Genomic DNA, 53562 nt, shown 5'->3' on the forward strand with positions numbered 1-53562 from the left:
GGTGCGGATCCTCCGGAAGGAAGCGGACTTCGTATTCCTGTGTATCCGGACCGTCTTTCTCAACAGTAAATTTCACAATCGTCGACCTCGGCGCGGGCGCGGACTACATTGCGCTTGCAACACCTGCGTTCGAAGCCACACTGCCATGACTCCCAAGACTTCCGACCACATCCTCATCGTCGACGACGACCGCGAGATCCGCGAACTGCTCACCACCTACCTGGTCAAGAATGGCCTGCGGGTGGTCGCCGTGCCCACTGGCCGGCACATGCGCGCCGCGCTGGAGGAATCGGGCCCCTTCGACCTGATCATTCTCGATCTGATGTTGCCGGGCGAGGACGGGCTGACGCTGTGCCGCGACCTGCGCACGGGCAAGTACAAGGCAATCCCCATCCTGATGCTGACGGCGCGCAGCGAAGAGGCCGACCGGATCCTCGGCCTCGAGATGGGCGCCGACGATTACCTGGCCAAGCCCTTCTCCGCCCGGGAACTGCTCGCGCGCATTCGCGCCGTGATGCGCCGCACCCGGATGCTGCCTCCCAACATGCGCTCGACGGAGGCGGCCCAGAAGCTGGCCTTCGGTGAATGGCAGGTGGACACCACCGCGCGGCACCTGCTCGATGCGAGCGGCACGATGGTCGCGCTGAGCGGCGCCGAGTACCGGCTGCTGCGCATCTTTCTCGATCACCCGCAGAAGGTGCTGAGCCGCGACCAGCTGCTGAGCCTGACGCAAGGCCGGGAGGCGGACCTCTTCGAGCGCTCGATCGACCTGCTCGTGAGCCGGCTGCGCCAGCGGCTGCGCGACGACGCGCGCGAGCCGCGCTACATCAAGACCGTGCGCAGCGAAGGCTACGTGTTCGCATCGGCGGTGGAAGCGCTCGACTGAGGCGGCCAGGTGCGGGCTCGCCTTTCCGGCCCCGTGCGTTGACGGGCCGTGATGCAATGGCAACTCGTCGGATTGCGGATCTCGTGCGAGATGCCGCCCGCCAGGAAGAGCAGGGCAAGCCAGATCTTCATCTCAGGAGCCCGCGGGCCGCTGCTCTGCAAGAAGCGCCTGGATCTTCTTCTCGGTTTCGCCGTAGCGTCCCTCGCCGAAGTGCGAGTAGACGATCTTTCCTTCTTTGTCGATCAGGTAGACGGCAGGCCAGTACTGGTTGTTGAAGGCCCTCCAGGTCGCGTAGCTGTTGTCCTGCGCGACCGCGTGCTTGATCTGCAGTTTCTTGATGGCGTCCTGGACGTTCTTGGTCGACTTCTCGAACGCGAACTCCGGCGTGTGCACGCCCACCACGACCAGGCCCTGGTCCTTGTACTTCTCGTGCCACTCCTTGACGTAGGGCAGGTGGTTCAGGCAGTTGATGCAGGTGTAGGTCCAGAAGTCGATGAGGACCACCTTGCCGCGCAACTCTTCCATCTTCAGCGGCTGGGAGTTGAGCCAGGTGTCGATCTTCTGGAACTCCGGTGCCGACCGGGTCTCGCCGGCAGCGGTGTCGCCGCCGATCGGAGGCGCAGCGAAGGTGAGCGCGGCCACCGAGACGGCGGCGGCCACGGCGAGCGGAAGTGCGATGGATCGGATGTTCATGGCGATGACTTTCGATTTCGGATTCAGCGCAGCGTGGTGCCGCCTTCGACCCGCGTCTGACGCGTCGAGGAAGCCCTGTCGATGTCGTAGTAGGCGGGCACGCGGCTGCCCGCGAAGGCTTCGACGCGCAGGTTCTGGTTGGGGGCGTGTGCGCGTGCGCGCGCTTCGGCCAGCACCGCGGCGCGGTCGCGCGGCGCTGTCGGCGCGGCAGCCACGACGGAAGAAGCTGCATCCGAATACGGGTTCGCGGCGTGCGCCGCTGCCACCGCCTGTGCGCGGACCTCGCTGCGGCTCTGCGTCGACTGGAGCTGCAGGACGCCGTGGTATTCCTCGGCATAGGCCTGCGTGACGGCAAGCACGGCGAACGAGGCGGCGATGGCGATGCGGGAGAACTTCTTCATGGTGATTTCCTTCGGGTGAGTGATGAGGCTTGCTTGGAAGCGAACGGATTCTTGGTCACGTTCGTCCTCGCCGGCGCACATCGCGTATGCCTCTGTATCAGCGCGAGAAATCCACACATTACGTTTCGCAGTCGGGTGTTCAAGGCCGAGTCTGCGCTGTTTGCATCGACTCTTGTATGCCTGTGTATCTACAGGCGCCGAGGTACGCGCACATACAAGATCGCACTCGGCGTGACACATCACGCATACATGTCGCGAATCCAATGGAGCCATCGCCAATCACTGCATTCAAAGGAACGCACATGCCCGAAGCAATCAATCGTCAACGCCGCATTTTTCTGGGGAGTGCCGTCGCGAGCGTCGCAGCTGCAGAACTGGCATTCATGGGTGTCGCCAACGCAGCGACCAAGCTGCCGAAGCTCGAACCGATCAGGCAGATCCGGGCCGGCGAGCTGGATGTCGGCTATTACGAAACCGGGCCTGCCGACGGCATCCCGGTGCTGCTGCTGCACGGCTATCCCTATGACATCCACAGCTATGTCGATGTTGCGCCCCTGCTGGCCGCGCGCGGGTGCCGCGTGATCGTGCCGCACCTGCGCGGACACGGCAGCACCCGCTTCCTCGACAGCGCGAACCCGCGCTCCGCCCAGCAAGCCGCCGTGGCACTGGACCAGATCGCATTGCTGGATGCCTTGAAGATCGACCGTGCCGTGATGGTCGGCTACGACTGGGGCGCGCGCACGGCCTGCATCATCTCGGCGCTCTGGCCGGAGCGCTGCCTCGGGCTTCTTTCGGTCAACGGCTACATCATGACCAACCTTCCGGGCAACAAGCTGCCCCTGCCGGCGAAGGCGGAGCACGGCTGGTGGTACCAGTACTACTTCGCCACCGAGCGCGGCCGTGCGGGCCTCGAGGCGAACCGGCGCGACATCGCACGCATCCTGTGGACGACGAACTCGCCGAAGTGGAAGTACGACGACGCCACCTTCGAACGCACCGCCGCGTCCTTCGACAACCCGGACTACGTGCAGATCGTGATCCACAACTACCGCTGGCGCCTGAGCCTCGCGGATGGCTTTCCGCAGTACGCCGAGCTGGAGAAGCGGCTTGCCGCGCTGCCTTCGATCAGCGTTCCCACCATCACCATGGACGGCGACTCCGACGGCGTCGTGCCGGCCACCGACGGCAAGGCCTATGCCTCGAAGTTCACGGGCCCGCGATCGCACCGGATCGTGAACGCGGGCCACAACGTGCCGCAGGAGGCGCCGCAGGCCTTTGCCGATGCCGTCTGGGCGCTCGCGTCTGCGCGCGGCTGAGGCAGGCGCCGGCGATTTCCTAGCCAGAGCCTGCCATCAGTTTGATGCCACCCAGGGCGATCAGCACCATGCCGAGCGCTGCAGCCAGACGGTCCCCGCGAGGCAGCAATTTCTCGAGCGCGACGGCGATCGAAAGCGCGGCGACCCAGGCGAGGTTCATGACCCCGCCGCGTCTGGAGACCGTGAACGTCGGGTACTCCCGCATCGTCGACGCCCCGCTGAGCGACAGCACCATCCAGGTGAGGTGCTGGAAGCTGGACGACTATTTCCAGGAAGTGAAGAACATCCGCCTGGTCAAGATCGATGTCCAGGGGCACGAAGCGCAGGCCATCAAGGGCATGGAAGGAATCCTGCGCAAGTGCTCGCCCGTCGTTGTATTCGAAACAGCACTTCAGTGCGTTCAAGGACGGCAAGTCGGAGGCGATTGAGTTGCTCAAGGAGAACGGCTACACGGAGGTCTACTTCGTCGACAGGGTTCCTTCGACGCAACGGGGAGGGCGCGTCGGCAAGCTCTGGTTCTTCCTTTGTTCGCTGCTCATGGGCTTCAGGCTTGTCGTCAAGAAGCGGACGGAATTGGAGCCGGCCTTCTACGAGATGCTGATTGCCAAGAAGGCAGTGCCTGCCTAGCCCGAAGTTCCCCGAAGCGACGAACGAGATTCCCTTGTGACTCAAGCACTTGCTTGAGTTGGCGAGGAAGTTTTCTGTCTACGGTTTGATGTTTTGCACGAGCGCGAGGGCGCGCAGGTGCAGCGGCTGCGCGTTGGTGAGGAGCTCGAAGGTGGGCGCCTCGGGCCCGGCCTGTGGGGTTCGGCAGGTGTTGCGCACGATGGTGGCGAGCTCGGCCATGAGGGTGGAGAAGCTGTGCACGGGGGTGCCGTCGTCCAGTGTGTGACGGGCCGCCTTGTCCAGCGCCGCCTTGGAGCGCGTGGCCGGCGCCACGGGATCGCGCGTAGCCTTGGCTTGCTGCTCGGTGTCGGCAAACATCAACTCGCGCCAGGCCTCGCGCATGTGCCACTCGACGTAGTAGGCGAGCATGCACAGGAAGATGTGTGCGCGCACCCGATCGGCGGTGCGGTGGTGGATCGGGCGCACCTTCAGGTCGATCGTCTTGAGCGAGCGGAACGCGCGCTCAACGTTGGCCAGTGACTTGTAGTTGCGCACGCAGTCGGCCGAGTCCATCTGTGTGGGCGGCACCGACGTGCGGATGATGTAAATGCCGTCCAGCGCCGCCTCGGCAGCGATGGCGTCGCGCTTGCGCGCGAAGGTGAAGGTGGTGTCGCCGATCGCCAGCTCGAAGTGCTTGGCGACCTTGTACTGGTTGACGACCTTGCCCACGCGCAAGCCGATCTCATCCTTCCCAGCGAGCTTGCCCGCGTCCACGCGGGCCTTGATCTTCTGCAGGTTGGCCTCGGTGGCCGCGAGCAGTTCCTCGCGCTTGTGCGTGCGCAGCTTGGCCAGTTCCAGATTGCGGCACGCCACCAGGCGCTCGCCCGGGTAGTCCGGCGAGCTCAGTTCGAGCAGATTGCGCTCGTCGAACAGGTCGAGTTGCAGTTGCCCCTGCTCCACGAGCGCGCGGATCGACACGCTCTTCAATGCGCTGATCCACCCCACGCCCTCGCACTCGCGCATCTCCTGGATCGCCTTGTTGGAGATCATGCCGCGGTCGCCCACCATCACCAGCTGCTCGACGCCGAAGTCTTCGCGCAGTCGCTTGAGCTCGGGCAGCAAGGTCAGGCTGTCAGCGACATTGCCCTCATGCACCGACACGGCCACCGGGCAGCCGCGCGCATCGGTGAGCAAGCCGTAGTTGACCTGCAGCAACCCCTTCTTGCCGTCGCGGCTGTAGCCGAGCTTGGCCAGGGGACAACAGCTACCCTCGAAGTAGCTCGAGGACAGGTCGTACAGCACCAGGGCGCCAGCGCTCAGATGGCGCGAGGCCAGCTTCTTCTGGATGCGATCCTGGCGTTCGAGCAGCCAGTCCATCGCCGCATACAGATCGTCCTCGTCGGCTTCTGCCACGCCGAAGTCCTCGGCCAGCGTGGTGGTGTGCCACCAGCGCGTGGTGGCCAGCTTGGTGTGGGGCGCTGCGATGCGCGCGGCCACCATCGCCAGTACCAGCTCGCATTCGCGGCAGGGCTTGGAGGCAAGCAGCGAGGCCATCTCCAGGCTGGCCATCGCGGCGCCTGCCGCCTGCACATGGCCATGGGGACGCGAGTGCGTGATCTCGAACGCGCAAGCCACGGGCACGAAGGTCTCGCCCTGCAGCGAGCGCCGAATGATCTCGATGAGTTCATCGGGCAGGTGCGACAGATTGCCCAGGGTCTCGTTCTTGACCTTGCCGTCCTCGCGATAGCTGCGACGCAGCAGGTGGGTGCGATAGACCTGGTCCTTGTAGGTGCGCGTCGTAGTGACGACGTGAGCGGTACCGGTGCGGGCTGCCATGTAGAGAAATCTAGTCGACGAATGTGAAATTTGCAAGTCACTTTAGTGACTACATGTATCGCCCAAAAAAATCCTCCACGGAGGAGGATTCATCAGCGGCGACAAGTACTTGCCGCCGTTGGAGTGACTACAGAGGGCGGGGAACTTCGGCCTAGCCCCTCACCAGTGTGGCCGCCGCCGGCTGCTGACGGAGATACGGAAGAACTTCTCGGTGTTCAGGGCGTAGGGAGTCGCAATTCAGCGATCAGAAAGTCGATGAAGGCCCGGACCCGCAGCGGCGTGTGACGGCGATCGGGATAGATCAGCGAGAAGGGGCGAGAGCGGCCTCCGGCTTCGGGCAGCAGCTCCTGGAGGCCGCCACGGCGCAGGTCCTCCTGCACGATGTAGCGGTAGGTCTGCAAGAGCCCGGCGCCATGGCGCGCCAAGGTCACCATGCCCATGTAGTCGTCGGCGCAGCGGTAGCTGGGCGGCGTCTCGAGTTCGATGTCCTGTCCGTCGCGCCTGAAGAGCCAGGGCACCGGTTGTCCGGTGCTGGGCAGCACGAACTGGATGCACTCGTGCGCCGCCAGCGCCTCGAGCGAATCCGGCCTGCCCGCGCGAGCCAGGTAGGAGGGCGCGGCCACCAGCACCAACTCGGCGTCTTCGAGCTTGCGCGCGATGAGGCCGGAGTCCGGCGGCGCGCGTCCCCGAATCGCGAGGTCGAAGCCTTCGCCGGTGAAGTCGATATTGCGGTTGCTCAGGTGAAGCTCGATCCGCACCTTTGGAAAGCGCTCGCTAAAGCGCGGCAGCAACGGCAGCACGCGGTAGTGGCCATAAGGTGAGGCGATGCTGAGACGCAGCACGCCAGCCGGGGCCTGCTGCTCGCCGGTGAGCTGGCTCTCAGCATCGCGCATCAGGCTCAGCGCCTGGCGGCACTGTTCGTAGTAGGCGCGGCCCCCGTCGGTCAGATGAATCTGGCGGGTGGTGCGCACGAACAGGCGAACACCCAGGCGTGCCTCGAGCCGTGCAATCGAGCGGCTCACGGCGGCGGGGCCGAGGCCGGCGGCCAGGGCCGCGGCGGTGAAGCTTTCCAACTCGGCGGCGAGACAGAACAGTTCCAGGCTGCCGAGCATCAGATCGTCGAATTGGCGGCTCATGCTTGTTCCATCGAGTAACTAATGAAGTGACAGTCTATGTCTTTATTCACCCCAGGTGCATCAATACCATTGACCCATGTTTTCAAACCCAGGTGCCGCCTCAAGCAGTGGACGCCCTTACCAGGAGAAACGAAATGACCCAACGCTCGCCTCAAACCGTGATCGTCACAGGTGCCTCCAGCGGCATCGGCCTTGCCATCGCGCGAGCCTTCCTGCGCCGCGGCGACAACGTCGTCGGGAACGCGCGCACGCTCGAGCGCCTGCAGGCCGCTGATCTCGCGCAGGACTTTCCAGACCAGTTCCTCGCGGTTGCCGGGGACGTCGCCGATCCGGCGACTGCCAAGCGGATCTTTGCCGAAGCGGTCGCACGTTTCGGCCATGTCGACGTGCTGGTCAACAACGCGGGCATCTTCACCCCGAAAGCCTTCGCCGAGTACACGGCCGCGGATGTCGATGCGCTGGTCGGCACCAACCTCAAGGGCTTCTTCTACGTCTCGCAGGAAGCGGTGCGCCACATGACGCCGCGCAAGCAGGGCCATATCGTCAACATCACGGCCAGCCTCGCCTTGCAGCCGAATGCCAGCGTGCCCGCGCTGCTGCCGGTCCTGGTCAAGGGCGGTCTCAACGACGCGACCCGGGCGCTGGCGCTCGAACTCGCGCCGCACAACATCCAGGTAAATGCCGTCGCACCCGGGATCATCGACACGCCGCTCTACACGCCGGACATGCACGCCTTCCTGAACACGCTGCAGCCGGCAGGCCGGATCGGCGCGCCGGCGGACATCGTGGACGCGGTCCTGTACCTGAGCGATGCATCCTTCACCACGGGCGTCGTCCTGCCGGTGGATGGCGGCATGAGCACAGGCAAGTGGTGAGGGGAGGCCAGCCATGCCCTACGTCAACATTCAAGTGACTCGCGAAGGCGTGACCGCAGAGCACAAGGAGCAGCTCATCGCCGGTGTGACCGACCTGCTGGAGCAGGTGCTGAAGAAGCCGCCGGAACTGACCTTCGTCGTGATCGACGAAATCGACACCGACAACTGGGGTCATGGGGGTCGATCCGTGACCGCGCGGCGCCGCGAAGAGGCGAAAGCAAAATAGCGGCGTCGGAAAGAAGATGCCCAGGTTCAGCGATTGCGGGTCGGTTGTCGCCACGCGATAAGCCCTGCTGTTCTGGCCCGCACTTCAGGCGAAGCCAGACAGGTGGCGACAGCCTCATAGCCTGGAGCGCCGGGATATGGGGCGACCTGAGTCGGTGGACTGTGGTTCGCGGGGCAGAGGATGATTGCTTCGTCCGGACCGACAGCAGACAAGTCGAGGATTGCGCAGGAGCGAGTGAGCATGAAGATCGGCCGCGCGCCGGATCCACGGCGGCGCAGCCGGGCAATCAGAGCCTCTTGGGTGGCTTGGTCTAACCCTTGTTCGATCATGTCCACGACCAGGGCATCCGGCCCGTCTGCTTCTAGCCCAGCGAGCAATGCAACCAAGGCATCCGACGGCGTAGCGCCATCCTCTACAAGCCAGGCCAGGGCCCGATCGAGCCGAGACCTCAAATGGGGCGCGCCGTTCAGCCGTGATTTTGCTGCTGCACCGCCATCTGCAAGTCTCTCCAGGCCAAGCAAGGCGGCGTTGGGCAGCGCTTTGGCGAGGCATTGCGCCAGTCGGGTCTTGCCGCTGCCGAGCGGACCGATGATGTAGTTCAGAGGCCGGATTTCGCGAAGTTCGAATCGCTCCCCACCCCAAGGCCACGGCAGGTCGAATGCGACGCGGACCTCCGAGACGGGCGCCAGCAAGCCCGCCAGTTCGCCAATGGTCGGAGTCTGACCTTGCGCAACGTTGCTTCGCAAGCCACGGACCTTCTCGACAGTGTGTGCAAGTTGACGAAGTTGCGCTTCCAGCGCTGTTTGGTGAGCGGCCAATGTTTGCTCCAGGCCTTGGGAATTGCCTTCCAGCACCCGTCCCACTTGGGCAAGACTGAAGCCGAGCGCGCGAAGAGCGACGATTTCGGCAGCGCGAGTCATCTCCTCTTGACCATAGGCGCGCCATCCCGCCGTGGTTCGGCCAGGGTCCACCAGGCCGCGCTGCTCATAGAGCCGTAGAGCCTTGGCCGAAACGCCGAGCCGCCTCGCGGCTTCGGACGGACTCAGATACTGGGCGGGAGATCGCATGAAACGTTCCTTTCGATCGATCTTCCCTTTTTAAAGGGTGCCCCTGGGGTCGGGTCAACAGTTGGCCTGACGGGCCAGGTCTGACGCGTGCAGGGCTTGCGCCTAAGGGCTGCGCTGCTCGGGCAATTGCTGGCCACTGCGATTCGTGAGCATGCGCCGCAACGCAATAGCACCACAAGCGGCGGCCGCCAGAGACGCGGTCCACATCGAAAGAACAGCTTCAATGGACAGCTCGCCGTTCGTGCTTTGCGCCAAGCCAGTCAGCACGATGGTTCCACTGTTGTACGCGCCATGAAGCGCGATGCACGGGATGAGAGACCGGGTCCGCTCATAGAGCCAGCCCAGAATTGTTCCAGCGACGAGACCGACCAGGAACTGGTACATGTTCAGATGAACGGCCCCGAAGAGCACGGCCGATCCGAAGATTGCCGTTGAGCGCGAGTACCGTTCGAGAAAGCCTCTCAGCACGATTCCCCGAAAAAGCATCTCTTCAAGCACCGGCGCAAGCACGCAAACCGCCAGCACCGTGGCGATGTCGTTGGTGCCAACGCGTTGAAAGAACTGCTCTTCCCAAGCAGAAAGCGGCGCAATGCGAACCAGGAGTTCCTGCACGTATCCCATGAACAGCAGCAGCGCGGGCACGAGCAGCAGCACTGGCGGGACTATCAGCGCCAGCGTCGCCTTCGCCGACGACGGAGAGTCGTGAAACAAGCTGCGATAGGTGATGTTCCGGAAGTGCATCACGAGGGCGAAGACACACCCGTTGCCAAGGAGCACCGTCAAGGCCTGGTGCTGCTCCAGCGATAGCCCAAGCATTCCATTGGCGTCGCGAAGCGCAGATGAGACAGCGACCTCGCAAAGCACCAGCGCCACGTACAAGAGAAATGCTTGGTGGGCCGTCGGAAATGGCTCCAACCTATTTCGCATCAGGCGGTACTCGTGAGATGCCGAGCGGCAGCAGGCACATTGCCATTTCTCGACGCAAGTAAAGCCAGCTCGATGCCGGAACCCCAAAACTTCATCTCGATGCGCTTCCTGTTGTTGCTTGACCCGGGGCTTACCCAGGAGGCAGAGATGATACGAAATGTTTCGCTCACCCTGAGGCGCGCATATTGGCCGTCCGCTGACTCTGTCTCAACAGCTTCGATGAGCTAACGTTCCAAAAGAATGCGAAGCATGCGCTCCGGGTTGGCGAGGAAGTCGCGGGTGACCTGGAAATGCTCGGTGTCCTCATAGGCAACCTTCGCAACTCCTTCCTTGCTGCATTGATAGATGCATGCATCGGGATAGGCCATGAGGATCGGCGAGTGAGTCGCGATGATGAACTGGGACGCGTCCAGGACGAGGTCATGCATGCGCGACAACACGGCAAGCTGCCGTTGGGGCGAGAGAGCGGCCTCCGGTTCGTCGAGGATGTAGATGCCTTGCCCGCCGAAGCGTTCCATCATGAGCGCCATGAAGGATTCGCCATGTGACTGTTCATGCAACGAGCGGCCGCCGTAGGAGTCGATGGCAGGTGGTCCGAACGAGGGCTCGGCATCGAGATTCTCGATCTCGGTGGCGACGTTGAAGAAGCTTTCTGCCCGCAGGAAGAACCCGTCGCGAGGCCGTTTGATGCCCTTGGCAACGCGAAGGTATTCGTGCAGCTCCGAATGCGATTGCCGGGTTCCGAAGCGGAAGTTCTTGCTGCCGCCCTCGGCATTGAAGCCCAGCGAGACTGCAATGGCTTCGAGGAGCGTCGACTTGCCGGACCCGTTCTCCCCCACGAAGAACGTGACCTTCGGATGAAGGTCGATGTGTTCGAAGGAGCGAATCGCCGGCAGGCAGAACGGGTACCGCTCGAACGACTCGACCTTGTTGCGCAGCAGGGCGACGCGACTGACGTACTGGGTTGAGATCATGAAATCCAAGCGCGCGAGCGTAGGGGAAACTGCCTTGCGTCGAGCGAGACCGCCCTACAGATCCAGCGCCAGAAACTTGGTGCCTGGAATCGGGTTGAAGACGTAGGGCCCGATCGATCTGAACCCTAGCGACTGGTAGAGGCCTTGAGCGGCGCCCATTGTGGGCAGCGTATCGAGACAGATGCGGGCGTACCCTGCTTCACGCGCCTCCTGACAGACGCGTTCCGCGAGTCGTCGCCCGAGCTGCTCGCCGCGTGCCTGGGGCCGGACGTAAAGGCGCTTCATCTCGCCCGTGCTGGCGTCGATGGGGCGAAGCGCGATGCACCCGAGCGCGTCCGTACCTCTCCACGCAAGCAATATGCGGCCGGCAGGCGGCTCGTACTTGCCGGGCAATGCGGCCACTTCAGCTTCGAAGCCCTGGAATTCCAGGTCGATGCCCAAGCTTTCGGCGTACTCGCGAAAGAGGACGCGCACCGTGTCCAGGTCGCGCGGCAGCTCGGCAGCTTTGATCTCAATCATCGTCATCGAATCGTGCCATGACTGCCGATGTTCGCTCTATCGGTAGAACGCCTCGACCTTGCCCTTCAGCTTGATCAGCAGCGGTTTGCCCTTGCGATCCAGCGTCTTGCCTGCGGGCACCTTGATCCAGCCTTCGCTGATGCAGTACTCCTCCACATCGGCGCGCTCCTTGTCGTTGAATCGGATGCCGATGTCGTGCTCGAAGACGGCAGCGACGTGATGGGGGCTGCGCGGATCGATGGATAGATGATCGGGAAGAGGTGGGGTTGGCGTGGCTTCGGTCATGGATGTGGGTTCCTCGTTCGACACCGGCCCGCAGCCGACTTCACGGCGAGACGAAGACCGATGACGGTGCGTGATGATATGGCCGCGTTTGGCCGCACCGCCGGCGCCATGCCCTCACCAGTCTTCCTTGACCGCCAGCACCGCATCGCGCGCGGCCGCCGCGCGCCCAGCCAGCCAGGCGGTGACGGTGCCGGCCACCACCACGGCGGCGCACAGCGCGGCCAGGCGCGCCCACGGCACCAGCAGGTCCATGGTCCAGTGGAAGCTCTGCGGATTGACCACGTGCACCAGCACCACCGACACCGCGAGCCCGAGCGCCAGGCCGGCGAGGGCGCCGATGGCGGTCCAGGCCGCACCTTCGCCGGCCACCACCGCGAGCACCTGGGTGCGCGTGAAGCCCAGATGCGCGAGCAGCCCGAACTCCTTGCGCCGCGCCAGCACCTGCGCGCTGAAGCTGGCCGCGATGCCGAACAGGCCGATGCCGATTGCCACCGCCTGCAGCCAGTAGGTGACGGCGAAGCTGCGGTCGAAGATGCGCAGCGAGGTCGCGCGCAGCTGGCCGACGGAGGCGATCTCGATCGGCTCGGCGGCGGCGGCCTCGCGCACCGCTTGCTGCACCTGCGCTTCCGACGCACCCGGCGCAAGCCACAGCGAGATGTCGCTCACGCTGCGGTCGCCGGTCAGGCGCTCGAAGTCGCGCGCATCCATGGTGATAGCGCCGAACTGCCGCACGTAGTCGCGCCACACGCCGGCGACGAAGAAGCGCTTGCCGCCGCCGAAGGCCTTGGTGAGCGCTTCGAACTCCGTGCCCGGCTTCGCGCCGTAGAGCTCGACCATCGCCTCGCTCACGTAGATGCCCACCCGGCCCGCGGGTACCGGAAGTGCTGCACCCAGGAGCGGCAGCGAACGCGACGCCTCATCGTCCAGGCTGCGCGAGATCAGCGTGACAGCCGGCCGCGCCGGATCGAGCAGCAGAGCCCGCGTGCGCAGCGTGCCGGTGCGCGCCACGCCGGGCAGTTGCGCGAGCGCCTGCACGAAGGCCGGCGTGAAGGCGGCCTGCTCGCTTTGGCTCGAGCTGCCGCCGGTGGCGCTGCGCACATAGAGATCGGCCGGCAGCACCACGTCGAGCCAGCGCGTCACCGACTCGCGAAAGCTCGCGACCATCACGGTGAGCGCGACCGCGAGGCTCAGGCTCGCGACCACGCCGCTGACGGCCACCGCCGCCGTGCCGCGCATGCGCCGCGCGCGCTCGATCGCGAGCATCGGCAACACGCGGTGCGCGGCGAGCGGTGCGAGCCGGCCGTAGAGCAAGGCAATCAGCCAGGGCAGGGCGGCGATGCCGCCGACCAGCAGGAAGCCCACCGAGAGATACGCCGCGATCGGGATGCCGAAAACCGCCGGCGCCGTTGCCAGCGCCGCACCGGCCGCGATCAGCAGCAGGGCCAGCTTGTATGCGCCGCCCTGCGCGGGCGCGGCGCCCAGGCCCTTGAGCGTCTGCGCTTCGGGCAGCGCCTGGGCCGCACGCGCGGGCCACCAGCCGCCGACCCCCGCGGCGAGTACGCCGAGGCCGCCATAAAGCAGCGCCGCGCCCGAGCTCCAGCGCAGGGTCGGCGCAACGCCGTCGAAGTAGCCGCCGCCAAGATCGCCGCCCAGCACCCGCAGCGCGACGGCGGCGAGCGCGGTGCCGAGCGCGATGCCGGCGACGCTGCCGAAGAGGCCCAGCACCAGCGATTCGGCGAGCACCAGCCGCAGCCGCTCGCGCGGCGTGAGGCCCAGCACGCCGAGCAATGCGAACTGTTGCGCGCGCTTGGCGACGCTCAAGGCCAGCACCGAGAACACCAGGAAGGCGCCGGTGAACAAGGCCACCAGCGCGAGCACCGTGAGGTTCACGCGGTAGGCGCGCGAGAGATTGCTCACGCGCTCGGCCGCATCGCCCGGTTCGGCGATTTGGATGCTTGCGGGCCAGCTCGGCGACTCCTGCAGCGAACGGATGAAGGCCGCGCGGTCGATGCCGGGCGCGAGCCGCAGGTCGATGCGCGTGAGCTGGCCTCCGCGGCCGAAGAGATCCTGCGCCGCGCCGATGTCCATCACCGCCAGCGCGCTGCCGCCGGCCGCCACCTGGCCGGCCACGCGCAGTGCGTGTTGCTGCGTGCCGATGCGCAGCTGCACCGTGGCGGCGGCTTCGCCCAGCGCGGTGCGCGCGGCGGCATTGAGGAACAGCGTGTCCGGCGCGAACAGCGCAAAGCGGTCGGCGTCCTTCGCCGGCTGCGGCATCAGCGCGGGCGCGATCGTGGGCAGCACCAGTGCATCGACGCCGATCACGCGCAGCGCGATGCGGCGCTCGCTGCCCGCGACGAGCGCCACCGCCTGCGATTCCAGCACCGGGCTGGCGAGCGTCACCTGCGGATGCTGCGCCACGCGCGCGAACACGGCCTCGTCGAAGCCGCCTTGCGCGGCGCGCAGTTCCAGGTCCGGCTGGCCGTTGACCGAGCGCACGGCGCTCGCGAACTCGTCGAGCGCCGATGCGTTGATGAGCTGCACCGAGAAGGCCAGCGCCACGCCGAGCATCACTGCCAGCGCCGCGGCGGCATTGCGCCATGGATGGTGGCGCAGTTCCTGCCAGGAGAAGGTACGAAGAAGCGCTCGCATGGAGCTGGCGATTCTGCGCGCTCGCTCAAAGCCGTTCGGCTTGCACGGCCAGGTAGGCGCGCACCGCCGGGCTGGTGCTGAGGCCGGCCGCGCGCGCATAGGCCTCGCGGGCTGCGGCGGGCTCGCCGGTGCCGCCGAGCAGGTGGGCGCGCGCGGCCCAGTAGGGCTGATAGCTCGCGACTTCTGCGATGGCCATGGCATCGAGCGCCTGCAGGCCCGCGGCCGATCCTTCGGCGATCGCCACCGCGCAGGCGCGGCTCACGCGGGCCCCGATGCTCGGGCGCCATGCGAGCAGCCCGTCATAGAGCGCGACCAGCGCATCGGGCGGAACCTGCGCACCCAGCCGGCGCGCGCAGTGGGCCGACTGGATCGCGGCCTCCATCTGGTAGGCGCCGAGCGACTTCATGCCCGCTGCATGCTGCAGCGCCTGTTCGGCCTGCGCGCGCATCGCATGGTTCCAGCGCGCGGTGTCCTGCACGTCGAGCGGCACGTAGTCGCCGGCTGCGCCGCGCCGCGCGGCGGCACGGCTCTCGCAGAACAGCATCAGGGCCAGCAGACCCAGCGGCTCGGGCTCATCGGGCATCAGGCCGCACAGGATGCGGCACAGGTCGATGGCTTCGCCGGTGAGGCCGCGTTGCGCAGCGTCGGCGCCATCGACGTCGTCCCAGCCGGTGCCGTAAGCCGCGTAGATGCCATCGAGCACATCCTGCAGCCGCTGCGGAAGATCGCGGGTTTGCGGAAATTCGAAAGGAATTCCGGCCGCGCGAATGCGCGCCTTGGCGCGCACCAGGCGCTGGCCGAGCGCGGACGGCGCGACCAGGAAGGCGCCCGCCATGCGCGCCGCGTCGAGCCCGAGCACGGTCTGCAGCATCAGCGGCGCGCGCGCCGCAGCATCGATCGCCGGGTGCGCGCACACAAAAAGGAGGCGCAGCCGCTCGTCCGGCACGGCCTCGCCGCCGGCCGTGTCGGCCGTGAACTCGTCGGCCAGCAGAAGCAGGGTCTGCGTGGCCTCGTCCTGCACGCGGCTGTGGCGCCATGCATCGAGCGTGCGGTTGCGCGCCACGCTGAGCAGCCAGGCCTCGGGCTGATCGGGAATGCCTTCCTGCGGCCAGCGCTCGAGCGCGCGCGCGAAGGCATCGGCCAGCGCATCTTCCGACGCAGCGATGTCGCGCGTGCGCGCCGAGAGGATCGCGACCAGCCGGCCGTAGGACTGGCGCGCGGCCTTCTCGGCGGCCTCGTGCGCTGCGTGGATTGCAGCAGACCCCGTCACATCTCGGGTGCGGTGAATACCGGGCGCACCTCGACGCCGCCCGTGGTGGCACAGGGCGCGCGCGCGGCCCACTCGAGCGCGGCGTCAAGGTCCGGCACCTCGATCACGAAGTAGCCGCCGAGCTGTTCCTTGGTGTCGGCAAAGGGGCCGTCCTGCACTTGCCGCTTGTCGCCGCGCACGCGCAGCGTGGTGCCGGTCATCGGCGGATGCAGGCCGTGGCCGTTCTGCACGATGCCCGACTGGCGCACCGCGCCCACATAGTCCATCCAGCTGGCGCGGTGGGCCTGCGCGGCGGCGTCGTCGCGCTGGTCGAACTCGGATTGGGGTTGATAGAACAACAGCATGTATTGCATGGGGAACTCCGAAAAGGAACATCGAGCAGGATCGCTCAACCCAATGACGGCTGGCAAGCGGGCATTTCGACAGCCGGTGCCGGCAATTGCCGCAGTGCCCGAACCGGCGAGCGAAGGATCAGCCAGGCCTGCAGCACGAAGCCCGCCAGGGCCAGCAGCAGGCAGGCCGGCTCGCCCCACGTCGCGCCGACGATGCCGCCCAGGGCTGCGCCGACCGGACGGGCGCCGGCATTGGCCGTGAGGAACACGGCCGAGACGCGGCCCAGCATCGCGTTGGGTGTCACCGTCTGCCGCAAGGTGGTGGATGTGATGACCCAGACGATCGGCCCCACGCCGAACAGGAACAGCGAGATCGCCGCGAGCGCGCCGCTGGGCACCACCAGCGTGGCCGTCATCAGCAGCGCCGCGAGCACCGAAGACACAGGCCCGAACTGGATCGCCCGGCCCAGCGGCATCGCGCCGACCATGCGCGAAGCCAGCAGCGCGCCGGTCACCATGCCGGCGCCGCAGATGCCCAGGCTCAGGCCGACCGCGCCGGCGCCCAGTCCCAGCGTGCGCACCGCATAGGGCACGTAGGCAGCCTGGAGCACGAACCAAGAGGTGTTCCATGCCGCGGCCGTCAGCAGGATGGGCCGCAGCAGCTCGTGCCGCCACACGAGGCGCGCTCCATCCTGCAGTTCGAGCAGCGGATGGCGTGCACTCGGGCGTGTGCGCTGCGGCTCGGCAATGCGCAGCAGCAGCACGACGGCCGATACCGACAACATCGCGGCCAGCACGAAAGCCGCAGGCCCGCCGAGCCACGCCACCAGCGCGCCGGCCAGCGCCGGCCCGGCGGCGAAGGCGGCGCTGCGCGCGAGTTCGAGCCGCCCGTTGGCGCGGGCCAGCGCTTCGCGCGGGACGAGCGCCGGCACCAACGCCGGCGCCGCGATGTTGAAGCTCACGGTGCCGACGGCGCCAATGAAGCCGAGGAGCGCCAGCCATTCGATCGACGGGCGGGCCGTCGCCACGACCGCGAGCAGGCCCAGCAAGGCCAGCGCCCGCAGCGCTTCCGCCCACAGCATCAGGCGCTGCCGCGAGGTCCTGTCGGCGATCAGGCCCAGGGGGATCGACAGCAGCAGGAAGGGCAGGGTCTGCACCGTGGCCAGCATGCCGATCTCGCCCGGGCCGGCGCCGAGCGCGAGCACCGCCACCAGCGGCACGGCGGCCAGGCTCAGCTGCTCGGCCGACTGGGCTGCCAGGTTGGACCAGGCCAGCTTGACGAAGGGGCGGGGGAGTTTCGGATCCATGCGCTTTTTGCAAGAATGAAGTCGCGATCATCGACCGGAGGCCGCTTCGACGCTGGCCGTATGCGGACCTGTGAATGCGAGCCTCCGAAGCCCTCGCGCCCTGCGCTCGTCACAGAGTTTTCATGCGAAGCGCGGAGCATCGGCCGGTTACCCACACCACAGCAAAACAATGGCCAAAGACTTCGACCGCATGGAGGACTCCAACCGGAGTGCCAATCCCACTATTCACGAGGTCTCCGACCCGGCACGCCGCATCTTCGTGCGCGGCGGCCTGGCGGCAGCAGCCAGCGGCTTGTTCGCACCGTTCGCGCTCGGCACGCTGGCCGGCTGCGCCGCGACCGGCGGCGCCGGCAACCCGGCTGCCCTCGGCCGCGGCATCGGCTTCAAGAGCGTGCCGATGGCTGCCATCGATCGCGTCGCGGTGCCCGAGGGCTACACCGCGCAGGTGCTGTACCGCTGGGGCGACCCGGTGGGGATCGCCGGCCAGATGCCGGCCTTCAAGCCCGACGGCTCGAACAGCGCAGCCGAGCAGGCGCTGCAGGCCGGCATGCACCACGACGGCATGGCCTTCTTCCCCGTCGAGGGCTCCTCGCAGCGCGGCCTGCTGGTGATGAACCACGAGTACGTGGACGACGGCCTGCTGCACGCCGACGGCATGAAGACCTGGACGGCAGAGAAGGTGCGCAAATCCATGCACGCGCACGGCGTCTCGGTGATCGAGATCCAGCGCGAGGGCAGCGCGTGGAAGCAGGTGATGCCTTCAAAGTTCGCGCGCCGCATCACCGCCCTGACGCCGATGACCATCACCGGCCCGGCCGCCGGCCACCCGATGCTCAGAACCGCCGCCGACCCGAGCGGCACGCGCGTGCTGGGCACCTACAACAACTGCGCCAACGGCCAGACGCCCTGGGGCACCAATCTGACCTGCGAAGAGAACTTCGCCGACTACTTCGAGGGCGTCGACAATCCCGACGCGCACCAGCGCCGCTGGGGCATCCGCAAAGGCAACGGTTCCAAGTACCGCTGGCACGAGCACGAAGAGCGCTTCAACGTCGCGCGGCATCCGAACGAATCCAACCGCTACGGCTGGGTGGTCGAGATCGATCCGCAGGACCCGAGCTCCACGCCCGTCAAGCGCAGCGCGCTCGGCCGCGCCGCGCACGAAGGCGCGGCCACAGCGCTGACGGCCGACGGCCGCGCGGTGGTCTACATGGGCGAGGACTCGCGCTTCGAATACATCTACAAGTTCGTCAGCCGCGACCGCGTCAAGCCCGGCGGCTTCGCGGCCAACCGCGAGCTGCTGGACCACGGCACGTTGTACGTCGCGCGCTTCGACGTCGACGGTACCGGCGAATGGCTGCCGCTGGTGCAGGGCCAGGGGCCGCTCTCGTCGGACAAGGGCTTCGCCAACCAGGGCGACGTGCTGATCAAGTCGCGCCAGGCCAGCGACGCGCTGGGCGCCACCAAGATGGACCGGCCCGAATGGACCACGGTGGACCCGATCACCAAGGAGGTCTACTGCACGCTGACCAACAACAGCAACCGCGGCGCCGCCGGCCAGCCCTTCATGGACGCGGCCAACCCGCGTTCCAACAACACCATGGGCCAGATCATCCGCTGGAAGGAAGGCGGCGATCTCGATGCCACCAAGTTCGCCTGGAACCACCTGGTGCTGGCCGGCGACCCGAAGCAGGGCCGCTCGGAAGCGCAGGGCAACGTCAAGGGCGACACCTTCGGCAGCCCCGACGGCCTGATGGTCGATGCGCGCGGCGTGCTGTGGATCCAGACCGATGCGTCGACCTCGACGCTGGGCAAGGGCGACTACAGCAGCCTGTCCAACAACCAGATGCTGGCCTGCGATCCCACCAAGGGCGAGATCCGCCGCTTCCTGGTCGGCCCGTCGGGCTGTGAAGTCACCGGGCTCACGGCCACGCCCGATCTCAAGACGTTGTTCATCAACATCCAGCATCCGGGCGAGCCTGCCAACGAGCGCAGCGATCCGGAGCGTCCGCTGGCCGTGTCGAAGTGGCCCGACAGCGCCGGCCGGCCGCGCTCGGCGACGGTCGTCATCACCAAGAACGACGGCGGCGTGATCGGTACCTGAGTCAGCCGGCTGGTTGTGTCAGGACGCGGTGCAGGCTGCCGGCCACGGCCAGCAGCTCGCGCTCGCGCTGCGCATGGCCGACCAGCTGCATGCCGATCGGCAAGCCTTGCGGCCCCAGCAGGCCGGGCACGGCGACGCAGGGCGCGCCGAGCAGGGTCCAGATGCGGTTGAAGACCGGGTCGCCGGTGGCGGCCAGGCCCGCCGGTGCCTCGCCGGGTGCGGCGGGCACCAGCAGTGCATCGACATCGCGCATCAGCTCGGGTAGCAGGCGGCGGGCGATGGTGGCTTGCGCCAGCGCCTGTGCGTAGGTCTCGTCGGTGCAGTCGCGGCCGCCTTGCAGCAATGCGCTGAGTGCCGCGCTGAGCTGTTCAGGATGCCGGCGCCATTCGGTGTCGAGCTGGCGCGCGGCCTCGAAGGCCATCACGGTTTTCTGCGCCTCCGCCAGCCCGGCCAATGCGCTGGGCAGGACGATGTCGCCCAGCGTGACGCCGGCCGCACCGGCCAGCTTCAGCGCCTGCTCGAAGGCCGCGGCGCCGCCGGCATCGATGGCCGGCCATTCGTGCGTGCGGCAAACACCGAGGCGCAGCGCGCGCGGCGCAGGCGTTGGCAGCGGCGCGAAGGCCATCCCGTTCATCGCACCGCGCATCAGCTCCAGGTCGTCGGCACTGCGCGCCAGCCAGCCCAGGGTGTCCAGCGAGGGCGAGAAGGGCTTGATGCCTTCGAGGCTCAGCGCGCCGAAGCTCGGCTTGAGCGCGAACACGCCGCAGAAGGAGGCGGGGCGAATCAGCGATCCCGCCGTCTGCGTGCCGAAGGCGATCGGCACCATGCCGTCGGCCACCGCGGCGGCCGAGCCGCTGGACGAGCCGCCGGGCGTATGGGCCGGGTTGTGCGGGTTGGCCGTGGGTCCGGGCGAGAAGTAGGCGAACTCGGTGGTCACGGTCTTGCCCATCACGAGCGCGCCGGCCGCGCGTGCGAGCGCCACGCAGGCGGCATCGGCCGCGGGGCGGAAGCCCTCGTAGATCGGCGAGCCGTAGCGCGTGGGCATATCGGCGGTGGCGATGAGATCCTTGACGCCGATCGGCACGCCGCCCAGCAGACCGGGCCGGCCGCGCGCGTCCAGCGCGCGGGCTGCGGCGATGGCGCCCTCGGTGTCGAGGTGCTGCCAGGCATGGATCAGCGGCTCCCGTTCGGCGATGCGCTCGAGGGCGGCGCGGGCTGCTGCTTCGGCCGTCATCGTGCCTGCGGCCATGGCCTGGCGCAGGGCGACTGCGGTCAACCCCATCAGGCGGCCTTGGCTTGCGCCGGCGCGAACATCGACTCCATCTCGTGGCGGATCTTGTAGGCGTGGGTCGTGGTGTCCATCGCGACGTCGGCCCAGCAGAGGCTCTGACCCTTCTTCACCGGGCGCACCAGCTTGATGTTGTGCGCGAGGCCCAGCGGCAGGCCGCCGATGCGCATCGAGCGTTCGGCCGGCAGCAGCTTGCCCCACACGGTGTAGCCGCCTTCGCCGTCGAGCGTCTCGCCCGCCGCGAGGTCGCGCTTGGCGGTGGCCACCACGTCGGCGTTCCAGCAGCTGGCGACGCCGGTCGCCTCGCCGCGCAGCGCCACGCTCGCGACCGAGACGCCGACCTCCAGCCCGATCAGGTGCCAGCGCTTGTAGAGCGTGAAGTAGCGCCCGCTCGGATCGGTATGCGCGTTGTATTCCTCGAAGCAGTTCTTGATGTACTCGGTCTCGGCCTCGACCGTGACCCACACGCCCATGCGGATGTCGTAGGGGATCTTGCGGCCGTCGGCCTCGAGCGAGGACACCACTTCGACCATGCCCTTGCGTTCGAGCACGCCGCCTTCGTTCTTCGGCCGCGTGACGAAGGGAATGTCTTCCACGCTTGCCGGCGGATAGAGCAGGCCGTCGGAGGGCACGCCGAGGCCGGTGGCGTTGGCCACCGCAGCGCTTTCGATCGAAGGCTTGGAACCGTCGAGGAAGCTGTTGAACATCTTCGGGTTGAGCCCGCCGCGCAGCGCCTGCTCGGGCGTGAGACCGTAGTTGCCCCACACGGTCTCGGGCGTCGATTCACTGAAGTGCGGCAGCCACTTGTGGCCGCGCCCCGCGGCCACCACGGGAAAGCCGCAGGTGCGGGCCCAGTCGACCAGGTCGCAGATCAGCGCCGGCTGATCGCCGAAGGCGAGCGAATACACCACGCCCGCCTGCTGTGCGCGGCGCGCCAGCAGCGGGCCACAGAAGGCATCGGCCTCGACCGTGACGTTGACCACGTGCTTGCCGTGCGCGAAGGCATCGAGGCAGTGGTCGACCGCGGCCACCGGATTGCCGGTGCACTCGACCACGATGTCGATCGAAGGCTCGCGCGTCACGGCCTGCCAGTCTTCGGTGATCCAGGTGCTGCCGGTTTGCAGCGCTTCCTGCACCGAGCGGGCGGCCGCGCGCTCGGGCTTCCAGCCGACGCGTTCGAGGTTGGCGCGCGCCGCGGCGGGCGAGAGGTCGGCGATGGCGACCAGCTGTACGCCGGGCGTGCGCGGAATCTGCGCCAGGTACATCGAGCCGAACTTGCCGGCGCCGATCAGGCCGATGCGCACCGGCTTGCCGTCGGCCGCGCGTTGTTGGAGTCGGGTGTAAAGGCTCATGTGCTTCCTAGTAACCGTTCGCACTGAGCTTGTCGAAGTGCTGCGTCGATCGACAGCGGCTTCGATCCTTCGACCGGCTCAGGGCAGGCCGAGCTCAGCCCGAACGGATGGTGGTGTTCAGACGGCGGCGAATTCCAGTTCATCCAGTGATGTGCGCAGCGCGCTCTCGGGCAGGCCGTTCTTCCACGGCACCTCGACCGGGTAGGGCTTCAGCAGGCAGTCGTCCGGCAGCATCTCGATCGGCATGAAGTCGCGGTGCGCGATGTACTCGGGCCGCTTGAAGCGCCGGATGTGGTTGCTGACCGCGCATAGGCTCAGGTACACGGCCACGCGGTCGAAGGGCGAGAGGTTGCTGCCCGAGGCATGCACGAGGCAGCTGTGGAACAGGATCATCGAGCCGGCGGGGCCCTTGGGCGAGACGATGCCACCCCCGACGTGGCGGCCCGCCGCGTCGTAGTGCCCTTTGCCACCCGCGCGATCCACCAACTGGCGGATCAGGTCGTTGTCGACCGTCCACAACGGATAGCTCGTGGTCGTGAGATCGTGCTTGGCTTCGACCACGCCCTTCACATGGCTGCCGGGAATGAACATCAGCGGGCCGTTGTGCTCGTTCACGTCGTCGAGAAAGATCGCGACGTTCATCGCGCGCTCGGTGGGCATCAGGTCGTCGTTGAGCCAGGTGCCGTAGTCCTGGTGCCATTGCCAGACGTCGCCCTCGAAGGCCATCTTGCCGTTGATCTTGAACTGGTGCATGTAGACCTGTTCCTCGAACAGATCGCTCACCGGGCCCACCATGCGCGGATGGCGCGCAAGGCGCGCGAAGGGCTCGCTGATCAGGTGCGCGGCGAAATTGGTGCGCACGGCGTCCGAGCCTTTCTCGCGCACGTTGAAGGCCTCGCGCCGGCTGTAGAGCTCGGGCACAGCGTCCGTGAGCACCTTGGTCTCTTCGGCAGAGAAGTGGCCGGGGAAGAAGAGGTAGCCGTCGCGCTCGAACTGCGCGCGCTGCTCGGGGCTGAGTCTCATGCGGTATCTCCTGCTTGGGTGGGGGTGTGGGCGGAAAGACGTTCGGCCAGCCGCATGCCGAGGGTTCGGCTGGCCTGCGCGCCGTGCTCCTCGCTGAGGCGTGCGGCGGTATCGGCATCGCCGGCCGCGATGGCGCGGGCGATCGCCTCGTGCTCGTCCCACAGCGACTCGCGCTGCGGCACGGACTGCAGCACCGCGCCCATGGCACGGCGCAGGTGGCGCCAGTGCTGGTCGGCGCTTTGCGCGATCAGCGGGTTACCGGATGCGACGTAGATGGCATGGTGAAAAGCCATGTCGGCATCGATCATGGCTTCGACGCTGCGGCCGCGCGCGGCACGGCGGCCGCGCTCGATCAGCTTGGGATCGACCTTGAAGCGCTGCTCGGCCGCGAGCCGCGCCGCCAGCACGTCGAGCGCGCCGCGCACCTGGTAGACCTTGGCGGTCCATTCGGCATCGAGCGGCGCGACCAAGAGGCCGCGGCCCGGCGCGTCGAGCACGAAGCCGTCTTTCTTCAAGAGGCGCAGCGCCTGCAGCACCGGCTGGCGCGAGACGGCCAGGCGCCTGGCCAGGTCTTCCTGCGTGATGCGCTCGCCGGGCGCCAGCGAACCGCCGCTGATGGCGTCGAGCAACGCGCGGTAGACCTGGTCGACGAGGTCGGGGGCGGCGGCGATCTGGACGAGCTGGGCGGGCTGGGCGGGCATCGGTGGGGTCGTTCTGAACTCTGTATACAGAATACGGCGAGCGGCGACGGCTGCGACCTGGGGCTTACCCCAGGCCGGGGATCAGGCCCGGATGCCGCCCGCGCTCAGATGCAGCACGCGGTCCGCACGCGCCGCGGCCGCCTCGGAATGCGTCACCAGCACCAGCGAAGCGCCGTGCTCGCGCGTCTGCGCCAGCAGCACGTCCATCACCTTAGCGGCGGTCTTCGGATCGAGATTGCCGGTCGGCTCGTCGGCCAGGAGCAGCGCCGGTCGATGCACCAGTGCGCGCGCGATGGCCACGCGCTGCAGCTGGCCGCCGCTCAGCTGCTGGGGCAAGCGCTCGCCGAGACCGCCCAGCCCGACCGCGTCGAGCATGTGCGCCACGCGCGCTGCGTCGGGTTGCGCGAGCAGCATCAGCGGCAGCGCGACGTTCTGCGCCACGTCCAGGTGCGGCAGCACATGGAAGGCCTGGAACACGAAGCCGACGTGTTTGCGGCGCCACAGCGCGCGCGCCTCGGCATCGAGCGCGCCGATGTCGATGCCGTCGTGCACGACGCTGCCGGCGTCCCAGCTGTCGAGCCCGGCCATGCAGTTGAGCAGGGTGGACTTGCCGACACCCGATTCGCCAACGACGGCGACGAACTCGCCCGGCGCGACTTCGAGCGACACCTGCTCGAACACGGTCGCGTCGCCGTAGCGCTTGGCCAGCTCGCTGATCCGCAGCGTCATGCGATCTCGCACACCTGCTGCACGATGCGCTCTATCGCATCGGGCGCCTCGGCCGCGATCACGCGGCGTTCGGGCATGCTGCGCAGCCAGGTGATCTGGCGCTTGGCCAGTTGGCGCGTCGCAGCGATGCCGCGTTCCCGCAGTTCGGCCATGGGAAAGAGGCCGTCCAGCGCCTCCCAGGCCTGGCGATAGCCGACGCTGCGCATCGAGGGCAGCTCGGGCGCGAGATCGCCGCGCGCGCGAAGGGCCCGCACCTCGTCGAGGAAGCCGCCCGCGAGCATCGCGTCGAAGCGTTCGGCGATGCGATGGTGCAGCCAGGCGCGCTCGGTGGGTTCGAGCGAGAAGAGCGCGATCGGCGGCATTCCGCCCGCTCCTTGCTCGGCGTGGAAGCTGGCCATGGTGCGGCCGCTTGTCAGCCACACCTCCAGCGCGCGTTGGATGCGCTGGCTGTCGTTGGGCGCGAGCCGCGCGGCGGTGACGGCATCGACTTCGGCCAGCCTGGCATGCATCGCAGGCCAGCCCAACGCGGCGGCTTCGGATTCGAGCTGCCGGCGCACGGCAGGGTCGGCCGCGGGCATGGCATCGATGCCGTCGGCGAGCGCCTTGAAGTAGAGCATGGTGCCGCCCACCAGCAGCGGCAACCGGCCGCGCGCGCGGATCTCGGCGATGAGCCGCGTGGCGTCGGCCACGAAGGCGGCCGCGCTGTAGGGCTCGCGCGGATCGCGGATGTCGATCAGGTGGTGCGGCGCTTCCGCGCGCTCGGCGGGCGTGGGCTTGGCGGTGCCGATGTCCATGCCGCGGTAGACCAGGGCCGAATCGACGCTGACGATCTCGACCGGCCGCACGCGCGCGATCGCGAGTGCGGCCGCGGTCTTGCCCGATGCAGTCGGGCCCGCCAGCGCGACGTAACTTGCCCCCACGCTCGGCACTGGCGTGTCCTCGCTGCCCCCCGAGGGGGCGCTCACGCCTCGGGGCGGCCCAGCGGCGCTCGGCTCAATGCCCATGCGCCTCGCCGTACTTGCGCACCAGCGTCCAGGCGATCAGCGCGATGCACACGCTCCAGAACCACATGCCGAGCGCGAGCGGCATCACGGTGCCGTCCATGTGCGCGCCGAGCCAGCCGCCGATGCCGAAGGCCGCCAGCATCATCAAAAAGCCATTGAGCGCCGAGGCCGCGCCGGCAGCCTGCGGAAAGGGGCCGACCGCACCGGTCTGGCCGCAGGGCTGGTGCACGCCGTGGGCCAGCATGATCAGCGTGAGCGGTGCCACGATGGCGGCGACCGAGTGCACGCCGGCCAGCGCCAGCAGGCCCATCGCGCTGCCGCCGGTCAGCGTCAGCAGCGACGCGCGCGCCACGCTGCCGTGCACGCCGTAGCGCGGCAGCCAGCGCCGGCAGACGAAGGTGCCCGCGATGTAGGCGAGCGAGCTCCACAGCATCACCAGACCGTACTGCGTCTTCGTGAGGCCGAGCACCTGGATGAAAACGAAGGACGAGGCGGCGAGAAAGGTGAAGAGCAGGCCATAGGCCGCCGTCGTCAGCGCCGAGAAGGCGAGGAAGGTCGGGTTGCGCAGCACCATTGCCCAGGTGGAGAAGAGCGTGGCGAGGCGCAGCGCATCGGGGTTGGGGCGCACCAGCGTTTCGCCGAAGCGCAGCGCGATCAGCGCGAGCGTGACGGCACCGAAGAGTGCCGGCGCCAGCAGCGCGATACGCCAGCCGAACAGGTCGGACACCAGGCCGCCCACCGGTGCGCACAGGCAGGCGATCAGGCCGAGGCCGGTGAGCGCACGCGACATGACGCGTGCGCCGTCGGCCGGCTGGTAGAGATCGCGCACGATCGCGCGCGCTGCCATCACCGCGGCACCCATGGCCGCGCCCTGCAGCGTGCGCCAGACGATCAACAGCTCGATCGACGGCGCGACGGCGCCGCCGAGGCTTGCCACCACATAGCCGCCCAGGCCCCACAGCAGCACGGGCCGGCGTCCGAAGCGGTCGGACAGCGGCCCGAACACGAGCTGCGCGCAGCCGAAAGCCAAGAGCAGCGCGCTCAGCGTGAGCTGCGCCTGCGACATGCGCGCGCTGAAGCCGCTGGTCAGGGCAGGGAGCGCGGGCAGGTAGAGATCGGTGGTGACGGGCTGGATGCCCAGCAGCAAGGCCAGCGTGAGCACGACCAGCGCGGGCGACATGGCCGTTGCACTCGGCGCGGATTGCGAGAGGGCCGGTGCGTCGGGAGGGGGCGGCATGCGCCCAAGGGTAACAAAGCCGGCGCGGCGGGCGCCAGCGGCCCTAAATCGCTTGGCCGGACGACTGGGCTTGCTGCTGCAGGACGGTCGCGGGCACGGCCGGGGCCGGTGCGCTGCTGCTGCCGTCGCCGGCGGCCATCTCGGTCGGCGGCTCCTTCATGCGAAACAGCTGCGACAGGGCGGCGCGGTACTGCGCCTGGCCCACCGAACCGGTGCTGTGGTGCGAGCCGCCCTCGACCAGCACGAACTGCTTGGGCACCGTGGCCGCCTCGTAGAGCTTGCGGCCCAGGGTCGGGTTGATCAGGCTGTCGGCAGCGCCATGCACCACCAGCAGCGGGGCGCCGATGTTCTTGACCTTGCTGACCGCCTCGAAGCGCTGGGTGATGAAGGGACCGAAGGGCAGCCAGCCCCATTTGAAGCTGCTCACCACGTCGGCGATGGAAGTGAAGGTGCTCTCGACGATGGTGCCGCTCTCGTCGTTCACCCGCGAGGCCAGGTCGATGCCGATCGCGCCGCCCAGCGAGTGGCCGAAGATGTAGCGCGGCTGCTGGGGATGCCGTGCCGCGAGCCAGATCCATGCGGCGCGCGCGTCTTCGCGGGCCGAGTCTTCCGAGGGCAGCGCCTTGCTGCTCTTGCCGAAGCCGCGGTAGTCGATGGCCAGCACCGAGAAGCCCAGCTCGTGCATGCGCCGCATGCGCGGTGCCGAGCCCGCCACGTTGTAGCGCGCGCCGTGCAGGTAGAGCAGCACGGGCGTGTTGGCCGATTCAGGCGCGCCGCCGAGCCAGAGGCCGTGCAGGCGGGCCGGCCGGCCCGTGACGGAGGACTGGAAGTCGATCCAGACATGGTCCATGCCCTCGGTCATGGATTCGGAATTGCCCCAGCTGCGGTCGCTCGGCTGGAAGATCCATTCGCGCTGCCGCTCGTCGAGGGTGGAGCAGCCGGCCGCCAGCAAGGCGACCAGCGCTGTAGCGGATGCGAAGAGGGACCAGGATTTCATGGGCAAGGCTGAAAGACAGGTGCTCGGCCGGAAAGTTCAACAAAAGACTGCATGCAACGTGCGTGCCCGGTTTGTCGATGACCCCTGAAAACCCTCGGTTACGTGACCAACAGATGCCAAATGTGAGGAATTTGGCAGCTTTTCCCCGGCGCTCGCGGGTTCAGCGCCCGCGCATGAACAGCGAATCGAGCTCGCGGATCGAGACCTGGCGCCAGGTCGGCCGGCCGTGGTTGCACTGGTCCGAGCGCTCGGTGGCTTCCATCTGGCGCAACAGGCCGTTCATCTCGTCGATGGTCAGCCGGCGGTTGGCGCGCACCGCGCCGTGGCAGGCCATGGTCGACAGCAGCTCGTTCTGGGCCCGCTGCACCACGGTGCTGGCGTCGTGGTGGGCCAGCTCGGCCAGCACGCTGCGGGCGAGCTCCACCGGGTCGCCGTCGGCCAGGGTGCCGGGCACCGCGCGCACCGCCAGCGTGCGCGGCGAGAAGGGCGTGATCTCCAGGCCCAGTGAGGGCAGCACGGCGGCGCAGGCCTCGGCGGTCGCCACTTCCTGCGGCGTGGCAGCGAAGGTGGCCGGGATCAGGAGCGGCTGGCTCGCGATCGCGGCGCCGTCGAGCTGGGTCTTGAGCCGCTCGTAGACGATGCGCTCGTGCGCGGCATGCATGTCGACGATCACCAGGCCCTGGCTGTTCTCGGCCAGGATGTAGATGCCCTGCAGTTGGGCGAGCGCGCGGCCCAGTGGCCAGGCCTGATCGTCGTCGGTGGCCGGCGCGGGCTTGACGGGTGCTGCCGGAAGCGTGAAAGCGGTGGCCGGCGTCGCGGCGCTGTCGCTGCGCTCGCTGGGCCACATTGCGGCCGCGTCGCCCAGACCCCGTTCCGCGGCGAAATGGATCGCCGGCTGCGTCCACGAAGGCACGGGTTGCGGCGAAAGCGGCTTGAAGAAAGGCTCGGCCGACACCGCTGCCGCTTCGCCGGCCCGCGGCGCAGCCAGCGCATTCTCGATCGCGTGGCGCACCGCCTGGTGCACCTCGCGCCCGTCGCGGAAGCGCACTTCGATCTTGGTGGGATGCACGTTGACGTCGACGCGTGCCGGATCGATCTCGAGATAGAGCGCGTAGACCGGCTGGCGCTGGCCGTGCAGCACGTCTTCGTAGGCGCTGCGCACCGCGTGCGCCAGCACCTTGTCGCGCACGAAGCGGCCGTTGACGTAGAAGAACTGCTGGTCGGCGCGCGAACGTGCCGCATCGGGAACGCCGGCGCGGCCTGCCACGCGCACCGGGCCCGCGGCGTGCTCGACCGCCACGCTCTGGGCGACGAAGCCCTCGCCGAGCGTATCGGCCAGGCGCCGGTCGCGCGCATCGGCGGCGCGCCACTGCTCGACCAGCCGGCCTTCGTGCCAGACCGAGAAGCCCACATCGGGCCGCGCCAGCGCATGGCGCCGCACCGCCTCGATGCAGTGCGCGAGCTCGGTGGCATCGGTCTTCAGGAACTTGCGCCGGGCGGGCGTGGCGAAGAACAGCTCGCGCACCTCGACCGTGGTGCCGGCCGCGCGCGCCACCGGCCGCAGCTCGCCGGTGCGGCCGTCGAGCGCGAAGGCGCTGTCGGCCGCGTGGAAGCGCGACTGCAGGCTGAGCTCGGCGATGGCGTTGATGGCGGCCAGCGCCTCGCCGCGAAAGCCCATCGTGCCTACCGTCTCCAGGTCGTTCAAGCTGGCGATCTTGCTGGTCGCGTGGCGGCGCAGGGCCAGCGGCAGCTCGTCGCGCGGCAGGCCCTGGCCGTCGTCCTCGACCGAGATCAGCCGCACGCCGCCGGCCGAGAGTCGCACCGTGACCTGCCGCGCGCCGGCGTCGAGCGCGTTGTCGAGCAGTTCGCGCACCACCGACGCGGGCCGCTCCACCACTTCGCCGGCCGCGATCTGGCTGATCAGTTCGTCGGGAAGTTCGCGGATCGGACGCCGCGCGGCCGGGGCGAGGGAGGAGGGGAGAGCGCTCACCGGGGCATTCTAGAAGGGGGCTCGCGAAGCTGCCCGGATAATGCGCGTCCATGGAAATCATCAGCTTCTTCATCGACTTCATCCTGCATGTCGACAAACATCTCGAGGCCTTCGTCGTCGCCTACGGGCCCTGGGTGTATGCGCTGCTGTTCCTGATCGTGTTCGTCGAGACGGGGCTCGTGGTGATGCCCTTCCTGCCGGGCGACTCGCTGCTCTTCATCGTCGGCGCGCTGTGCGGCGCGGGGCTGATGAGCTATTCGATCGCGGTGCCGATCCTCATCGTGGCCGCGATTCTGGGCGACCAGTGCAACTACAGCATCGGGCGCTATTTCGGGCCCAAGGTTTTCCAGTGGGAGAGCTCGCGCTTCTTCAACCGCAAGGCCTTCGACCAGGCGCATGCCTTCTACGAGCGCTACGGCGGCGTCACCATCATCCTCGCGCGCTTCATGCCCTTCATCCGCACCTTCGCGCCCTTCGTCGCGGGCGTGGCCGACATGACGCGCACCAAGTTCACGCTCTACAACATCGTCGGCGCGCTGTTGTGGGTGCTGGGTTTGTGCACGGCGGGCTACCTGTTCGGCAACATGCCCTTCGTCAAGGAACACCTCGACAAGATCATCTGGGCGCTGATCTTCGTGCCGGGCCTGATCGCGGTCTTCGGCGCCTGGCGCGCGGGCCGCACGCCTTCCTCGGTGCGTTGAAAACAAAAAAGGCGCGTCCTCGGACGCGCCTTCGATCATGCAAGAGCCGCGAGCTCAGTAGTTCGGGCCGTTGTAGGGGTAGTAGCCGCCACTGCGTTGTCCGCGGTAGTAGTTGCGCTCGTCGGCGCGGCGACCCACCTGGTTGCCGATCAAGCCGCCGATGGCGGCGCCACCCACGGTGCTGGCAGTATTGCCGCCGATCGCATTGCCGATCACTGCACCACCCACGGCGCCGCCGGCCGTGCCCCACTGCTCGTTCGGTCCCGCTGCGCAACCTGCCAGGGTCATGACGGTCGTGGCCGCTGCAGCCGTGATCCAGAGACGTGTCTTCATGGTGTCCACCTTTCAATCAGTGATGAAGACATTCTGTAAAAGCCCTGCGCCACGGGTGTAGGAGTCCGCCGCACCCCCTTGCCCGAGAGCATGCGCTGCATTCGTGCAACAAAGAGCGCGCGTTCCGCAGGCGGCGACGCATGGCAGGCGGTTGCGAGGGCCGGCCAAGAAAGCTAGTCTGCGCGCATCGACGCATTTCCAGGAGGCAGCCATGGAGATCCGCAATCCTTCCCCCGGCCTCTACAACGAGGATCTCGCACCCGCCAAGGTGCGCAACTGGGGCGCCTTCAGCATCTTCAACGTGTGGACCTCGGACGTGCACAGCCTGTGGGGCTATTACCTGGCGGCCAGCCTGTTCCTGCTGTGCGGCAGCTTCACCAACTTCCTGCTTGCGATCGGGCTCGGTTCGCTGCTGATCTTCTTCCTCATGAACCTGATCGGCTACGCCGGCGAAAAGACCGGCGTGCCGTACCCGGTGCTGGCACGTGCGTCCTTCGGCGTGTGGGGCGCCAACCTGGCGGCGCTGGTGCGGGCCGTGGTGGCTTGCTTCTGGTACGGCGCGCAGACGGCGGCCGCGTCGGGCGCCGTGGTCGCCTTGCTGATCCGCAACGACAGCATGCTCGAGTTTCACAAGAGTACGCAGATCCTCGGCCATTCGGGCCTGGAGGTGGTCTGCTACGTGGTGATCTGGGCGCTGCAACTGCTCATCATCCAGAAAGGCATGGAGACGGTGCGCAGGTTCCAGGATTGGGCCGGCCCCGCGGTATGGATTGCGATGCTGATCCTGGCCATCGGCCTGTGCGTCAAGGCGGGCGGCTTCTCCTTCGACCACGGCATTCCGCAGGACGTGCTGCTGGCAAAGACCAAGGACGCCGGCGTGAGCGGCGAGCCGGGCTCCTTCTGGGCCTTGATGGCGGTGGCTGCGACCTGGATCACCTACTTCGCCGCGCTGTACCTCAACTTCTGCGATTTCTCGCGCTACGCCAAGAACAAGGACGCGGTGAAAAAAGGCAACCTATGGGGCCTGCCGGTCAACCTGGTCGCCTTCTCGCTGGTCGCCGGCATCACGACCATCGCGGCCTTCAAGGTCTACGGTGAAGTACTGCTGCACCCGGAGCAGATCTCCGCCAAGTTCGACAGCTGGGTGCTGGCGCTGATCGCCGCCATCACCTTCGCGGTGGCCACGCTGGGCATCAACGTCGTCGCGAACTTCGTCTCCGCCGCCTTCGACATTTCGAACGTGTTCCCCCGGCAGATCAGCTTCAAGAAGGGCGGCTACATCGCGGCGGCGATTGCGCTGGTGCTCTATCCCTTCGCGCCCTGGGAGGGCAATGCCGCGAATTTCGTCAACGCCATCGGCGCCACGATGGGACCGCTTTTGGGCGTCATCCTGGTCGACTACTACCTGGTCGCGAAAGGCAACATCAATGTCGCGGCGCTCTACGACGAGAACGGCGAGTATCGCTACGAGGGCGGCTGGAACGTCAACGCGCTCGTGGCCGCGGGCGTCGGCAGCGTGTTCTCGACCCTTCTTCCGAATTTCACCAGCCTGCTGCCGGCGTGGTGGAACACCTACGGCTGGTTCTTCGGCGTGCTGATCGGCGGCGGCGTGTACCTGCTGATGGCGACCCTGCGGCCGCGCACCGCGGTCGCCGCAAGTGCAAAGGCCTGACCGCGGCAACGCGCGCTACAGCTGACGGCTGCGCGCCAGCGGCGGGTTCTGCGCAAAGTAGCGCTGGATGCCGCGCATCAGCGCGTCCGCGAGGTTTTCCTGGTACTCGACGCTCCGCAGCTTGGCTTCTTCTTCCGGGTTGCTGATGAAGGCGGTCTCCACCAGCACGCTCGGGATGTCGGGCGCCTTGAGCACCGCGAAGCCGGCCTGCTCGACCTGCGGCTTGTGCAGGCGCGCGCCGATGCCGCGGATCTCGCCGAGCATCGCGCCGCCGAGCTTGAGGCTGTCGTTGATCTGCGCCGTGGTGCTCATGTCGAGCAGGGCGCGCTGCACCTGGACCTCGTGCGTGCCCACGTTCACGCCGCCGACCTTGTCGGCCTGGTTCTCCTTGTTGGCGAGCCAGCGCGCTGCGCTGCTCGAGGCGCCGGTCTGGCTTAGCGCGAACACGCTGGCGCCGCGCGCTTCGGGCGTGGTGAAGGCATCGGCATGGATGCTCACGAACAGGTCGGCCTGCACGCGGCGCGCCTTCTGCACGCGCGTGCCCAGCGGCACGAAGAAGTCGGCATCGCGCGTGAGAAAGGCGCGCATCGGATTGCCGTTGACGCTGCTCCCATTGATGCGGTCGCGCAGCCGGTGCGCGACCTGCAGCACGATGTCTTTTTCGCGCGTGCCGTTGGGGCCGATCGCACCCGGGTCTTCGCCGCCGTGGCCCGGATCGAGCGCGACGATGATGATGCGGTCGGTGCCGCTCGCGGTCGCGCCGCCGTTGCGCGCGGTGGCGGAAGAGGGCGGCGAGAGGGGTGTCACCGGCGTCGTTCCCACCACGGGCGGCAGCGGCGCCGGAACGACCAGCGCCTGTGCGGGCGGCGAGGAAGGGGAGGGGCGCATCGACTGCTGCGCCATCAATTCGCCCAGCGGATCGACGGCCGGGGGCGCGGGAGTGCGCGGCGCGATGCCCGCGACGGTGCCGTCGCGGCCGGGGGCCTTGGGCGCATCGCGCAGCCGCTCGGCGATCAGGGCTTCCAGCGGATCGAGCGCCTGCTGCGGATAGAGGTCCAGCACCAGCCGGTGCTGGTAAGCGGCCACCGGCGCCAGCGAGAAGACCTGAGGGGCCACCGACTGCTTGAGGTCGAACACGATGCGCACCACGCTGGGCGCGAACTGGCCGACGCGCAGGCCGTTGATGAAGGGGTCGTCGGGCTTGATCTTGCCTACCAGCTCGCGTAGCGCGGGATTGAGATCGATCCCGTCGATGTCGACTGCGAGACGCGGCGGACTGCCGACCACGAGCTGTTGCGAATGCAGGCGGCCGTCGGATTCGATGGTGACGCGCGTGTAGTCGGCCGCCGGCCAGACGCGCACCGCCACGATGGTGGCGCCGCGCGCGATCTCGTGCACGCCGAGCAGGAGGGCGATGCTGCCGCCCTGCAGCAGTACGCGTCGTTTCAGTTGGCCGGCTTTCATGCGCTGGCGGCGGCGAGCAACCGACTGCCGCGCGGCGTGTTCGCGTGCAGGGTCACGGTGCGGGTGTCGTCGATCATTGCTTCGATTTTAATAGCAAGGTCTGCAAGCGGAATGCGCCCTGCAGCGTTTTCTGGCCATTCCGCGAGTTTGAGGCCCGAACCCGCGAAGATGTCACGGAAGCCGGCATCGTCCCATTCGTGCGGATCGCTGAAACGGTAGAAATCGAAGTGGAAGATGGCCAGGCCGCCGGGCGCCTCGTGCGGCTCGACGACCGCGTAGGTCGGGCTCTTGATGCGCGAGCCGATGCCGAGCGCGCGCAACAGGTGGCGCACGAAGGTGGTCTTGCCGGCGCCGAGGTCTCCATGCAATGCAATGAACGCGTCAGCCAGGTCGGGCGATGACGCGAGTGCGCGCGCCAGCGCGTCGCAATCGTCTTCGCTGCGCCAGCGTTGCACGAGGCTTTGCGTTTCTACAATCGGCAGGTGATCGGCAGCCATCAACTCGTGAATCGGATTCAGGCCTTGGCCCGGGAGCTCGGATTCTCCCAAATCGGGATCGCGGGCGTCGATCTGTCGAGCGCGGAAGAGGGCCTCATGCGATGGCTGGCCGAAGGCTTCCATGGCGAGATGCACTACATGGCCGCACATGGCACGCGGCGCGCGCGGCCGGCCGAGCTGGTGCCGGGGACGGTGTCGGTGATCACCGCGCGCATGGATTACCTGCCGCGCAGCACGCCCGAGGATTGGCAGGCGGTGGAGTTCGACCGGCTGCGGCGGCCGGCGGAGGGCATCGTTTCAGTCTATGCGCGCGGCCGCGACTATCACAAGGTCATGCGCTCGCGCCTCGCGAAGCTGGCCGAGCGCATCGCCGACGAAGTGGGCCCCTTCGGCCACCGCGCCTTCACCGATTCGGCGCCGGTGCTGGAAGCCGAGCTGGCATCGCGCAGCGGCCAGGGCTGGCGCGGCAAGCACACGCTGGTGCTGGACCGCGACGCGGGCTCGATGTTCTTCCTGGGCGAGATCTATGTCGACATGGCGCTGCCGCCGAGCGCGCCGGTCACGGCGCACTGCGGCAGCTGCAGCGCCTGCATCGAGGTGTGCCCGACGCGCGCCATCATCGCGCCGTACCGGCTCGACGCGCGGCGCTGCATCTCCTACCTCACCATCGAGCACGCGGGGCCGATCCCGCTCGAACTGCGGCCGCTGATCGGCAACCGCATCTACGGCTGCGACGACTGCCAGCTCATCTGTCCTTGGAACAAGTTCGCCAAGAAGAGCGCGCTGCCGGACTTCGATGCGCGCGACGGGCTCACCGGCCGCCAGTTGGGCGAGCTCTTCGCGTGGACCGAGGAGGACTTCCTGCGCTACACCGAAGGCAGCCCGATCCGCCGCATCGGCCATGAACGCTGGCTGCGCAATGTGGCGGTGGCGCTGGGCAATGCCTTGCGTGCGGGCGACGAGGGGGCGCGCGAGATCCTCGCGACGCGGCGCTCGCATCCCAGTGCGCTGGTGCGCGAGCACGTCGAATGGGCGTTGGACTTCAGCGCCGCATGATGGCCGAGACCTGCGCCGTTCCCGCGTCGAGCGAACGCATCGAGTTCAGCCGCAGCGAGGCGTATTTGAGGACCGGATTGTTGATCAGCTTGCCGCTGAAATACCCGTTGAAGCGCGTGTCCTTGCAGCCGCTGATCGTGAGGTCGAGCGAGGCGTTGGCCGGCGAAACGAAGTCGACGCTCGAGCCCGTCATCGTGCAGGCGGCGCCCGGTACCTGGCCGCGCACCGTGCCGTCGGGATCGATCTGCATCGCGCCCGCGTGGACCTCCGGCGGACCCTGTGCGCCGGTGTCCTGCTGGACCACGTAGAAAAGAAAAGGCCCGCTCCACGCACCGTGGTAGCGGGTGTGCTCCTGCGCCTGCGCCTGCACCGCCCCCGCGAGCAATGCTGCGACAACGGCCGGTAGGTAGCGCATCGTGCGATGGTAGCGACTGATGATGACGGTTCAGCGCGAGAGTGCCAGGGCGAAGGGCAGGCTTGCCACACCGAGCAGCGTCGACAGCGTCACGAGGCCCGCCACGTAGGCGCCGTTGTAGCCCATGCGCGCGGCCAGCACGTAGGCGCTCGACGCAGTCGGCACCGCGGAAAAAGTCATCAGCACCGCGGCCTGCGCGCCGCCGAGCTGCAGTGCGCCGGCCAGGCCCCAGGCGATCAGCGGCAGCACGAGATGCCGGATCGACAGCACCGACACCGCCAGCACCTTGCCGCGCGCGAGCGTCGCGAACTGCATGCCGGCGCCGGCCGCCATCAGGCCGAGCGCGAGCGATGCGGCACCGATGCGCGTGAGCGTCGGCTCGAGCCAGTTCGGCACGCTGAGGCCGAGCAGGTTGGCGACCAGGCCGCTGAGCGTCGCGATGATCAGCGGGTTGCGGATCAGCTGCCGCGCCAGGCCGGTCTGCGCGTGCCGCGCCATCGGCCACACGGCGGCGATGTTGAAGAGCGGCACGCACACGCCGATCAGCACCGCGATCATCAGGAGCCCCGCGGGACCCGCCATGCGGTCGGCCAGCGCGAGGCAGATGAAGGAGTTGAAGCGGAAGGCGACCTGCGCGCTGGCCGCGTGATCGCTGCGGTCGATGTGCGTGCCGATACCGGGCAGGAAGGGCAGCATGTAGGCGAGCGCGATGCCGGCCAGCCCGACGCCGACCCCGGCAGTCAACAGGTGCGAGGTGGCGCCGAAGTCGAGCGGGCTGCGCACGATCGAGTGGAACAGCAGCACCGGAAAAAGAAAGTAGTAGACCAGGCTCTCGACCTGGTCCCAGACGCGGCGGTCCAGCGGGGTGTAGCGGCAGAGCAGCCAGCCGCAGGCGATGAGGGAGAAGTCGGGGAAGAGCAGTTGGGCATAGTTCACCGGTCGAGGATAAACGGCCGATTCCCATGGGTTATCCACGAACTGGGGCGCTCGCGGACCCGTTAGCATCCTGGCTTCGCTTTTCGACCTCCAGGAGCTCTTCAATGCAACGTCGTCAATGGAATGCACTCGCCGGCGCCGCCGCGCTGGCGCTGATCGCCGGCCCCAGCTGGGCGCAGGGCTACCCCAACAAGCCCATCGAGCTGCAAGTACCCTTTGCGCCGGGCGGCACCACCGACATCGTGGCGCGCGTGATCTCCGAGCCGCTGGGCAAGGCGCTGGGCCAGAGCGTGGTGGTGATCAATAAGGCGGGCGGTGGCGGCATCGTCGGCGCGGCGGAGACCGCGCGGGTCGCGCCGGACGGCTACAAGCTCGGCGTGGCGACGGTGTCGAGCACGGCCGCCAACCCGGCGATCAACCCCAAGGTGCCCTACGACCCGATCAACGACTTCACGCCGATCATCAACATCGCGGCGACGCCGAACATCATCGCGGTGCACCCGAGCTTCCCGGCCAAGAACTACGCCGAGTTCGTGGCCGAGATCAAGAAGAATCCGGGCAAGTATTCGTACGCCTCCTCGGGCACCGGCGGCATCGGCCATCTGCTGATGGAGCTCTACAAGAACCTGACCAGCACCTTCATCACCCACATTCCCTACCGCGGCGCCGGTCCGGCGCTGAACGACGTGGTGGCCGGCCAGGTCCCGATCATGTTCGACAACATCCCGTCGGCGCTGCCCTTCATCAAATCCGGCAAGCTGGTGCCGATCGTGGTCTCGGCGCCGCAGCGGCTGAAGGACCTGCCCAACGTGCCGACCTTCAAGGAAGTCGGGCTCGAGCCGGTCAACCGCATGGCCTACTACGGCATCCTCGGGCCCAAGGGCCTGCCGAAGGAAGTGGTCGACAAGATCAACGCCGGCGTGAAGAAGTCGCTCGAAGACCCGGCGGTGCGCAAGCGCATCGAGGACACCGGCTCGCTGATCGTGGCCAACACGCCGGAGCAGTTCGCCGCGCAGATCAAGGCCGAATACGAGGTCTACAAGCAGGTGGTCGCCAAGCAGAAGCTCACGCTCGACTAGGCCGACTTTCCTCGATCCAGAGCCGCCCGCGCCCCGGGCGGCTTTTTTCTTTTGCTATCTTGCACGGCATGACCGCGGCCATCGACACGCCCGAAATCGACGACTTCATCGACGCGCTGTGGCTCGAGGACGGCCTGTCGAAGAACACGCTGGCGGCCTACCGGCGCGACCTCGCGCTGTTCGCGCAGTGGCTCCAGGCCCGGCGCGGCAGCGCGCTGGACGCCGCGCGCGAAAGCGACCTGCAGGCCTACATGGGCGCGAAGCTCTCCGACAAGGGCAAGGCCACGTCGGCCAACCGCCGGCTCACGGTGTTCAAGCGCTATTTCCGCTGGGCCCTGCGCGAGCAGCGCATCGCCGCCGATCCGAGCCTGCGGCTGGCGCCGGCCAGGCAGATGCCGCGCGCGATCAAGACCCTGTCGGAAAAGCAGGTCGACGACCTGCTCGCGGCGCCCGAGGTCGACACGCCGCTCGGCCTGCGCGACCGCGCCATGCTCGAGCTGATGTACGCGAGCGGACTGCGCGTGAGCGAGCTGGTTTCGCTCAAGGTGTTCGAGCTGAGCCTCAACGACGGCGTGCTGCGCGTGCTCGGCAAGGGCAGCAAGGAGCGGCTGGTGCCTTTCGGCGGCGAGGCGCGGCGGTGGATCGAGCGCTACCTGCACGAGTCGCGCCCCGCCATCCTGGACGGGCAGCAGACCGCCGACCTGTTCGTCACCGCGCGCGGTGCGGGCATGACGCGCGTGATGTTCTGGATCATCGTCAAGAAGCACGCGCTGGCGGCCGGCATCCACGTGCCGCTGTCGCCGCACACGCTGCGCCATGCCTTCGCCACGCACCTGCTCAACCACGGCGCCGACTTGCGCGCGGTGCAGTTGCTGCTCGGCCATGCGGACATCTCGACCACCACGATCTACACCCACGTCGCGCGCGAGCGTCTCAAGCAGCTCCACGCGCAGCATCATCCGCGCGGCTGAGGTGCAGGAATTTGCTGCATATCGGAATGCCCTGACGCTCAGCGACATGATTGCGGCGGCATCAAAATGAATGCTCGCAAGGAGACGCAGCAATGAGTTGCAGGAAAGCATGGGCCGCCATGGTTCTCTTCGCGGCGGCTTCGGTGGCACAGGCGCAGGCCGTGCCGAAGACCATCCGTATGGTCGTCGCCTATCCGACCGGCGGCGTCAGCGACATCGTCGCCCGCGCGCTGGCCGACAAGCTCGGCGCGCAGCTGGGCAGCACCGTGGTGGTCGAGAACAAGGCAGGCGCCAGCGGCACGATCGGCATGGACGCGGTTGCCAAGGCGGCACCGGACGGCGCGACGCTGGGCTTCTCGGCCATCAGCCCGCTGGTGCTGAATCCGCATCTGGGCAAGTCGCCCTTCGATCCGCAGAAGGACATCGCACCGGTGGCGAGCGTCATGTATTCGCCGGTGCTGCTGCTGGCCACGGAAGCGACTGGCACCCGCAACTTCCGCACCCTGATCGACGATGCGCGCGCCCGGCCCGGCGCGGTGCGCTGGGCCACTTCGGGCCAGGCCTCGCTCGGCCACATCGTGCTCGAGGAATTGCGTGCGACCGCGAAGGTGGACATCACCCACGTGCCCTACAAGGGCGGGGCGCAGCAGATGAACGATGCGCTGGGCGCGCAGTTCGAGATTCTTTCGATCAATGCCGGGCCCGCCGTCGCACCGCACATCCGTTCCGGCAAGCTGCGCCCGCTGGCCGTGGGGGCGCCGGCGCGGCTCGAAAGCCTTCCGAAGGTGCCGACGCTGGGCGAGCTGGGCTATCCGGAGGCCAACCTCACCTCGTTGTTCGGCGTGTTCGCCCCGGCCGCCACGCCACCGATCCTGATCGCCAAGTACAACGCGGAGATCAACAAGGCGCTCGCCAGCCCCGAGCTGCGCGCCAAGTTGACGGCCACCGACAACGTGCCGACCGGTGGCGGTGCCGAGGCCTTTGCCGACGAGATCGCGGCCGAGTACGAGAACAATGCGCGCCTCGTGAAAGCGGCCGGTATCAAGGTGGACTGAGGCGACCTTTGCCGGCACGCGAGCCGGGCCTGCGTCCCGGGCTCATTCGGTCTTGATGCCGCCCTGGCGGATCACGCGCTCCCAGCGCTGGAAGTCGTCTGTCACCACGCGGTCCAGTTCCTTCGGCCCCCCACAGGCGGGAACGGCCCCCAGGCCCTTGAAGCGTTCCTGTGTCTCCGGGAGCAGGCAGACGGCCGTCATCTCGCTGGCCAGCTTGTCGATCAGCGCGGCCGGGGTCTTGGCCGGCGCCAGCAGCCCGACCCAGACCGGCACCTCCAGCCCTTGAACGCCGGTGGCCTCCGCCATCGTCGGCGCTCCATGCATGGCACTCATGCGTGCTTTCGTGAAGGTGGCCAGAACGCGTGCCTTCTTGTCTTCCACCATCGGGTCGATCGAAGAGGTGCTGGTCACGATGGCCGCCACCTGTCCACCCAGCAGGTCGGTGATGGCGGGACTGCCGCCGCGGTAGGGCACGTGGAGAAGCTTCACGCCCATGGACTGCGCGAAGAGCTCGCCGGTCAGATGCGAGACCGAGCCGTTGCCGCTCGATCCGAAGCTGACCTCCCCGGGACGCGCCTTGGCATCGCGCACCAGGTCGGCCACGCTGGTGTAGGGGCTCTGCGCGCGCACCGACAACGTCATCGGCGTATCGGCCACCAACGCGACCGAAATGAGGTCGTGCCGGGGGTCATAGGGCAGCTTGGCATTGAGGTGCGGCGCGATCGAGATGGCACCGCCGGTGGCGAGCAGCACCGTGCTGCCATCGGGCGTGGCCTTGGCAACGGTGTCGGCGCCGATCACGCCGCCGGCACCGGCCTTGTTGTCCACGACGACCGGATAGCCCAGCCGTTCGGCAAGCTTGATGCTCAGGTAGCGGGCCATCGCGTCCTGTGCGCCGCCGGCTGCAAACGGCACGACGATGCGCATCGTCCTGGCACCGGGGGCGGTCTGCGCCTGGGCCGAAACGCATGCCAGCGCCACCACCGCGGCGACGACACCAGGAACAAGACGAAGCTTCATCGGGCACTCCAGGGAAATGGGAAGAAAAATGAATGGGCCGGGCCGGCGTCAGGGCGCGACGGGTTGTTGCTGCGGGAACACCGGTTCGCCCAGGTTCAGCATCAAGCGGTTGGCCCACGCGAAGATGGCGACCGAGTGAATCAGGTCCAGGATCTCCGTCTCGTCGAGGCCGGCGTCTTTCAGTGCGCGGATGCTGTCGGCCGACACCTGATCGGGCGCAGCGGTCAAGGCGATGGAGAAGCGCGCGATCGCCTGCTCGCGCGGCGTGGTGCCGGCCGTGTGCGGGTCGTCGAAGACCTGCGTGATCACGTCGTTGCGCTTGGCCAGCTGCTCGAAGCGTTGCGCATGCACCGATGCACAGTAGACGCAGCCGTTGATGCGCGACACCACCGTGGCGCCGAGCTCGCGTTCAGCGCGCGACATGCCGCCGGGCGCGTACATGATGGCGTTGAACGCGGTCGAGCGTTGACGCAGGATCTCAGGCTGGTGCACCAGAAAGAGGTAGTAGTCGGAGACCTTGGCCTTGGGATGGCTTTCTTCCAGTACCGCGATCTGCTCGGGCGTGGCCTGGTCCAGCGTCACGACGTCGAGCCAGGCGCTCCAGCCCAGCGTTTCGTTGGTGAAGCCGCGCGATCGGATGATGCCGTTGCTCATGCGCCGGCCTCCAGGCTCTTCATCGCCTTCAGACCTGCCGCCAGCCGCGTCTGGTACGAGAGGAACGCGATCAGTTGCGACAGGGCCACCACGGCCGGCGTGGCTACGCCGGCGGCCGGCAGCGCCTGCACGGCCACACGGTCGCCTTCGACCGGACGCTCGATCAGCGTACGGGTGAACGTGAGCAGTGCTTGCAGGCGCGCATCGCCTGCGCCCTGGGCCGTGCCGCCTGCCACCGCCTCGATCAGCCCGGCTTCGGTGCCTTCGGCCTGCAGCCGCTCGCGGTAATGCGCGGCCAGTTCGGGGGCCGGCGTCAGGCGGCATGCATACAACGCCACCAGCAAACGCTCGCGCAGCGAGAGGCCCGGCAGCGCAGGGTCGAACAGCGCGTCGTAGCTGCCCTGGGTCGCGGCCGCCGCCTTGTCGCGCTGGTGGCGCAGCGCATGGGTGGCGCTGCCTTGCCCTGCGGCGTCGAGGCCGACGATGCGGTCGACCAGGTCCTCGGCCGGGTTGTAGGAGGTGGATGAGCTCATGTGCGTTGTCCTTCTTCGATGGCGGGGGAATCGGCCGGCGTCCATTCGTTGCCCAGCAGCTCGGGCTCGTCGTAGGCTTGCAGGCGGGTGTAGTGCATCTCGATGTCTTCGCGGTAGAGCAGGCTGGCAATGCCTTGCGCCAGCCGCTTCGCGCCATCGCTGATGGCGGGGATGTCGCCGGAGACGGTGCCATGCGTCAGCGCGGCGGGGTAGCAGAAGCAGTGCACGCGCGAGAGGCCGGGGCAGGTGCCCGGCCGCCTTTCCTGCAGCTCGAACGCGGCGCCCAGGTCGGGCGAATCCGCGAGTTCGGCGTCTTCCTCGCCGGCCGGCGGGGTGTAGCGGTCTTTCCATGCGCGGATGTGCGGCGCCAGCGCTGCAAACTCGGGCCGCGCATGCCAATCGATGCGGAAACCGGTCGACAGGATCAGGAAGTCCAGCGTGAACAGGCCCTTGGAGGTGTACGCCTTCAACAGCCCGTCGGTCCACTGCACATCGAGAATCGCGCAGCCGAGGTTGAAGCGCGCATTCGGATGTTGCGACACGCGCAAGGTGCTGCCCTGCGGCGGCGGGGTCTGCTGCACGTTGATGTAGTGGCGGATGCGCCATTTCCATGCGTCGGGCAGGTCCAGAAAGCCGTGCGTCATGCCGGCGTTGCCCGCGCCCTTGCCCTTGTTGACGCGCGGGATGTCGGGGCGGCGGATCAGTAGGTCCACGCTGGCCGCGCCGCCTTCCAGCGCGGTTGCCGCGCTGTCCATTGCCGAGGCACCGGCGCCGATCACGCCGACCCGCATGCCGGCCAGCGTTCGGTAGTCCATGGCATCGGACGAATGGGCCCAGCGTTCGGGCGGCAGGAGGCGTGCGAAGGCCGGGACCCAGGCGCCGCCCAGGCCGTCGCGGCCGGTGGCCAGCACCACGCGGCGGGCCAGGACCGTGCCGCGCCCGTCGGGCGATTCGATGTCCAGGGCCACCAGACCATCGGCGCGCGGCAGCACGGCGTGCACGCGGTGCTGGTTGCGGACGTCCAGTTCCAGTACGCGGCGGTACCAGCGCAGGTAATCCATCCATTGCAGGCGGGGGATCTTGTCGAGCGCCTCCCAGGCAGGCAGGCCGAACTGGGCCTCGAACCAGGCGCGGAAAGTCAACGACGGCAAGCCCAGCGCCGGGCCGGTCAGTTGCTTGGGCGAGCGCAGCGTCTCCATTCGGGCCGTGGTCGCCCACGGGCCTTCGAAGCCTTCGGGGGACTGGTCGAAGATCGGCGCCTTGATGCCCAGTTGCAGGAGCGCCGCAGAGGCCGCCATGCCTGCCATGCCGCCGCCGATGATCGCTACCGGCAGCACATCGCTGCCCTGGTGCGGAAGGGCGATCACCCAATCCTTGGACGGCAGATCCAGCCAGGCCAGGTCCTGGCGCACGCGTGCTTCCAGAGCGGTCAAGCCGGGAGTGAGGGGTTGTGTCATGAAGGAATCTTAGAGGGGATGAATTTCGCAATGAGGGGCATGCGCTTGTCTTTCGAAATTACCTACCTTATAGTAGGTAGATGAATGCGACTTCGACCGACTTGGCCGGCGCCTCCACGCGGGAGCAGATCCTGCGTGTGGCGCGCGAGCTGATCCAGACGCGCTCCTATCTGGGCTTCAGCTTCCAGGACGTGGCCAACGCGATCGGCATCCGCAAGCCCAGCCTGTATCACCACTTCCCGACCAAGGAAGCGCTCGGCATCGAGGTGCTGCGCGAAGCCATGCAGGCTTTCAAGGACTGGACGGTCGCCAAGGAGCGCTCGCCGCAGGCCGCGCTGGATGCCTATTTCCGCATGTACCGCAACGGGCTGCATGCCGGCGAGGGCGTTTGCCCCGCGGGGGCGCTTGCGCCCGGCTGGGATTGCATCAACGACGAGCTGCGGCAGGCGGTGCGCGACTTGCGCAGCGCGCAGGTGCTTTGGCTCACCGGCGTGCTCGGGGCGCTGGCCTCGGGCCACAAGCCGTCGGCACCTGTCGGCGAGTTGGCCGCCTATGTATTTGCCGTCTGCCAGGGCGCGCTGCTGGCCGCGCGCATGACCGGCCGCGTGGACGATTTCGATGAAAGCATTGCCCAGTTGAAGCGCTCGCTCGCGAGCTGACACCGTTGTCGAGGCACGTTCAAGCGTGCCTTATTTTTGTCTCAAAAGGCTACCGATTGGTAGGTAGTTATGCAAAGGAGAAACCCATGAAAGCCGTCATCGCCGGGTACGCCCGTTCCCCCTTCCATTTCGCCAGGAAGGGCGCCCTCGCCGAGGTGCGGCCCGACACGCTGGCCGCAGAAGTGGTCAAGGGCCTGTTGCGGCGCACCGACCTCGACCCCTCGCTGCTCGAAGACATCATCCTCGGCTGCGCCTATCCGGAAGCCGCGCAGGGCAACAACCTGGCGCGCATCGTCGGGCTGCTCGCCGGGCTGCCGCACGAGGTCGGTGGCATGACGGTCAACCGCTTCTGCGGCTCCTCGATGCAGGCGGTGCACATCGCGGCGGCGCAGATCGAGTCCGGCATGGGCGACGCCTTCCTGTGCGTGGGCGTGGAGTCGATGACGATGGTGCCGCAGGGCGGCTTCACCTTCTCGCCCAGCCCCGAGCTGAAGGCGAACACCGATGCCTACATCTCGATGGGCGAAACGGCCGAGAACGTGGCCGAGCGCTGGCATGTGAGCCGGGCCGACCAGGAGGCGCTGGCCGTGCAGTCGCACCGGAAGGCGGCCGCCGCGCGCGATGAGGGGCGGCTCGCCGGCGAGATCGTTCCGATCGCCGCAGTTTCGGGTGAATTGATCAGCGCCGACGGCTGCATCCGTCCGGCCACCTCGCTCGAAGCGCTGGCCGGACTGAAGCCGGCGTTCCGGTCCGACGGCGTGGTCACGGCCGGCACCTCCTCGCCGCTCACCGACGGCGCGGCCGCGGTGCTGGTCGTGAGCGATGCCTTCGCCGCCAGGCACGGGCTGCAGGCGCTGGCGCGCATCAAGTCCTTTGCCACGATCGGCGTCGACCCGGCCGTGATGGGCATCGGCCCGATCCCGGCCACGCGCAAGGCACTGGCACGTGCCGGCCTCACGGTGGCTGATCTCGACGTGGTCGAGATCAACGAGGCTTTCTCTTCGCAGGCGCTGGCCTGCATCCGCGAGCTGGGATTGAACCCAGCCACCGTCAACCTCGATGGCGGCGGGCTCGCGATCGGCCATCCGCTGGGCGCCACCGGTGCGCGCATCACGGGCAAGGCGGCTTCGCTGCTGGTGCGCGAGAAGGGCCGCTATGCGCTGGCCACGCAGTGCATCGGCGGCGGGCAGGGCATCGCCACGGTGCTCGAGCGCGTTTGAGCACCGCGTGACAAGATTCCGCGCCCACACCCGAGGAGACCCCATGGCCGGAACCCTGTACCTGGAAGACCTGTCGCCGGGCGCTCGCTTCACGAGCGGCGAACAGGCGCTGGACGCGGCGCAGATCGTCGATTTCGCGCAGCGCTTCGATCCGCAACCCTTCCACCTGGATGTGGAGGCAGCGAAAAGCACCTTCTTCCAGGGCCTCGCGGCCAGCGGCTGGCACACGGCCTCGATCACGATGCGGCTCTTGGTTCAAAGCGGTCTGCCGCTGGCCGACGGCATCATCGGTTCGGGCGGCGAGATCCAGTGGCCGAAGCCGACCCGTCCGGGCGACGTGCTGCATGTCGAGAGCGAGGTGCTGGAAGTGATCCCCTCGCGCTCGCGGCCCGAGCGCGGCATGGTGGTGGTGCGCAGCGAGACGCTCAACCAGCATGGCGATGTTTGCCAGCGGCTCACGACCAAGCTGGTGGTGTCGCGACGGCCTGCCGGCTAGTCCTGCTGCAGGTTCTGTAGTTCCTCGTCGGTGAACCCGGCCCGCGCGCGGGCCTCGAGGTTGAAGGGCGCCCGCAGGCGCGGCGCCTCGTGCCGCCGGTATAGCACGCGGTAGTGCGCGATCGGATCGAGCCCTTCTCGCTCGCACAGCCAGCGGTACCAGCGGTTGCCGATGGCCACGTGGCCGACCTCGTCGCGCAGGATGATGTCGAGGATCTCGCAGGCCCTGAGCGCATCGGGCGTGTTCACGCGCCGGAGCTTGGCCTGGATCAGCGGTGTCGCATCCAGCCCGCGCGCCTCCAGCGTGCGCGGCACAAGCGCCATGCGCGCGAGCACATCGTCCTTGGTCTTCTCGCACATGCTCCACAGGCCGTCATGGCCGGTGAAGTCGCCATAGCTGCAGCCCATGCCGCGCAGATGCTCGTGAAGCAGCGTGAAGTGCTGCGCCTCCTCGTCGGCCACGCGCAGCCAGTCGCGGTAGTAGGCCTCGGGCATGCCGTCGAAGCGCCAGGCGGCGTCGAGCGCGAGATTGATCGCGTTGAACTCGATGTGGCAGATCGAATGGACCAGCGCCGCGCGGCCCTCGGGCGTGAAGGGCGAGCGCTTCTCGACCGCGGTGGCGGCCACGCGCAGCGGGCGATCGGGGCGGCCCGGGACGCCGGCCTCGTCGCCGGCTGCGCGGATGGGCTCCGGCGCCATCGGATGCAGCGCGGCCTGCGCCGCCGTGGCGCGCGTCGCCGCGACCTTGCGGTCGGGATCTGTCAGGCGCAGCGCGGCCAGGGCGCCGAGGCGGGGGTGCATCCCTACAATTCTAGTTTTTCCCCCTTCAGGAGCACGGCGATGGCCCTCTACGAAATCGACGGCGTGGCGCCGCAGCTTGGACCGGGCGCCTATGTCGCAGACAGCGCACAGGTCATCGGCCGCGTCGTCATGGGCGAGAACGCGAGCATCTGGTTCGGCGTGGTGGCGCGTGGCGACAGCGACACCCTGACCATCGGCCGCAACAGCAACATCCAGGACCTTTCGATGCTGCATGCCGATGCCGGCGTGCCGCTGACCATCGGCGAGAACGTGACGGTGGGCCATCAGGTCGTGCTCCACGGCTGCACCGTGGGCGACAACTCGCTGATCGGTATCGGGGCAGTGGTCTTGAATAACGCCAGGATCGGCCGCAACTCGATCGTTGGCGCCGGCAGCGTCGTGACCGAAGGCAAGGAGTTTCCCGACAACTCGCTGATCATCGGCTCGCCGGCCAAGGTGGTGCGCACGCTCGACGATGCCGCCGCCGCCCGTCTTCGGCAGAATGCCGACCACTATGTGAAAAACGCCCGTCGCTTCGCGAAGGGCCTGAAGAAGATCGGCTGAAGAAGCCGCTCGGAGAGATTGCCTTGAGCGAGTTGCACAAGTTCCTGTTCGACGGCATGCCGGTGCGCGGCATGATCGTTCGCCTGACGGAAGCCTGGCAGGAAATCCTGGCGCGGCGCGCCTCCAACACGAGTACCGGCGCCTATCCGACCCCGGTGGCCGAACTGCTCGGCGAGATGACGGCGGCGGCCACCCTGATGCAGGCCAACATCAAGTTCAACGGTGCGCTGATCCTGCAGATCTTTGGCGACGGCCCGGTCAAGGTCGCTGTCGCCGAGGTCAAACCCGACCTGAGCCTGCGCGCCACCGCCAAGGTGGTGGGCGAGCTCGCGTCCGATGCGCATCTGCCCGAGATGGTCAATGTCAGCAACAAGGGCCGCTGCGCGATCACGCTCGACCCCAAGGACAAGCTGCCGGGCCAGCAGCCCTATCAGGGCGTGGTGCCGCTTCACGGCCACAGCGGCGAGAAGCTCGGCCGCCTGAGCGAGGTTCTGCAGCACTACATGCTGCAAAGCGAACAGCTCGACACCACGCTGGTGCTCGCGGCCGACGACAAGGTGGCGGCCGGCCTCCTGATCCAGCGCCTGCCGGTGAAGGGCGAGGCCAACCTCGAAGGCACGGCCGCCGGCGATCGCAACCAAGCCAACGAGGACCAGATCGGCCACAACGAGGACTACAACCGCATCTCGATCCTCGCCTCCACCCTGACGCGCGACGAGCTGCTCACGCTCGACGTCGAGACCATCCTGCGCCGCCTGTTCTGGGAAGAGAAGCTGCTGCGCTTCGAGCCGCAGAGCGGCATGCTGGGGCCGCATTTCGCATGCACCTGCGGCCGCGAGCGCGTGGCCCAGATGATCCGCGGGCTGGGTGTGGAGGAGGCCGAGGGCATCCTCGTCGAGCGCGGCGATATCGAGGTCGGCTGCGACTTCTGCGGCAAGCAGTACCGCTTCGATGCGGTCGATGTCGCGCAGCTGTTCACCGCGCGGGGCGACCAGCTGCCGGCGAGCCCGGTGATGCAGTAGATCGCTCGAAGCCGCTGAAGCGGATGTCCGGCGCGCTCGTGTTGTGGCGCGAAGGGAGGCTGCGGCCGAAGCGCACTTCCGCCGCCTGCAGCGTGGACACTTCCGGCAGCGGCTTGGTCTCGGTGGCGGCTTGCGGTGTGGTTCGCCACGACACCTCGCTCATGTCGGCGTTGTCGGGCGCGACGTACATCGAGCGCAGGACCGCGAATCGGGGACCGTGCCGGCGCCCCGGCTTCATGGCGACGCCGAGCGCGGTGCGCGACGCGCTGATCTCCTGGACATCGACAGTCGCTGAGCCACCGTTCGCGAACTTCAGCTTGAACCGGAGCGGCTGCGTGTCGATGGCAATGTCGGTGATGTTCGCGACCGGACGCCCGGCCTGCTCGACCGGCCCCATCACGAAGGACGAACCGTAGACACCGTCGCCGAAGCGCGGTGCCGGCAGCGGCTTGATGCGCCAGTAGCCGTCGGCGGGGTACATCACCAGCGCTTCGAGCGGCTTGGCGCCGGTCTTCGCGAAGACCTGGATCATGTGGAACCCGCCTGCGGTCTTGCGTCCGTCGACGCGCACCGGCACGCGGTGCGGCCGCCAGAAGCTGGGCAGCGTCATGCCGACGACCATCCAGCGCGGCCCGTCGTGCAGCACTTCGCGGCGCTCCTTGAAGGTGTGGCGCGGGTCCGTGGGATGCGTGCTGCCATCGAAGTTGCAGCCCGAAAAATCCGGCGCAGTGATGTCTTTGTCGATGGATGCCAGGTACACGGGTGGCAGCGCCTCGACGCGGAATTTGCGGATGTTCTTTCCGCTCAGGTTCAGCGAAACGTTGTCTTCTTCGGCGCAGGCGGTCGCGTGGGTCTCGTTGTCGATCGTCGCCTGGATTGGCGCGGCCGAAACTGCCGCGGAAGACAGCAGGGCCCACAGCAGGGCGGCCGCACGGAGTCTGAGATGCATTCGTTCGGTTCCTTTACGAGCGCTTCGCAACGAGATCGCTGAACAGCCGGTGTTCGCACGCGGGGTCGGAGCACTTGTCGCAGGCCCAGGACCATGCAGCTGCCGCTCCCCGCGCGGCACTTCGGCGGGCGTCGGGATCTGCGGCGGCGTTGATCGCATTCCATGCGTTGGCCAGTTGCTCCGCGCCTTCGCCGTGCACCACCGCAAAGCTCAGGTTCGCGTCCATCAGCGCCTTGCGCAGCATCTCGTCGATCGGCGTCGGCGAGGCCGGGGCGATGAGCAGGATGAGGGCATGGCCGCGATACGCCTCGAGCGCGGTTGCATCGAACGCGTGTTCGGGCAAGGGGTCGGCCACGAGCGTGGCGGCGATGCCGCGCTGCGCAAGCCGTTGCGCGAGCGCCTCAGCGAGCTGGGTCTTGCCGCCGTCATCAGCGCCTAGCAGCGCGATCACGCAGCCGGCCGGCAGCGCAGGCGTCATGGCATTCAGCGCGTGATCTGCACGAACACTTCGTTGGGCTTGACCATGCCGAGCTCCTGTCGCGCGCGCTCCTCGACCATCTCGAGCCCTTCCTTCAAGTCGTTGACCTCGGAGTTGAGCCGGTCGTTGGTCACGGCCGCTCGCGCATTGGACTCCTTCTGCTCGGCCAGCTTGTCCTTGAGCTGGACCACGTCGCGCACGCTCCCGCGCCCGGTCCAGAGCTGCCACTGGAGGATCAGCAGCAACAGGACCAGGATGATCGGGACGATGCGTGAACGCATGGCGTCTCGGTCGCAGGGCTAGCGCAGGTTGTAGAAGGCGCCGCGGCCGGGGTAGCTGGCGACGTCGCCGAGGTCTTCCTCGATGCGTAGCAGCTGGTTGTACTTGGCGATGCGGTCCGAACGCGACAGCGAGCCGGTCTTGATCTGGCCGGCGTTGGTGCCGACCGCGATGTCTGCGATGGTCGAGTCTTCGGTTTCGCCCGAGCGGTGACTGATCACGGCGGTGTAGCCGGCGCGCTTGGCCATCTCGATCGCGGCGAAGGTCTCGGTCAGGGTGCCGATCTGGTTGATCTTGATCAGGATCGAGTTGGCGATGCCCTTGTCGATGCCTTCCTGCAGGATCTTGGTGTTGGTCACGAACAGGTCGTCACCCACCAGCTGCACGCGCTTGCCGAGGCGTTCGGTCAGCATCTTCCAGCCGTCCCAGTCGCCTTCGTGCATGCCGTCTTCGATGCTGATGATCGGGTACTTGTCGACCCAGGTCGCGAGCATGTCGATCCAGTTGCCGGCCGACAGCGTGAGGTTCTCGCCGGAGAGAACGTAGTGGCCGTCCTTGTAGAACTCGCTGGCCGCGCAGTCCAGGCCCAGTGCGATCTGCGTCCCTGCCGTGTAGCCGGCCTTGTCTATCGCTTCCAGGATCAGCTGGATCGCGGCTTCATGGTTTTCGACGCTCGGCGCGAAACCGCCTTCGTCGCCCACGGCGGTGCTGATACCGCGGTCGCCCAGGATCTTCTTGAGCGCATGGAACACCTCGGCGCCGTAGCGCACCGCTTCGCGGAAGCTGGTCGCGCCCACGGGGATGATCATGAACTCCTGCAGGTCCAGGCTGTTGTTGGCGTGCGCGCCGCCGTTGATGACGTTCATCATCGGCACCGGCAGCTGCATGCCGCCCATGCCGCCGAAGTAGCGGTACAGCGGCAGGCCCGATTCTTCGGCCGCGGCGCGGGCCACGGCCATCGACACGGCCAGGGTCGCGTTGGCGCCCAGGCGGGCCTTGTTGTCGGTGCCGTCGAGGTCGTTCAGCGTGCGGTCCAGGAAGGCCTGTTCGCTCGCGTCCAGGCCCAGCACGGCCTCGGAGATCTCGGTGTTGATGTTCTCCACCGCCTTGAGCACGCCCTTGCCCAGGTAGCGGCTCTTGTCGCCGTCGCGCAGCTCGATCGCCTCGCGCGAGCCGGTCGAAGCACCGGAGGGAACCGCTGCGCGGCCCATGGTGCCCGATTCGAGCAGCACGTCGCATTCGACGGTGGGGTTGCCGCGGCTGTCGAGAATTTCGCGCCCGACGATGTCAACGATTGCACTCATCTTTTCTCTTTCTCAAAAATTCGAATCACAGACCTTCGACAACGATCATTCGCATGACCGCCGCACCTTGGCGAGACGCGCGAGCTTCTCCGTATTCAGGCGACTCGCTGAACTTCTTCGCGGCCTCGACGCTCGGGAACTTGAGCACGACGAGGCGTTGCGGATTCCAATCGCCCTCGAGCACTTCGACCTTGCCGCCGCGCACGCAGACTTCTGCGCCGTAGACCTGCATGGCTTTGGAGGACAGCTTCTTGTACTCCTCATATTGCGTCGGATTCGTGACCTCGACATTCGCAATGATGTATGCGCTCATGACTGAAATGTGTTCTCCAGGAATGCGTTTTTCTTGGTAACGCCGTCGAGCGCCAGCAGCGTCTCGAGCAGCGCCTTCATGTGCTTGAGCGGCACGGCATTCGGCCCGTCGCTCAGTGCCTTGGCAGGATCGGGGTGCGTCTCCATGAAGAGGCCGGCCACGCCCACGGCGACCGCGGCGCGCGACAGCACCGGCACCATCTCGCGCTGGCCGCCCGAGCTCGTGCCCTGGCCGCCGGGCAGCTGCACCGAGTGCGTGGCATCGAACACCACCGGCGCGCCGGTCTCGCGCATGATCGCGAGCGAGCGCATGTCCGACACCAGGTTGTTGTAGCCGAAGCTGGCGCCGCGCTCGCAGGCCATGAAGCTGTCTTCGGGCAGCCCCTTTTCCTTGGCCGCCGCGCGCGCCTTGTCGATCACGTTCTTCATGTCGTGCGGCGCGAGGAACTGGCCCTTCTTGATGTTGACCGGCTTGCCCGACTGCGCCGCGGCGCGGATGAAGTCGGTCTGGCGGCACAGGAAGGCGGGCGTCTGCAGCACGTCGACCACCTGTGCAGCGGCCGCGATGTCTTCTTCGGTGTGCACGTCGGTCAAGACCGGCAGGCCCAGCTCGCGCTTGACCTTGGCCAGGATCTCCAGGCCCTTGTCGCGGCCCGGGCCGCGGAAGCTGGTGCCCGAGGAGCGGTTGGCCTTGTCGAAGCTGCTCTTGAAGATGAAGGGGATGCCGAGCGCGGAGGTGATTTCCTTCAGCGTGCCGGCAGTGTCCATCTGCAATTGCTCGGACTCGACGACACAGGGGCCGGCGATCAGGAAGAAGGGCTTGTCGAGCCCGATGTCGAATCCGCAGAGTTTCATGCCACGACCTTCAGTGCTTTCTTGTCCGCGCCCTGGTGTTCCAGCGCCGCCTTGATGAAGGCGTTGAACAAGGGATGGCCGCTCCACGGCGTGGACTTGAATTCGGGGTGGAACTGCACGCCCATGAACCAGGGGTGCACGTCCTGCGGCAGCTCGACGATCTCGGTCAGATGCTCGCGCTGGGTGAGCGCCGAGATCACCAGGCCGGCGCGGCGCAGCTCGTCGAGGTAGTTGACGTTGGCCTCGTAGCGGTGGCGGTGGCGCTCGGTCACCACGTCGCCGTAGATGCTGTGGGCCAGCGTGCCCGCGGCCACGTCGGAGCTTTGGGCGCCCAGGCGCATGGTGCCGCCAAGGTCGGACTTCTCGTCGCGCAGCTTGATAGTGCCGTCGTTGTCCTTCCACTCGGTGATCAGCGCGATCACGGGGCAAGAGGTTTCGGGATCGAACTCGGTGCTGTTGGCGTTCTTGAGCCCGGCGACGTTGCGGGCGTACTCGATGGTCGCGACCTGCATGCCCAGGCAGATGCCAAGGTACGGCACCTTCGTTTCGCGGGCAAAACGCGCCGCCGAGATTTTGCCCTCGACGCCGCGCTGGCCGAAGCCGCCCGGCACCAGGATCGCGTCGTACTTGGCGAGCCGGGCCACGTCCTGCGGGGAGATGGTTTCCGAGTCGACGTAGTCGATCTTCACGCGCGCATGGTTCTTCATGCCGGCATGGCGCAGCGCTTCGTTGAGCGACTTGTAGCTGTCGGAGAGGTCGACGTACTTGCCGACCATCGCGATCGTCACTTCCTTCTGCGGATGCTCGACCTCGTAGACCAGGTCGTCCCAGCGCTTGAGCTTGGCCGGCGGCGTGTTGATGCGCAGCTTGTCGCAGATCAGCCCGTCCAGGCCTTGTTCGTGCAGCATGCGCGGCACCTTGTAGATGGTGTCCACGTCCCACATCGAGATCACGCCCCATTCGGGCACGTTGGAGAACAGCGAGATCTTGGCGCGTTCGTCGTCCGGAATGGGGCGGTCGGCGCGGCACAGCAGGGCATCGGCCTGGATGC

At 67.6% G+C, this 53562-nt stretch carries 56 protein-coding genes and 1 pseudogene (1 of these 57 running past the window's edge); 18 read left to right on the forward strand and 39 right to left on the reverse strand.

Going from position 1 to position 53562, the window contains the following annotated elements; genetic code table 11:
• The first annotated feature begins 145 nt into the window (after positions 1–145).
• On the forward strand, positions 146–886 hold the full coding sequence (locus ACSQ86_RS10190) for a response regulator (RefSeq protein WP_093102472.1): 741 nt from the start codon (positions 146–148) through the stop codon (positions 884–886).
• Between the two features lie 132 nt (positions 887–1018).
• Here the strand turns inward: ACSQ86_RS10190 and ACSQ86_RS10195 are convergent, their stop codons facing one another.
• Entirely contained in the window at positions 1019–1579 is a 561-nt protein-coding gene (locus ACSQ86_RS10195; protein WP_436308828.1) for a thioredoxin family protein, read from the reverse strand.
• Positions 1580–1602: 23 nt separating this feature from the next.
• A complete protein-coding gene (locus ACSQ86_RS10200) occupies positions 1603–1980 on the reverse strand; it encodes a hypothetical protein (RefSeq protein ID WP_436303542.1) in 378 nt (125 codons plus the stop codon).
• 302 nt (positions 1981–2282) lie between these two features.
• Here ACSQ86_RS10200 and ACSQ86_RS10205 point away from each other — a divergent pair, with 302 nt between their 5' ends.
• Entirely contained in the window at positions 2283–3296 is a 1014-nt protein-coding gene (locus ACSQ86_RS10205) for an alpha/beta fold hydrolase (RefSeq protein WP_436303545.1), read from the forward strand.
• 19 nt (positions 3297–3315) lie between these two features.
• Here the strand turns inward: ACSQ86_RS10205 and ACSQ86_RS10210 are convergent, their stop codons facing one another.
• Positions 3316–3456 (reverse strand): DUF2182 domain-containing protein, encoded by a 141-nt coding sequence (locus ACSQ86_RS10210; protein WP_436308829.1) that lies wholly within the window; start codon positions 3454–3456, stop codon positions 3316–3318.
• On the opposite strand from ACSQ86_RS10210, the gene ACSQ86_RS10215 reads away from it, so the two are divergent.
• The gene (locus ACSQ86_RS10215; RefSeq protein WP_436303549.1) at positions 3455–3724 is read left to right on the forward strand and encodes an FkbM family methyltransferase; all 270 of its coding nucleotides are present in this window, start codon (positions 3455–3457) and stop codon (positions 3722–3724) included. The two genes, ACSQ86_RS10210 and ACSQ86_RS10215, sit on opposite strands and share 2 nt — an antisense overlap.
• 1 nt (position 3725) lies before the next feature.
• Positions 3726–3923 (forward strand): hypothetical protein, encoded by a 198-nt coding sequence (locus ACSQ86_RS10220; protein ID WP_436308830.1) that lies wholly within the window; start codon positions 3726–3728, stop codon positions 3921–3923.
• A gap of 78 nt (positions 3924–4001) precedes the next feature.
• On the opposite strand, the gene ACSQ86_RS10225 is transcribed toward ACSQ86_RS10220, so the two are convergent.
• The gene (locus ACSQ86_RS10225; RefSeq protein WP_436306663.1) at positions 4002–5738 is read right to left on the reverse strand and encodes an IS1634 family transposase; all 1737 of its coding nucleotides are present in this window, start codon (positions 5736–5738) and stop codon (positions 4002–4004) included.
• Positions 5739–5953: 215 nt separating this feature from the next.
• On the reverse strand, positions 5954–6874 hold the full coding sequence (locus tag ACSQ86_RS10230; protein ID WP_093102480.1) for a LysR family transcriptional regulator: 921 nt from the start codon (positions 6872–6874) through the stop codon (positions 5954–5956).
• A gap of 134 nt (positions 6875–7008) precedes the next feature.
• Between ACSQ86_RS10230 and ACSQ86_RS10235 the strand changes: the two genes are divergently transcribed.
• On the forward strand, positions 7009–7749 hold the full coding sequence (locus ACSQ86_RS10235) for an SDR family NAD(P)-dependent oxidoreductase (protein ID WP_093102482.1): 741 nt from the start codon (positions 7009–7011) through the stop codon (positions 7747–7749).
• A gap of 13 nt (positions 7750–7762) precedes the next feature.
• Entirely contained in the window at positions 7763–7975 is a 213-nt protein-coding gene (locus ACSQ86_RS10240; protein WP_093102484.1) for a tautomerase family protein, read from the forward strand.
• Positions 7976–8001: 26 nt separating this feature from the next.
• Here the strand turns inward: ACSQ86_RS10240 and ACSQ86_RS10245 are convergent, their stop codons facing one another.
• The 9 genes from ACSQ86_RS10245 to ACSQ86_RS10285 all read right to left on the reverse strand — a co-directional run bounded on the left by ACSQ86_RS10245 (position 8002) and on the right by ACSQ86_RS10285 (position 17305).
• Positions 8002–9042 carry a MerR family transcriptional regulator gene (locus tag ACSQ86_RS10245; protein WP_436303551.1) on the reverse strand — a complete coding sequence of 347 codons (1041 nt, stop codon included), beginning with the start codon at positions 9040–9042 and terminating at the stop codon, positions 8002–8004.
• 102 nt (positions 9043–9144) lie between these two features.
• Complete coding sequence (locus tag ACSQ86_RS10250; protein ID WP_436306278.1) at positions 9145–9915, reverse strand: CPBP family intramembrane glutamic endopeptidase; 771 nt, start codon at positions 9913–9915, stop codon at positions 9145–9147.
• Between the two features lie 278 nt (positions 9916–10193).
• On the reverse strand, positions 10194–10943 hold the full coding sequence (locus tag ACSQ86_RS10255) for an AAA family ATPase (RefSeq protein WP_093102684.1): 750 nt from the start codon (positions 10941–10943) through the stop codon (positions 10194–10196).
• Between the two features lie 54 nt (positions 10944–10997).
• Complete coding sequence (locus ACSQ86_RS10260; RefSeq protein WP_436306279.1) at positions 10998–11462, reverse strand: GNAT family N-acetyltransferase; 465 nt, start codon at positions 11460–11462, stop codon at positions 10998–11000.
• Positions 11463–11498: 36 nt separating this feature from the next.
• Positions 11499–11747, reverse strand: a complete 249-nt coding sequence (locus ACSQ86_RS10265; protein ID WP_093102490.1) for a DUF3297 family protein — start codon at positions 11745–11747, stop codon at positions 11499–11501.
• A 114-nt stretch (positions 11748–11861) separates the two neighbouring features.
• Positions 11862–14396, reverse strand: coding sequence for an ABC transporter permease (locus ACSQ86_RS10270; RefSeq protein WP_436308831.1), 2535 nt, complete (start codon positions 14394–14396; stop codon positions 11862–11864).
• Positions 14397–14421: 25 nt separating this feature from the next.
• The gene (locus tag ACSQ86_RS10275) at positions 14422–15666 is read right to left on the reverse strand and encodes an RNA polymerase sigma factor (protein WP_436308832.1); all 1245 of its coding nucleotides are present in this window, start codon (positions 15664–15666) and stop codon (positions 14422–14424) included.
• A complete protein-coding gene (locus ACSQ86_RS10280) occupies positions 15663–16019 on the reverse strand; it encodes a YciI family protein (protein WP_436303554.1) in 357 nt (118 codons plus the stop codon). Before ACSQ86_RS10280 ends, ACSQ86_RS10275 begins: the two co-directional genes overlap by 4 nt.
• Before the next feature lie 35 nt (positions 16020–16054).
• The gene (locus ACSQ86_RS10285; RefSeq protein ID WP_436308833.1) at positions 16055–17305 is read right to left on the reverse strand and encodes an MFS transporter; all 1251 of its coding nucleotides are present in this window, start codon (positions 17303–17305) and stop codon (positions 16055–16057) included.
• 169 nt (positions 17306–17474) lie between these two features.
• Here ACSQ86_RS10285 and ACSQ86_RS10290 point away from each other — a divergent pair, with 169 nt between their 5' ends.
• A complete protein-coding gene (locus tag ACSQ86_RS10290) occupies positions 17475–19409 on the forward strand; it encodes a PhoX family protein (RefSeq protein ID WP_436303556.1) in 1935 nt (644 codons plus the stop codon).
• Between the two features lies 1 nt (position 19410).
• Here the strand turns inward: ACSQ86_RS10290 and ACSQ86_RS10295 are convergent, their stop codons facing one another.
• The 9 genes from ACSQ86_RS10295 to mutL form a co-directional block, all read right to left on the reverse strand.
• Complete coding sequence (locus ACSQ86_RS10295; protein ID WP_436303557.1) at positions 19411–20691, reverse strand: amidase; 1281 nt, start codon at positions 20689–20691, stop codon at positions 19411–19413.
• On the reverse strand, positions 20691–22049 hold the full coding sequence (locus ACSQ86_RS10300) for an NAD(P)H-dependent oxidoreductase (protein WP_436308834.1): 1359 nt from the start codon (positions 22047–22049) through the stop codon (positions 20691–20693). Before ACSQ86_RS10300 ends, ACSQ86_RS10295 begins: the two co-directional genes overlap by 1 nt.
• 117 nt (positions 22050–22166) lie before the next feature.
• The gene (locus ACSQ86_RS10305) at positions 22167–23072 is read right to left on the reverse strand and encodes a phytanoyl-CoA dioxygenase family protein (RefSeq protein WP_436308835.1); all 906 of its coding nucleotides are present in this window, start codon (positions 23070–23072) and stop codon (positions 22167–22169) included.
• Positions 23069–23773, reverse strand: a complete 705-nt coding sequence (locus tag ACSQ86_RS10310) for a GntR family transcriptional regulator (RefSeq protein WP_436303559.1) — start codon at positions 23771–23773, stop codon at positions 23069–23071. The genes ACSQ86_RS10305 and ACSQ86_RS10310 overlap by 4 nt, the downstream gene beginning before the upstream one ends.
• Before the next feature lie 81 nt (positions 23774–23854).
• Positions 23855–24502, reverse strand: coding sequence for an ABC transporter ATP-binding protein (locus ACSQ86_RS10315; protein WP_436290602.1), 648 nt, complete (start codon positions 24500–24502; stop codon positions 23855–23857).
• Positions 24499–25431, reverse strand: a complete 933-nt coding sequence (miaA, locus tag ACSQ86_RS10320) for a tRNA (adenosine(37)-N6)-dimethylallyltransferase MiaA (protein WP_436290823.1) — start codon at positions 25429–25431, stop codon at positions 24499–24501. Before miaA ends, ACSQ86_RS10315 begins: the two co-directional genes overlap by 4 nt.
• A gap of 64 nt (positions 25432–25495) precedes the next feature.
• Positions 25496–26743, reverse strand: coding sequence for a multidrug effflux MFS transporter (locus ACSQ86_RS10325; RefSeq protein ID WP_436308836.1), 1248 nt, complete (start codon positions 26741–26743; stop codon positions 25496–25498).
• 43 nt (positions 26744–26786) lie between these two features.
• Positions 26787–27740 carry an alpha/beta hydrolase gene (locus ACSQ86_RS10330; protein WP_436290601.1) on the reverse strand — a complete coding sequence of 318 codons (954 nt, stop codon included), beginning with the start codon at positions 27738–27740 and terminating at the stop codon, positions 26787–26789.
• Between the two features lie 160 nt (positions 27741–27900).
• Positions 27901–29730, reverse strand: a complete 1830-nt coding sequence (mutL, locus tag ACSQ86_RS10335; protein ID WP_436303561.1) for a DNA mismatch repair endonuclease MutL — start codon at positions 29728–29730, stop codon at positions 27901–27903.
• 50 nt (positions 29731–29780) lie between these two features.
• Between mutL and ACSQ86_RS10340 the strand changes: the two genes are divergently transcribed.
• Positions 29781–30431 carry a DedA family protein gene (locus ACSQ86_RS10340; protein ID WP_093102514.1) on the forward strand — a complete coding sequence of 217 codons (651 nt, stop codon included), beginning with the start codon at positions 29781–29783 and terminating at the stop codon, positions 30429–30431.
• A 54-nt stretch (positions 30432–30485) separates the two neighbouring features.
• On the opposite strand, the gene ACSQ86_RS10345 is transcribed toward ACSQ86_RS10340, so the two are convergent.
• On the reverse strand, positions 30486–30764 hold the full coding sequence (locus tag ACSQ86_RS10345; protein ID WP_093102516.1) for a glycine zipper domain-containing protein: 279 nt from the start codon (positions 30762–30764) through the stop codon (positions 30486–30488).
• Positions 30765–30975: 211 nt separating this feature from the next.
• Between ACSQ86_RS10345 and ACSQ86_RS10350 the strand changes: the two genes are divergently transcribed.
• Positions 30976–32436, forward strand: a complete 1461-nt coding sequence (locus tag ACSQ86_RS10350) for an NCS1 family nucleobase:cation symporter-1 (RefSeq protein ID WP_436290599.1) — start codon at positions 30976–30978, stop codon at positions 32434–32436.
• A 15-nt stretch (positions 32437–32451) separates the two neighbouring features.
• Here ACSQ86_RS10350 and ACSQ86_RS10355 read toward each other — a convergent pair whose 3' ends face one another.
• A complete protein-coding gene (locus ACSQ86_RS10355; RefSeq protein WP_093102519.1) occupies positions 32452–33900 on the reverse strand; it encodes an N-acetylmuramoyl-L-alanine amidase in 1449 nt (482 codons plus the stop codon).
• Positions 33897–34397 (reverse strand): tRNA (adenosine(37)-N6)-threonylcarbamoyltransferase complex ATPase subunit type 1 TsaE, encoded by a 501-nt coding sequence (tsaE, locus tag ACSQ86_RS10360; protein WP_093102521.1) that lies wholly within the window; start codon positions 34395–34397, stop codon positions 33897–33899. Before tsaE ends, ACSQ86_RS10355 begins: the two co-directional genes overlap by 4 nt.
• On the opposite strand from tsaE, the gene queG reads away from it, so the two are divergent.
• Complete coding sequence (gene queG, locus ACSQ86_RS10365; protein ID WP_093102523.1) at positions 34383–35453, forward strand: tRNA epoxyqueuosine(34) reductase QueG; 1071 nt, start codon at positions 34383–34385, stop codon at positions 35451–35453. The genes tsaE and queG overlap by 15 nt on opposite strands.
• On the opposite strand, the gene ACSQ86_RS10370 is transcribed toward queG, so the two are convergent.
• Both ACSQ86_RS10370 and ACSQ86_RS10375 read right to left on the reverse strand, forming a co-directional pair.
• Positions 35440–35868 carry a hypothetical protein gene (locus ACSQ86_RS10370; RefSeq protein WP_436303562.1) on the reverse strand — a complete coding sequence of 143 codons (429 nt, stop codon included), beginning with the start codon at positions 35866–35868 and terminating at the stop codon, positions 35440–35442. The two genes, queG and ACSQ86_RS10370, sit on opposite strands and share 14 nt — an antisense overlap.
• 30 nt (positions 35869–35898) lie before the next feature.
• Positions 35899–36804 carry an AEC family transporter gene (locus ACSQ86_RS10375; RefSeq protein WP_436303563.1) on the reverse strand — a complete coding sequence of 302 codons (906 nt, stop codon included), beginning with the start codon at positions 36802–36804 and terminating at the stop codon, positions 35899–35901.
• A gap of 104 nt (positions 36805–36908) precedes the next feature.
• On the opposite strand from ACSQ86_RS10375, the gene ACSQ86_RS10380 reads away from it, so the two are divergent.
• The 3 genes from ACSQ86_RS10380 (at position 36909) to ACSQ86_RS10390 (ending at position 39909) form a co-directional block, all read left to right on the forward strand.
• Positions 36909–37883 (forward strand): tripartite tricarboxylate transporter substrate binding protein BugE, encoded by a 975-nt coding sequence (locus tag ACSQ86_RS10380; protein ID WP_214692743.1) that lies wholly within the window; start codon positions 36909–36911, stop codon positions 37881–37883.
• A 68-nt stretch (positions 37884–37951) separates the two neighbouring features.
• The gene (xerD, locus tag ACSQ86_RS10385) at positions 37952–38854 is read left to right on the forward strand and encodes a site-specific tyrosine recombinase XerD (protein WP_436308837.1); all 903 of its coding nucleotides are present in this window, start codon (positions 37952–37954) and stop codon (positions 38852–38854) included.
• Positions 38855–38946: 92 nt separating this feature from the next.
• Positions 38947–39909 (forward strand): Bug family tripartite tricarboxylate transporter substrate binding protein, encoded by a 963-nt coding sequence (locus ACSQ86_RS10390; protein WP_436303564.1) that lies wholly within the window; start codon positions 38947–38949, stop codon positions 39907–39909.
• Positions 39910–39951: 42 nt separating this feature from the next.
• Here ACSQ86_RS10390 and ACSQ86_RS10395 read toward each other — a convergent pair whose 3' ends face one another.
• The 3 genes and pseudogenes from ACSQ86_RS10395 to ACSQ86_RS10405 all read right to left on the reverse strand — a co-directional run bounded on the left by ACSQ86_RS10395 (position 39952) and on the right by ACSQ86_RS10405 (position 43573).
• Positions 39952–40929: a Bug family tripartite tricarboxylate transporter substrate binding protein gene (locus ACSQ86_RS10395; protein WP_436303565.1), complete on the reverse strand. Its 978-nt coding sequence runs from the start codon at positions 40927–40929 to the stop codon at positions 39952–39954.
• 48 nt (positions 40930–40977) lie between these two features.
• A pseudogene (locus ACSQ86_RS10400) lies at positions 40978–42116 on the reverse strand (CMD domain-containing protein).
• On the reverse strand, positions 42113–43573 hold the full coding sequence (locus ACSQ86_RS10405) for an FAD/NAD(P)-binding protein (RefSeq protein WP_436303566.1): 1461 nt from the start codon (positions 43571–43573) through the stop codon (positions 42113–42115). The pseudogene ACSQ86_RS10400 and the gene ACSQ86_RS10405 overlap by 4 nt, the downstream one beginning before the upstream one ends.
• 80 nt (positions 43574–43653) lie before the next feature.
• Between ACSQ86_RS10405 and ACSQ86_RS10410 the strand changes: the two genes are divergently transcribed.
• From ACSQ86_RS10410 to ACSQ86_RS10420, 3 genes are all read left to right on the forward strand, one after another.
• Positions 43654–44232, forward strand: coding sequence for a TetR/AcrR family transcriptional regulator (locus ACSQ86_RS10410; RefSeq protein WP_436303567.1), 579 nt, complete (start codon positions 43654–43656; stop codon positions 44230–44232).
• 86 nt (positions 44233–44318) lie between these two features.
• Positions 44319–45452, forward strand: coding sequence for a thiolase family protein (locus tag ACSQ86_RS10415; protein ID WP_436308838.1), 1134 nt, complete (start codon positions 44319–44321; stop codon positions 45450–45452).
• A gap of 43 nt (positions 45453–45495) precedes the next feature.
• Complete coding sequence (locus tag ACSQ86_RS10420) at positions 45496–45948, forward strand: MaoC family dehydratase (RefSeq protein ID WP_244503713.1); 453 nt, start codon at positions 45496–45498, stop codon at positions 45946–45948.
• On the opposite strand, the gene ACSQ86_RS10425 is transcribed toward ACSQ86_RS10420, so the two are convergent.
• Positions 45945–46748 (reverse strand): ferritin-like domain-containing protein, encoded by an 804-nt coding sequence (locus tag ACSQ86_RS10425; protein ID WP_436303569.1) that lies wholly within the window; start codon positions 46746–46748, stop codon positions 45945–45947. The two genes, ACSQ86_RS10420 and ACSQ86_RS10425, sit on opposite strands and share 4 nt — an antisense overlap.
• Positions 46749–46787: 39 nt before the next feature.
• On the opposite strand from ACSQ86_RS10425, the gene ACSQ86_RS10430 reads away from it, so the two are divergent.
• Together ACSQ86_RS10430 and ACSQ86_RS10435 are read left to right on the forward strand one after the other, a co-directional pair.
• On the forward strand, positions 46788–47312 hold the full coding sequence (locus tag ACSQ86_RS10430) for a gamma carbonic anhydrase family protein (RefSeq protein ID WP_093102543.1): 525 nt from the start codon (positions 46788–46790) through the stop codon (positions 47310–47312).
• A gap of 23 nt (positions 47313–47335) precedes the next feature.
• Positions 47336–48334, forward strand: coding sequence for an Hsp33 family molecular chaperone HslO (locus ACSQ86_RS10435; RefSeq protein WP_436303570.1), 999 nt, complete (start codon positions 47336–47338; stop codon positions 48332–48334).
• On the opposite strand, the gene ACSQ86_RS10440 is transcribed toward ACSQ86_RS10435, so the two are convergent.
• The 7 genes in view from ACSQ86_RS10440 to ACSQ86_RS10470 are tightly spaced (at most 25 nt apart) and all read right to left on the reverse strand, a layout consistent with a single transcriptional unit that may run on beyond the window.
• Entirely contained in the window at positions 48288–49283 is a 996-nt protein-coding gene (locus tag ACSQ86_RS10440; RefSeq protein WP_436303571.1) for a hypothetical protein, read from the reverse strand. The two genes, ACSQ86_RS10435 and ACSQ86_RS10440, sit on opposite strands and share 47 nt — an antisense overlap.
• 13 nt (positions 49284–49296) lie before the next feature.
• Positions 49297–49761, reverse strand: coding sequence for a hypothetical protein (locus ACSQ86_RS10445; protein WP_436303572.1), 465 nt, complete (start codon positions 49759–49761; stop codon positions 49297–49299).
• A gap of 5 nt (positions 49762–49766) precedes the next feature.
• Positions 49767–50042, reverse strand: a complete 276-nt coding sequence (gene ftsB, locus ACSQ86_RS10450; protein ID WP_093102551.1) for a cell division protein FtsB — start codon at positions 50040–50042, stop codon at positions 49767–49769.
• Between the two features lie 18 nt (positions 50043–50060).
• Positions 50061–51344 (reverse strand): phosphopyruvate hydratase, encoded by a 1284-nt coding sequence (gene eno, locus ACSQ86_RS10455; RefSeq protein WP_093102552.1) that lies wholly within the window; start codon positions 51342–51344, stop codon positions 50061–50063.
• Positions 51345–51369: 25 nt separating this feature from the next.
• A complete protein-coding gene (locus tag ACSQ86_RS10460; RefSeq protein ID WP_093102554.1) occupies positions 51370–51657 on the reverse strand; it encodes a DUF1330 domain-containing protein in 288 nt (95 codons plus the stop codon).
• Positions 51654–52511: a 3-deoxy-8-phosphooctulonate synthase gene (gene kdsA / locus ACSQ86_RS10465; RefSeq protein ID WP_093102556.1), complete on the reverse strand. Its 858-nt coding sequence runs from the start codon at positions 52509–52511 to the stop codon at positions 51654–51656. Before kdsA ends, ACSQ86_RS10460 begins: the two co-directional genes overlap by 4 nt.
• Positions 52508–53562: the 3' portion of a CTP synthase gene (locus ACSQ86_RS10470; RefSeq protein ID WP_093102558.1), read on the reverse strand. The gene runs 616 nt beyond the window's last position; the window shows 1055 of its 1671 coding nt (coding positions 617–1671); its start codon lies off the right edge, out of view — the gene reads right to left on this strand; the stop codon is at positions 52508–52510. The genes kdsA and ACSQ86_RS10470 overlap by 4 nt, the downstream gene beginning before the upstream one ends.

Origin of the sequence: Variovorax sp. LjRoot130 (genome assembly GCF_964253755.1) — a bacterium.
Lineage (GTDB): Bacteria > Pseudomonadota > Gammaproteobacteria > Burkholderiales > Burkholderiaceae_C > Variovorax.

Bases quoted from the DNA above. Each gene is read 5' to 3' on its own strand.
- ACSQ86_RS10235 (WP_093102482.1), top strand. From the start codon at position 7,009: ATGACCCAACGCTCGCCTCAAACCGTGATCGTCACAGGTGCCTCCAGC.
- ACSQ86_RS10195 (WP_436308828.1), bottom strand. From the start codon at position 1,579: ATGAACATCCGATCCATCGCACTTCCGCTCGCCGTGGCCGCCGCCGTC.
- ACSQ86_RS10425 (WP_436303569.1), bottom strand. From the start codon at position 46,748: ATGCACCCCCGCCTCGGCGCCCTGGCCGCGCTGCGCCTGACAGATCCC.
- ACSQ86_RS10215 (WP_436303549.1), top strand. From the start codon at position 3,455: ATGACCCCGCCGCGTCTGGAGACCGTGAACGTCGGGTACTCCCGCATC.
- ACSQ86_RS10395 (WP_436303565.1), bottom strand. From the start codon at position 40,929: ATGAAGCTTCGTCTTGTTCCTGGTGTCGTCGCCGCGGTGGTGGCGCTG.
- eno (WP_093102552.1), bottom strand. From the start codon at position 51,344: ATGAGTGCAATCGTTGACATCGTCGGGCGCGAAATTCTCGACAGCCGC.
- ACSQ86_RS10245 (WP_436303551.1), bottom strand. From the start codon at position 9,042: ATGCGATCTCCCGCCCAGTATCTGAGTCCGTCCGAAGCCGCGAGGCGG.
- ACSQ86_RS10430 (WP_093102543.1), top strand. From the start codon at position 46,788: ATGGCCCTCTACGAAATCGACGGCGTGGCGCCGCAGCTTGGACCGGGC.
- ACSQ86_RS10340 (WP_093102514.1), top strand. From the start codon at position 29,781: ATGGAAATCATCAGCTTCTTCATCGACTTCATCCTGCATGTCGACAAA.
- ACSQ86_RS10290 (WP_436303556.1), top strand. From the start codon at position 17,475: ATGGCCAAAGACTTCGACCGCATGGAGGACTCCAACCGGAGTGCCAAT.
- ACSQ86_RS10315 (WP_436290602.1), bottom strand. From the start codon at position 24,502: ATGACGCTGCGGATCAGCGAGCTGGCCAAGCGCTACGGCGACGCGACC.
- ftsB (WP_093102551.1), bottom strand. From the start codon at position 50,042: ATGCGTTCACGCATCGTCCCGATCATCCTGGTCCTGTTGCTGCTGATC.
- ACSQ86_RS10440 (WP_436303571.1), bottom strand. From the start codon at position 49,283: ATGCATCTCAGACTCCGTGCGGCCGCCCTGCTGTGGGCCCTGCTGTCT.
- ACSQ86_RS10330 (WP_436290601.1), bottom strand. From the start codon at position 27,740: ATGAAATCCTGGTCCCTCTTCGCATCCGCTACAGCGCTGGTCGCCTTG.
- ACSQ86_RS10200 (WP_436303542.1), bottom strand. From the start codon at position 1,980: ATGAAGAAGTTCTCCCGCATCGCCATCGCCGCCTCGTTCGCCGTGCTT.
- ACSQ86_RS10190 (WP_093102472.1), top strand. From the start codon at position 146: ATGACTCCCAAGACTTCCGACCACATCCTCATCGTCGACGACGACCGC.
- ACSQ86_RS10345 (WP_093102516.1), bottom strand. From the start codon at position 30,764: ATGAAGACACGTCTCTGGATCACGGCTGCAGCGGCCACGACCGTCATG.
- ACSQ86_RS10460 (WP_093102554.1), bottom strand. From the start codon at position 51,657: ATGAGCGCATACATCATTGCGAATGTCGAGGTCACGAATCCGACGCAA.
- ACSQ86_RS10240 (WP_093102484.1), top strand. From the start codon at position 7,763: ATGCCCTACGTCAACATTCAAGTGACTCGCGAAGGCGTGACCGCAGAG.
- ACSQ86_RS10420 (WP_244503713.1), top strand. From the start codon at position 45,496: ATGGCCGGAACCCTGTACCTGGAAGACCTGTCGCCGGGCGCTCGCTTC.
- ACSQ86_RS10280 (WP_436303554.1), bottom strand. From the start codon at position 16,019: ATGCAATACATGCTGTTGTTCTATCAACCCCAATCCGAGTTCGACCAG.
- ACSQ86_RS10225 (WP_436306663.1), bottom strand. From the start codon at position 5,738: ATGGCAGCCCGCACCGGTACCGCTCACGTCGTCACTACGACGCGCACC.
- ACSQ86_RS10380 (WP_214692743.1), top strand. From the start codon at position 36,909: ATGCAACGTCGTCAATGGAATGCACTCGCCGGCGCCGCCGCGCTGGCG.
- ACSQ86_RS10350 (WP_436290599.1), top strand. From the start codon at position 30,976: ATGGAGATCCGCAATCCTTCCCCCGGCCTCTACAACGAGGATCTCGCA.
- tsaE (WP_093102521.1), bottom strand. From the start codon at position 34,397: ATGGCTGCCGATCACCTGCCGATTGTAGAAACGCAAAGCCTCGTGCAA.
- ACSQ86_RS10205 (WP_436303545.1), top strand. From the start codon at position 2,283: ATGCCCGAAGCAATCAATCGTCAACGCCGCATTTTTCTGGGGAGTGCC.
- ACSQ86_RS10270 (WP_436308831.1), bottom strand. From the start codon at position 14,396: ATGCGAGCGCTTCTTCGTACCTTCTCCTGGCAGGAACTGCGCCACCAT.
- ACSQ86_RS10300 (WP_436308834.1), bottom strand. From the start codon at position 22,049: ATGAGCCTTTACACCCGACTCCAACAACGCGCGGCCGACGGCAAGCCG.
- ACSQ86_RS10285 (WP_436308833.1), bottom strand. From the start codon at position 17,305: ATGGATCCGAAACTCCCCCGCCCCTTCGTCAAGCTGGCCTGGTCCAAC.
- ACSQ86_RS10305 (WP_436308835.1), bottom strand. From the start codon at position 23,072: ATGAGACTCAGCCCCGAGCAGCGCGCGCAGTTCGAGCGCGACGGCTAC.
- ACSQ86_RS10210 (WP_436308829.1), bottom strand. From the start codon at position 3,456: ATGAACCTCGCCTGGGTCGCCGCGCTTTCGATCGCCGTCGCGCTCGAG.
- ACSQ86_RS10230 (WP_093102480.1), bottom strand. From the start codon at position 6,874: ATGAGCCGCCAATTCGACGATCTGATGCTCGGCAGCCTGGAACTGTTC.
- ACSQ86_RS10355 (WP_093102519.1), bottom strand. From the start codon at position 33,900: ATGAAAGCCGGCCAACTGAAACGACGCGTACTGCTGCAGGGCGGCAGC.
- ACSQ86_RS10310 (WP_436303559.1), bottom strand. From the start codon at position 23,773: ATGCCCGCCCAGCCCGCCCAGCTCGTCCAGATCGCCGCCGCCCCCGAC.
- ACSQ86_RS10260 (WP_436306279.1), bottom strand. From the start codon at position 11,462: ATGATTGAGATCAAAGCTGCCGAGCTGCCGCGCGACCTGGACACGGTG.
- ACSQ86_RS10405 (WP_436303566.1), bottom strand. From the start codon at position 43,573: ATGACACAACCCCTCACTCCCGGCTTGACCGCTCTGGAAGCACGCGTG.
- xerD (WP_436308837.1), top strand. From the start codon at position 37,952: ATGACCGCGGCCATCGACACGCCCGAAATCGACGACTTCATCGACGCG.
- ACSQ86_RS10370 (WP_436303562.1), bottom strand. From the start codon at position 35,868: ATGCGCTACCTACCGGCCGTTGTCGCAGCATTGCTCGCGGGGGCGGTG.
- kdsA (WP_093102556.1), bottom strand. From the start codon at position 52,511: ATGAAACTCTGCGGATTCGACATCGGGCTCGACAAGCCCTTCTTCCTG.
- ACSQ86_RS10295 (WP_436303557.1), bottom strand. From the start codon at position 20,691: ATGGGGTTGACCGCAGTCGCCCTGCGCCAGGCCATGGCCGCAGGCACG.
- ACSQ86_RS10265 (WP_093102490.1), bottom strand. From the start codon at position 11,747: ATGACCGAAGCCACGCCAACCCCACCTCTTCCCGATCATCTATCCATC.
- ACSQ86_RS10410 (WP_436303567.1), top strand. From the start codon at position 43,654: ATGAATGCGACTTCGACCGACTTGGCCGGCGCCTCCACGCGGGAGCAG.
- ACSQ86_RS10390 (WP_436303564.1), top strand. From the start codon at position 38,947: ATGAGTTGCAGGAAAGCATGGGCCGCCATGGTTCTCTTCGCGGCGGCT.
- ACSQ86_RS10255 (WP_093102684.1), bottom strand. From the start codon at position 10,943: ATGATCTCAACCCAGTACGTCAGTCGCGTCGCCCTGCTGCGCAACAAG.
- ACSQ86_RS10415 (WP_436308838.1), top strand. From the start codon at position 44,319: ATGAAAGCCGTCATCGCCGGGTACGCCCGTTCCCCCTTCCATTTCGCC.
- ACSQ86_RS10445 (WP_436303572.1), bottom strand. From the start codon at position 49,761: ATGACGCCTGCGCTGCCGGCCGGCTGCGTGATCGCGCTGCTAGGCGCT.
- ACSQ86_RS10325 (WP_436308836.1), bottom strand. From the start codon at position 26,743: ATGCCGCCCCCTCCCGACGCACCGGCCCTCTCGCAATCCGCGCCGAGT.